The organism is Pseudomonas kairouanensis, from assembly GCF_004682055.1.
GTDB lineage: Bacteria > Pseudomonadota > Gammaproteobacteria > Pseudomonadales > Pseudomonadaceae > Aquipseudomonas > Aquipseudomonas kairouanensis.
Genome location: NZ_QUZU01000041.1, coordinates 1 through 51,890 on the forward strand (window position 1 = coordinate 1; position 51,890 = coordinate 51,890).

Here is a 51,890-nt window from a genome sequence, read left to right on the forward strand (position 1 = left end):
GAGGACCTTTTGGTTACTTTTGGGTCCTTCCAAAAGTGACCCGCTGTAAGAGCGGAACCATAAGCCGCCGTTACCGCAGCAACGGATATGTACTCAATCATGGCTGCCCCGCAGAAACAGGCACCGCCCGAATCACCGCCCGAGGCCCCAACTGCCCAGGTATCGCCTTCTCCACCGAAGGCAACTGCGGCGCCTGCACATCCGGCATCGCCCAGCTACGCTCCGGCTGCAACCCACCCTGGGCCCGACGCATAAACTCATACCGGTTCAACGTAATACTGCGCCCCGCCCCACTGTCACGAATGATGTAAGGCCGCAAAAACACCATCAGATTGGTCTTGCTCACACTGCGCTTCTCATTACGAAACAACGCCCCCAACCCCGGAATATCCGACAGCCACGGCACCGCATCATTACTCTGGCTGTAGCCGTCTTGCAGCAAGCCGCCCAGCACCATGATCTGCCCGTCATCCAGCAAGATGCTGGTATCGATGGCCCGCTTGTTGGTCACCGTACCCGCCTCCACCGATGCCCGCGTGTCCACGCTGCTGACCTCCTGGTAGATATCCAGCTTCACCGTGCCACCCTCGGAAATCTGCGGGCGCACGTTGAGCTTGAGCCCAACCTCTTCACGCTGCACGGTCTGGAACGGGTTGTTGCTGGTGCCCCCGCCGCCGGTCACATAGCTGCCGGTGACAAACGGGATGGTCTGCCCCACAAAGATGCTCGCTGCCTCGTTGTCCAGGGTGAGCAGGTTCGGCGTGGACAGCACATTGGTACCGCCCTTGCTCTTCAACGCGCGGGCCAGCACCTTGAGGTCGAGCACCTTGCCGATTCCCGGAATGTCCACCGTGCCATTGACCAGGCCAATGTTCAGCCCTTTGGGCAGCACATCAATGCTGGTGGGGCTGGTGGGCGTGCCAACCACCCCGGTGCCCCCCAGGTTCACGCCGCCGAAACCGCCCTTGCCCGCCAGGTTGCCGGCCTGCCATTGCACGCCGAACTCGGTGGCATCGTCTTCGCCCACTTCGACGATCAGGCTTTCGATCACCACCTGGGCGCGGCGCTGGTCAAGCATGTCGATCACCTCCCGCAGGTTGCGGTACAGCGGGTCCGGCGCGGAAATCAGCAAGGTGTTGGTGGTGGCGTCGGCCTGGATGGTCACCCCGCCAGCGCTGAAGGCGGTGTCCTGGTCGTTGCTGCTGTTGCCGGTGGTGGGGCTGTTCTGGCTGTAGCTCGCCTGCACACCACTGCCGGTGGGCGTGCCGCTGCTGTTTTGCGCGTTACTGGCGCCTTGGGTGTTTTTGTCGGTGCTGCCCATGGCACTGAGCTTGCCCCGCGCTTCATCGCTGACACCCGCGTCGCTCTCGCCGGTGAGCAAGCCGCGCAACGATTGGGCCAACTTGCCCGCCTGGGCGTTGCGCAGGTACACCACATGCATATTGCTGGGGTTGCTCTGGGCGTTGTCGAGCTTGTAGATCAGGTTGCGCGCCAGCTCCGTGCGCTCGGGGCTGCCGGAACGGATGATGATCGAATTGGAGCGCGGGTCGCCCACCACGTTGATCTTCTGGGTCTGGTCGGCGCCCTGAGTGTCCAGCAGTTCGGCGACCATGGCCGCGATGTCCACCGCGATGCCGTTCTGCACCTTCACCACATCGGTGTCGATGGCGCTGGGGGTGTCGATGCCGTTGATGATCTGCGCCACCCGCGCCAGGTTTTCGGCATAGTCGGTGATGACGATGCTGTTGTTGCCGGGGTAGGCGTTGATCGGGTTATTGGGGGAGACAATGGGCCGCAGCACCGGGATCAGGTTCACCGCGTTTTCGTATTGCAGGCGAAAGGTGCGGGTCTGCATGCCGCTGCTGCCGGCGCTGTAGATCGGCCCGCCGAGCAACTTGGCATCGGCCTCGGGTACCACCTGGGCCACGCCGCCCACGTCCACCACGCTGAAACCCTGCATGCGCAGGGCCGCCAGCAGCATGTCGTAGGCCTGGTGCGCGGGCACCTGGCCTTCGCTGACCAGGGTCAGGTTGCCCTTCACCCGAGGGTCTACCAGAAACTGCTGGCCGGTTGCGCGCGACAGTGAACGCACCACCGCCTGGATATCCGCATCAACGAAGTTGAGCTGTACGGGTTGGTCCCCCAGCGGGTTGCGCGCCTTCACAACGGCGGGCGCATGCCCACGGGCACTGTTGGTGACCCGGTGTTGTACCGGGGGTTGCGGGGCAGGTTCGCGTTGGCGGTCCAGCACGGTATCGCTGCGCCGGGTTTCGGCCAACGGCTGGCCCAGTTCACTGTCCACCAGCAAAGGCTGGGTGGGCGGGTTGTTGCTGCACGCGCTCAGGGCCAGCACCAACAGCGGCGCGGCCAAACGAAAAGGCGGGACTGACCACTTCATGAAGCTTCCTTAGCGCCAAGCGCCTGATCCATGCGAACGGTCCCGGACACAGTGCCGGCCGAGTTATCGACGGCATCCGCCGCGCGCTGCAAACGCGCCTCGGACACCTCCAGGGAAAACGAACGGGGGCTGTCCAGCAGCCAGTCCACCACGGCATCGGCCGGGGCGTTGTCGAAGCTCAGGCGCCAGCCGCCGGGGGCTTGGGCCTGCAACTGATAACGGCCCTGCAAGCCAGCACCATCCAGGGCTTGGCGCAACGCGGCTTCATCGGCGGCTTTCGGTGCGGCGATACCCTGCAACAACACCTGCAAGGCCGCGGCCTGGGCACGCAGCTTGGGGGTTTCGGCCTGCCAGTAATCGATTTTTTTCAGCGCGGGCTGCACCAGTACCAGCCAGGTCAACAGGCTTGCCAGCACCAGCCCGGCGCCGCTCACCATGCGTTTTTCGCGCAACGCCAGGCCGCTCCAGAACGCCTGGGCCTGGCTGCGCAGACGCTGCAGCTTATTCATCGACGGCCCCCGGCTTTACCGGGCTGATGCGCCAGGCATGATCGTCCCGCGTGACGGTGAGTCCCGCCTGGGCCATGGTGGCCTGCCAGTCCCCCGTAGCCGGCGGGTTGCGACTGTCGGCAAGTAACTCAAGGTGCAAGCTGCCCTGCTCAAAGCGCAAGCTGTCGAGGCTGGCAACCATGAATGGCAGGTTGCTGCCCGCCAGTTGCATCAAGCGGGTGAAGCCCTGGTCACTGCCCGTTTGCCGTGCAGCCAATTGTTGGCGGGCCTGCTGCAAAGGGTTAAGCACCACCGGCAACGCCGGAAACGCCTGGCGCACCTGCTGGCTCATCGAGGCCTTGAGGCGTTGGCCTTCGTCCACCTGGCGCGCGGCGTAGAGGTTGAGGCCGAGGGCCCAGATGGCGACAGCCAGCGCGACGCAGCCGAGCGCCCTGCCCCAGCCACCGCTGGCGGGTTGGCTGAGCCGGCCGTGCAGGCCCCAGGCCGGTGCCTCGCCACTCCAACGTTGGGCGACGTCCACCCACGGCAAGTCCAACGCCTGCTGCCCCAGCGGATGCACCGAGCCTTGTTGCAGGCTGTCACGGGTCAACAGGTAGCCTTCGTCCAGCGTCGCCGCGCCGACCGGCAAGGCGTAAGGCGCCGGATACAGGCCGCGCAGTTTCAGTTGCAGTTGACCCAGCCGTTCCAGCCCCGCCTTGGACACCCAGGCGACCTGCACGCGGCCATCGCTTTCGCGGGGGCCGTGTGCAACGTGCATCTGTTCGACGGGGCCAAGGATCAATGCCTGCGCGGCGCAGGCCACGGCCGCAGCGGTTCTCGCCGCTGGCAGCGGCGGCAGCTCCAGGCTGGTGAGCAGGCTGTCACGCGGATGCAGGAAGCACTCCAGCGCCGCGCGCGACGTGTTCAACTGCGCCAGACTGTCGGTGCCCTCTTGCACCACCACACCGCGCTCAACCCAGGCAAAGCGCACCTGGCTATGAGCGGTCAACTGATCCAGCGGCGGCAAGCCAATACGCAAGCGCTTCATACACCCACCCGTGACCAGATCACCTGGGGCTGGCGCTCTTCGGGCCGATGCAACAACGCATCAATCGTCACCCGGCGCTGCTCACGCCGAACCTGGCCTTGCACACGAAACCACTCGCTGGTGATACCGACCTGCACCGTGTCCACCACCACCTGAGGCAGATGCAACCGGTTAACGAAATCCCCACGGTTGATAAACCACTGCCCACTGTCGCGCTCAGCCACCAAACCGTGGGCCTGGGACAGGCTGAGCTGGGGCACGACGGCGCTGAGCACTTCGGCACTGGCGGTGTTGCCGTTGACCCAAGTCATGCCGGGCAACACGCTCACATGCCCTTGCAGGCGCCGCAACAGCAGCGGGTCAAGGCCTTCGATATCGCCCAGGTCGTCCAGGCTGCGCAGCATCGGGTACTTGGCCGGTGGCAGATACGAGGCGACCACCCGCTGGCTGATCCGCCGACTCACCGCCGGGTCGATCCCCAGCGTGCGACACAGCCGCTCGAACGCCTGCAATTGCTCCGCATCCAGTTGCTCGCGATTGACCAGGTTGCGCAGGTTGAACTTGCCCTGTTCATCGTCAATGCGCCCCTGGAATTCACCACTTTGGGCGCGCGCCCAAGGTTGATCGAGACGGGTCAGCACGTCCTTTTGCCGCGCCTCCCAGAGCATCAACCGGCTGCGTTCAAGGCCGCCTTGCAACAGCCATTGGCCCTGGATGCGCAGTTGTTCTGCCTCCAGGCTACGGGTGAACACGCTCTGACGCGTGAGCATGCTGCCGGCCAGCACCGCCACCACCGCTGCGATCAGCAAGGCGCTGATGATCGCCATGCCGCGCTGCTTCGCCGCTGTGGGCGAATGCCGTTTCATGGCGCGCCTTACAACTGCCAGGAGCCGATATCGGCATTGACGCCATCCCCATCCGGTTGGCCGTCGGCACCCAGGGAGAACACATCCACTTCGCCATTGGCGCCGGGGTTGAGGTAGTGGTATGGGTTGCCCCAAGGGTCATTGGGCAGGCGTTCAAGGTAGGCGCGCCAAGTGCTGTTCTTGGCATCCGCCGGACGCTCGACCAGCACCTTGAGGCCCTGGTTCATGTTCGGGTAGGTGCCGTGGTCGAGGCGGTAGAGTTTCAGCGCCTGCATCAACCCGCCAATGTCCTGCTTGGCCGCCGTGGCCCGCGCCTGGTCGGGCCGGTCGAGCACCTTGGGCACTACCATGGCGGCCAGAATCCCGAGGATGACCACCACCACCATGATCTCGATCAAGGTAAAGCCACGCTGGCTGCGAGGGCCTGGCAATGGGGGCGTTAGGCGCGCGATATCCATCTCGACATTCCTTGGGTTGGGTGCAATTCGTGGCGCAGTGTTGCAAGAACACATGTCAGTCGTATTGAAAATCCTCGGGAGGTTCAGTCGCCAATCGGTCAACTGGCGGCGCTAGTCTGCGGGCCTGTTTCCCGGTTTTGAGAGCGCCATGTACGGCCGTCGCAACGCGCAAGGTTTTACCCTGATCGAAGTGCTGGTGGCGCTGGCGATCATCGCCGTGGCCATGGCCGCCGCCGTGCGCGTGGCCGGGTTGATGACCCAGGGCAACGGGCTGCTGCGGGATAAGGCCATGGCGTTGCTGGCGGCACACAGTCGCCTGGCAGAACTGCGGCTGGAAGGCCATTTGCGCAGCGGCAAAAAGACCTTCGACTGCGATCAAGGCCGCCTGAAACTGCGCTGTGAGCAGACCATCAACAGCAACGGCCGCCTGTTTGATGTGACGGTCTGGGTACTGGACGCCAGCCGCGACGCCCCGCCGCTGGCGCGGCTGGACACCCAGGTCATGGCCGAGTGAGCAGCGGCAGCGCGGGGCCGTCCGGCAAGGTGACGAGGTTGACGCGCTGCTTTTCGCCCGCGTGCTCGATCTCCACGCCATTGCCTTCAATGGCCGTCAAGCGCACACCGGGGCTGAGGCGCTCGCCCACCAGGAAGCTACGCGGCGGGCCGTCGTTGAGGCTGAGGATCGCCACAGCGCCACGGGCCCCGGCAAGCACGCCGGTGACCTTTATCTGCGGCGCCGTCGCCACGGAAGAGAACCACTGCAACGCCGGGTTATCACTGCGCGCCGCCAACGCCTGGGGTGTGGCTTGGGGCGTATGGGACTCGGCGCTGGTGAGCAACAACGGTGTCCACACCACCACGCCCGCCAACGCCGCCAGCAGGGCCAGCGCCTGCACGCCAAGAGCCGGTGAAACACGAAGGGCGAATGCCATAGGGAGGACCTCCTGTTTGTCCGTGGCATTAGCCTACAGGCCAATTCGCACGCTTTTATTTCACAGACTCCCCAGTTCTCCAGGACGCCAGCGATGAAAGAGCAAGGTTTCACTCTGATCGAACTGATGGTGGTGCTGGTGATCATCGGCATCGCCAGCGCCGCCATCAGCCTCACCATCAAACCCGACCCGCTGCAGCTGCTGCGCAAAGATGCCGACCGCCTCAGCCAACTGCTGCAAGTGGCCCAGGCCGAAGCCCGCGCCGATGGACGGCCCATCACCTTGCGCACGGATGCCAAGGGTTTTCGCTTCACGCGGCGCACTGATGATGGCGTGGGCCTCGAAGCGTTCAAGGGCGACAACCCACTGCGCCCGCGCCCCTGGGAAAGCACCCCGATGCAAATCGACATCGAACCCCGACAAACCCTGGTGCTCAATGCCGAATGGATCAACCCGCCGCTGCGCGTGGTGCTGTCGGACGGGCAGCACCGCCTCAGCCTGCAGCGGGATGCGGCAGGATTGATGCGCGTGGTGAGCCAACCATGAATTCAGCGCAAAAAGGCTTCACCCTGATCGAAGTGATGGTCGCGATCATGCTGATGGCCCTGGTCAGCATGATCGCCTGGCGCGGGCTCGATAGCGTGACCCGTGCCGACCACCATCTACAGGCCAGCACCGAGCAAACCGAAGTGCTGCTGCGGGCCTTGAACCAGATGCAGCGGGATATCAGCCTGCGGGCCAGTGTCGAGTTGGTCGCCCCCGGTGCACCGGAAGTCGAAGGCTTGGCGGCAGTGACCGTGCGCAGTTCCGACACCAAGGGCTTTCGCCTGGACGTGATCCGCAGCGCCCCGGTCGCAGGGGATGGCTTGCAACGGGTGCGCTGGTGGCTCAAGGGCGATGCGCTGTACCGGGCCGTGGCACCGGCACGGGATCGCTTCCCGTTGCCGGCGGCGAAAGATGGGGTGGTGGTGTTGACCGGGGTGAGTGATCTACAGGTCAGGGTTTGGGAGACGGACAAAGGCTGGCGACAGTTGAGCGGCAATCGGCGGGAGGCTCCACAGGGGCTGGAGATCGGCTTGGTGCGCCAGACGCCACAAGGGGTGGAGCGCTATCGGCAGGTGGTGGGGCCGTTGAAATAGCGGAATGCTTCTGGCCCTCTCCGGTCTTCAGCCAGGCTTTACTGACACTCAATGTCCACGCCAACTTCTCCAGCCGGTCCTGGGGCAAACCCCGTAAAAACCAGTTGTTGAGGCATTGCGGGCTGACGCGCAGCCATTGCGCGAATGCCGCGGGCTGGATCTGGTATTCCCTGAGCAAATGACGAAGCCGTTGGCCGGAATGGGGGACAGAGGGTTGTGGCGCGGCGTGGCGTCGGTGTTTTTTTTTGCTGATAACCATAAAGAGTCGGCTCCCTGCCGTATGGGTTGGCAGGGGAACTATAAACGGCGTACTCGGAATGCGCAGGTGCCTGGGAAACATCATGGAGGGCAAAAAGAATTGGCTTACGGTAGAGCCTCAGTGGTCTTACAGATAAATCTTACCTACCCATCAAAGCATTCGCTGTGTCAGTACAGAGAGGGCCGTTGCAGTAACGGCAAACCCACGAACCCTGTCACCAAGCCCACTACAATAACTGGCGCTGAACAGCTTCTTCCAGGGTGCTCTGCGTCAACGCCTGCACCACCTCCCGAATGTCCTGCCGAAAAGGCACAGCGACAATCAACACCAACTGCATCCAGGATGTTGTGAATAGGACACGCAGCCGCTCAGCAACACAGCGGCAAGTAGTAGAGCCTGCTTGATCAAACCCATCATGTTCACTCCCCCCTTTGACTGCGGTTCAGCCAACCGCGCGGTGGCCGTTTCGAGCAGCGTGGGCACCAATTCATTCAGCTTCTTGGCCCCCATCACCGGCGACCAATACTCGCGCCCGTACAAACCAACGTTGTGCTCGAACTTGATATGCTCCCTGGCTGCCGCCAAATCCTTGCCCTCGCGAGCAACAATCACCTGGTCCCCCGCCACATCAAAACTGTCCACATAAATCGGCCCGTTGACCCAGATACAGATCGTCAACGTCAACAAAGCGCCAGGAATGTAAGCCGGGTGCGGAGCGCGTCGCGCTTTCAAGGAAGTCATGGTGAACTTGAGCACCACATGGTCCTCCCCCAGGCGCACCGGAAACTCGGTCACCTCTTTGAAATAGCCACCGGCCTTGACGTACTGGTTGAGTTGAGTGGTGAGCGAACGGCTGATGGAATTGCGGGTAGCGTCGTCAGCGCCGGGAATAGCAACGATGACATCGGCGACTTGAGCCATTCAGGCGTTACTGGACGTGGCAGGGTGAAGCGGCGCACCTATCGGGCCGGTGACGGTGTAGGAGACGCAGCCGGTTAGGGATAGTGCTGCGATGAGGGTGGTGGTTTTTTAATAGTTTTTTAGCATGGTGATTCCTGGTTGTTGGTGTTAGTGGTGTATCTGCAAACTAATGGGCGGCAGTTTTTACTGATACGAATTCAAGTTCAGACCATTGAGAAAACTTAATTTCTAGCACAGCGATCTGCTGCAATATATTTATCGCACAAAATACTCCTTCATTATCAACTCAACAAAAACTTGAAAAATTGCGACCCTCAGAACATTAAATCGGACGCTAACCTCTCACACAATACAAGCAAAAAAGTTTGGCATTCTTAATGAAGTCATTACTCAGCGATAACTATTAACGGCGCGAACTGTGCTTCTAAGAAAATTGCAACCCTTCATGCAAGCTTTAACTTCACATGCATAGATAGCGAATGCAAAAAAATCATCTTTTTGTGAAGCACCACTCTTTCGCGAAAGCTTTTTCAAATCATCCATATGAATACAAGCCTCGTTTGCGTCTTCATCGGGCATCTCAAGCAAGGGGAAAAATCGCTTAAAACCCGAAAGTGCAATCAGACAGTAAAGGTGGTATTGCCGGCCTCCGGCATACAAACAGTGTCTCGCAGCATACGGCCAGACATTGTAAGTGGCACACCAGGATAATAAACCTACTCCACCTTTACGGACACGCCCATCAAGCATTACTCAGCTGGCCACGTTAGCCCGCCCCTAAACCGCTCGTACCAATACTTTCTAGAAGGAACATCATCCCGATCCAAATAATAAATTAAATCCTGAAGTTCCTCACCCAAAGGAAACTCAAACTTATACTTTACAATAGAGAGCTCACGCTGAATGCTGTGCAACTCATCAAACAACTCCCCGGCATCTTCAAACGAAGAACAGCTGGATATTCGCTTTATCAAAGCATCACACGCACCCGCATAAAAACTCAAACACTGCCGAATAATTGGAAGGCTGGCGCGATAACGCAGCAACTCACCCTCAAGAACACTCCATACGTCCACGATGATCAACTTTTCCTTACTGGCTGTATATGGCCAACTTGTCCAGTTGCAGGGTTATAAATCATCTCCAAGCCGCCCCCTTCATATTTAAAGTACCCTGGTGCGCCACGCGGATCAGGAATCACCTTCGGGTTGCTATTTTTAGCCTGGCGATTCCTGTTTTTTGGTGTTAGTGGTGTATTTGCAAACTAATGAACTGCTGTTTTTACTGATCCGGATTCAAACTCAGGCTACCGAGAACTCTTAATTTTTAGCGGAGCTATCTGCTGTAATATATTTATCGCATAGAACCCTCCTTCTTTATCAAATCAATAAAAATATGAAAAATCACAACCTTAAGAACATTTAATCCAACTCTAGCTTCTCGTAAAATACAAGCTCAAAAAGTTTGGCACTCTTAATGAAGCCATTGCTCAGCGATGACTTTTAACAATGCAATCTGCGTCCCTATAAAAATACAACCCCTCATACAAGGTTCAACTTCACTTACATAGATAGCGAATACAAAGTAAACCTTCACTACTATACACCCACCTCTTACACCACTATGTGCCGCTTTAACTCCCTCTTAGCCAAGTGCCGATTCCTTTGTGAGGAGCCTCTATTTTGCGAAAGCCGCTTTAAATCATCTACATGAACAAAAGCCTCGTGAATCGAGCTATCAGAAATCCAAGAGATAGCAAGACCCACCCAATAATCTGAATCGTGCTGCAAGCCCACCTTGATCACACTTGCATATGAAAAATCTGGCCCCAGAGCCAGTTTTGCATCTTCAATGGGCATTTCAAGCAAGGAGATAACTCGATTAAAATCCGAAAGTTCAATCAGGCAATAGGTGGCCTTGCCCGCCTTCAACTTCCAGCCATTGAGGTTATCCTTAAATATTTTAACCTTTCCGCCTATATAAGCTTCGCATCGATCACTCATGATTCACATTCGGAAATTATTCTTAATATTAATATCGTGCATCTTCAGCGCCATTTAAATTTGCCCTCTGATAGCAGGGCTCTAGCTTTTCCAATAATGTCAGCCAAATTTTTTTGGCTGTTGCCTATTCCTGCTTCATCATGAATTCCCGATACGATTAAAGTTATCATCATACGTCCCGTGTCGTGGAATTTTACTGGCCAGTATTTTAATTGAGCCGGCTTTTTTTTCAAACGCCACTGCTGTGTATATTTAGATCTCTTGCAATTTACATTTTCCATTTTTTTGAATACAGCCTGGCCATTGTGAATGGTCTCGTTTTTTTTGCGGGGGGTAAGGCCAATTTCAGCTTGGCAAAATATTAACTCACAGGGATAAAGCTCAACCCCTCACTGATCGCTATTTCCTCTGGTATATTTTTATAAATAAAAATATCATCACCCAAGTTTAAAATGGATAAGCAAAGCCCGTTATGAAAAGAGAGATTAACACCTACTGCTGTGTCTTCGGCTAAGGACTGCACGAGTGACGCTGATACCAACCTACTTCCTAGAACGTCGGAGAAATAAAGCTCAGTAGAGATACAAGAAATATCTTGCCTGCCGTGTTCGCCTAAATCGCAACTCGAGATTGGACTCAAGGATACGAAGAGAGACGCACCATCAGGTCCGCCATAGAGTTTTCCAGGTTTAGAATTTTCAAATACAAGCTCAATTTCTTGAGGGACAGAATCTCTCTCGTCACAAAATACGTGAAATAGAGCATTCACTGAAAGTAGTTTCTTTCCGAGTAGAGTTAACAGCCATGCAGTCATAAACTTAGGAGAGCTCATTGCTTGACGCCACCCTTTAGTGAGTTCTTTACAGATGAATTTTGAGTTACCCCATTCTTCAGGATAGTCACGAACGTTCCGCCAGATTTACTAACGACCACATCATCACTTTTAATTCTGAAATACACATCACCTCGTGCGCCATTTGCACCTTGCCCAGCGAAAGTCCCAGGAATTACCTTTTCGGGGTTACTCCCAATGAGAGGCTGCTAAAATAAAACCAATCAGCTTATTTATCATTTCCACTTAAGTCCATTTATATTCTGAATTGATGCATCGGGAGTAAAACCGCCTGATTCATGAGCAGGCATTTACTTCGATTATCTGTTAAGCAAAATCAACTCGCCAAGCTCTTTATCGCTTGTTCCAATAGAATAATAAATTCATCAAGTCGAAAACTCCATTTTTCATTTTCGAGGTGTGAATATATTTCGATTTCAACTTCTCTTTCATGCTCTCGGAATACTTCGACCAGTTGGTAGGGGCCGAACCAAATTTCGAAAACCACATTTTCTCGATCCGGCGGACTACTTATTAAATATGATAAATGTGTCATGATTTTGGGAAGTCCAAAAGTTCAATAAATTTTCTATTTTGAACTGGAACTTCATGATGCTAACGTAACCAGAACGGCAATTCATCGGCGCCAATAGATTCATATGACTCTTCAGAACGGTTCACATCATAGATATAATCAGGAGCATCCGTAAATCCGATCCTTAAAGGGACGTACTCTTTAAACTCCTCATAAAAAACATATGAGCACTCGATAGCATCCAATAAAGCTTTAAAATAGTTAGCAAAAACGCTAGCGATGGTATCGCTGTTCAAAATCAAACTAGTGCTTTTCTTGTCCACCCCTATAGAAATCGCGTCAAAATCGCGAGCAGAAATTTTGCTAAACTCGGCCCTCACATTTTCTAAGCTCCGCGCTAACTCATGCATTTCGTCTTTTTTCAAAGAGTGGGAATACAGCCTAACGGTGATCAATGGATATCTGCTTCCTTTTTCTCCACCTTCAAGAAGTATTACTATTGCTTTAAAAAAACACTCCACGTCGGGGGCAGCCCCCAAAGAGTGAATTGTCATTGCGCCGAGAATACCTATACTTTTCATTCTATTGCGAACCTATTTGACAAGGTCAATATCTCCCTGCTTGTCTTACCTGATAGCACGCGAACTATTTTGGCGAAGTGCGCAGACAACAGATAGCTCTTCAATACAGACAACTAGCTTTGTACTTTTTCGACATTTTAATTCTTGGCTTTAATGCTGCATAGATTGCCTATAAATCAATGAAAATTGCAACCTTTCATGCAAGGTTAAATTTCACCTGTAGAGATAGCGAATGCAACGAAATCATTCGCTATTATACACCCACCTCTTACAGCACTATGTGCCGTTTTAACTCCCTCTTAGCCAAGTGCCGATTCCTTTGTGAGGAGCCTCTATTTTGCGAAAGCCGCTTTAAATCATCTACATGAACAAAAGCCTCTTGAATCGAGCTATCAGAAACCCAAGAGATAGCAAGACCCACCCAATAATCTGAATCGTGCTGCAAGCCCACCTTGATCAAACTTACATATGAAAAATCTGGCCCCAGAGCCAGTTTTGCATCTTTAAGTGGCGTTTCAAGCAAGGTGATAACTCGATTAAAATCCGAAAGCTCAATCAAACAATAAGTGGCCTCACTCGCTTTCAACTTCCAGCAATCGAAAAAATTCTTAAAGACTTTAATCGTTCCGCCCATACAAATATCGCACTGATCAATCACATTACCGATTGACCCGGCTACTGGCATATCCATGATTATTCTCCGACAAAATTTGTCAGCAGCACCTAACTTCGCAGAATATAGCTTCGCAACTTCCTGCACTTTTGCTATCAGCCCTCCAGCATTCGCTTTGTTGTAGCCCAACGCTGACTCAAAGACCTTTGCTTATTACCTCCAACTGGATGCGCCGAGTTCAACGCATAAGATGTCACTTTATTCGAATCAAGTACTGCTTTTTCTGCATTAATTAACCGACCCGATATCTGGGTCTGAATTGCAGCTCTGCGTAAGTGTCGGTTTTCCAGATACCCGTCGGACCGGCTAACGGAGTACGCGGCGCAGTGGTAGCTACTTCCCCTACACCTTTTGCACCATTGAGCCTACTTTATCTCCCGGCAGCCAGCTCTATTGCTATAGAAAGCTTTAATTGCGACTGACGCCCTAGAAGGATATTACGATACTCGTCAACGCTGAAAGTGATTAAATTTTCAGGTTCAGAATCATAACTCCTTGAAAGCTCAAATTTAACAATGACAGAGCCATTCACAAGCACAACATAAAAGTCCTCGCCTTGATCTGGGGTATGGCCCAGCACATAGGCGGACGAGAGAGGGCCAAACATTCGCTCAAGAAACGCAAGAATGACGAGGTTGCCAAATACATACGAGACAGACGAAACCAGCGTCTCTCGAATTTTTTTATCAGCTTCACTTTCCACTAGCTTCATTTGATCACTCCTGGGAACACTAACTGGACTCGCAACTTTATCTAACTCAAAAAACATCCACCACTGCTCTCCACCTTTTGAACCAACTACATAGCCTAGATCTTGGAAATCAGAGCCAAAAACTCTGATTCAGTTAACTCAAACTCCTTGCCCTCCTCCATTGCCATCAATGTGAGGAGTGTTTGATCCATGGAGGCAGTAATTTCTAGGCCATGATCTTGATAGATCTCAAATGCCACTCTAGAAATCCTGAGGACATCAAAGCCTCTAGCCAATATTCTTTCGAGTTCCATAACAAGATCAGCTTTTGAGTACATTATTTCCAACTCCCCAACTCTACACCTGTAGCGACTGTTTCGTCGCCACGAAAACCCTTCAAAAATCATTAAAGCAACCTATGTTCTTACCAGAACACTACGACGCATAAAAACACCCATCTTCATCGACCCAAATAATTCCCGGAACTTCATAAAAATAAACTGTTAACTCTCCATCACTTTCGGATCTTGCACTTTCTGGCCAGCATTCCTTTAGATAAAACACGATATCCTTCGCTCCTAGATCCCAATGAGCCTCATCATTGAAAATAGAGAGCTTAGGATGGGGGTTATTCGGGGAGATGTAGCAATCTGCTCCTGGCTTAATAAATTTGATTTTACCGTTCACCAGCAGATGTTCAATCATGTAGAAAAAAGCGTATTTTCGCTGTTCAAACGTAAGTTCAGGGTTCCATGAGCCAATCGCACTAAAAAGTGTCGACAACCATAGACCAAATGAATCACGCACGACTTCATCAAAGAATTTTACAACCATCATAATCTCTCCATTAGGAATTTTATTTCTGGATTATACGTGGTACCTGTGGCTGTTTTGGGGACATCTATAGTCCACGTCGGTCCAGTCTTACCGGACGAAGACGAGAAGTTGCGTAAAGTGAAATTCCCTTCCGGGGTACTAACAACATAAATATCACCTTTTCCAGGGATAGTGCGGGGAGATGGTAAAGAAGCAGCCTTGGTTAACTCAGAAAAATATTGCTTAACCTCTACTTCTGTTGCGCCAGAAAATATTTTAGCATTACCTGTATTTGGAACCTGAATAAGAGAGCGATTTCCAATTTGGATACCACTTCTGGTGTTGGTAGAACTAAATAACTCCGTAATCTCGGTGCTACGACTTATGCTCGGAATGCCTTGAACCACCAATGGGTTGGATATACTTCCCCCACCCCCCCCTCCCTTCCCCCCAACTAACCCCACCCCCGGCAGCACGCTCAACATCTCAGCATGGCTTCCCTGCACCGTCTTCTGCACCGCCAGCCGCGTGTCGTCCTGGTTGCTGCCTTGAAACCCTCGAACAATCAGCCGCTCTTCCCAGCTCAGCCCGCTGTTGCCCTCGTATTGGTCGAGCGCGGCATTGCCCAGTTCCACAGCCGTTCGTTGTGCCTCACAACTGCCAAGGTCGCTGCACAGCATCAGGTGCATACCGGTTTTCTGGTCGCTGATGCTTTCGTACTTGAGGGTCAGGTCTGCACGGCAAGCCGTGGGGTTTGCGGCGCCTCGGCAGCCTTTGAGGTCTTTGACCAGGTCATCGACTTCGTGGTGGTTGAGGTAGTTGTAGGTCGTGGCGTTTTTGGCGAGTTCGGCGCCTTTTTGTACGTCGCCTTCGGTTGCGCCGGCTGCTGCGAGGCCCACCAGTTGTGAAGCCGCCAGCATCAGCGCCGGGTTGCCTTCTACCGCTTGGGCGAGGCTGGAGATCAGTGCTTCGTTGGCGCCGGCGGCGAGTGCGCCGGTTGCGAAGCTGCCGCCGTTGGCTTCGCTGAGCAGGCCACCGACCAGTGCATGGAGGGCGACTTTTTCGGGGCTGGATTCGGGCCAGTTCTGGCTTTCGGAAAAATCCCCTACTGCGTTGAAGGCAATCGCTTGAAGGGTGCTCTGCAGCTGCGAACTGAGGGCCAGGTTGAGGTTGTCCTTGAGGCTGCCGCCTTGCACCAAGGTTTTGAAACCGGCCTGGGCTGCGCCTTGTGCACCTGAGTAGGCAGCGAACTTGGCGATGTCAGAGGCCGACGCCAGGTCGAAGCCTTTGGTGATGTTGTTGACGCGATCGCCCGTTACGCCAAATGCAGGATCGATGACGCCGGTACTGAAGCCTGCGGTCAGGGCGCTGGTGGCATAGCCTTTAAGGCTGCCACTGGAGGTGACTTCCTTAAACGCGGCGCCAAGATCGCCTTTGTTGTTGATCGTGCTGACCGCTGCCTGGCTGGCGACGGCTTGGAATGTTGCGCCAGCCATAGAGCCCAACGTCCCGCCGCCCGCTGCCACAGCCAACGAACTCGCCGCACCTGCCGTGATCAACGACATCACGATAATCACGGCGAGCATTGCGCCTTGGCCCATGCCGGAATGGCTGTACTTGTACGAGTCGTGCAGTTCCTTGACCCGCCGCCAATCCACATCGCCGCGTTGCTCAGCCTCTTTGATCCAGGCGAGTTTCGGGTCGCCCTTGACCATCGCGTCGATGGTCTGGCCGACGGTGGCCTGGTTGATGTCCTTGATGTCGATCCGCAGGCCTTCGACGGCTTGGATCGCCAGTTTTCCCTGGGCAATGATTTCGGTCTGGCGCAGGGTTTCATCTGTGCGCCCTTCGCCTTTCATGCTCATCCAGGCCAGGTCGCTTTTGCTTTTTTCGTGGCTTTCCTGGTGCAGGTCTTTAACGGCTTCGAAGGTCACCGAGCCGCCGCTGGTGATAGTGATGTCGGCGCCGCTGTCCAGGGTTGCCCCCTGGTACAGCTGGTCGCCGCCGCTGATGAGATTAAGATTGCCGCCGGTGCTGATCTGGCTACCTACAACCTTTACATCGGTCACTTCATCGCGCTGGGTTTTGATAGCGCCAAAACTGCCCTTCTTCTCATAGTCATAAAGGCTGTAGTCGCTGTCATTGGCACTCAACAGTTGCAGTTGCCCGCCCGCGATGAGGTAAGCGTCTTTGCCGCTGGTGACTTGGCTCGCTTGCAGCAGGATGTTTTGCCCAGCGGTCGCGGTAAGGTCGCCACCCGCGTTGAGTTGGCTGCCGACTTGGCGCACTTGGGTGGTTTGTTCGTGGATCTTGGCGCCGCTGCGTTTGCTGTTGATCTCGTGGTCGGTTTCGTTGGCTGCCGCCAGCAGGTAGATGTCGCCACCGGCTGCAACCGTATGGTCTTTACCGGCGTTGGCCTGGCTGGCGAGCAAGGTGATGTCGCCGCCGGCTTTGAGGCTTAGGTTGCCCGCGGCAGTCACGTTGGCGCCGAGGTGTTCGGTGGTGCTGGTTTGGGTGACGCGATGGCCGCCGTTTTCCGTGGTGCGGATCTGTTGGGTGTCGGTGACGGCGATCAGGTTGATGTCGCGCGCGGCCGTCAGGCTGGCGTTGCCGCCGCTGTTGATGTCGCCTCGGTTGGTGATATCGCGCCCGGCATTGAGCGTGAGTTGCTGGCCTGCGCTGATCTGGCTGGCGTTGTCGAGGTAGGTGATTAACGTACCGTCGCCCTGTCGTTTGGCTTGGGCGGTACGCTCGTTGACGATGTCGCCGGTGACACTGGTCAACTCGACGTTGCTGGCACGGATCTCACCGGCCATGGCATTGCGGATGCTGTCGGTGGCGAGCAGGCTGATGCGCTCGCCAGCGGTGATCGAACCACCGTTCAACAGGCTGCCATCCGCGATGGCGGCCACGTTCTGCGTGGCTTTCAGCGTACCTACGCTGACGATATCGCCACCGCTGACCAGGTTGATGTCCCGGCCTTGCACCAGGCTGGCGCCGCGCAGGTTGTTGGTATCGACGGTGGCCAGGTACAGCACCGGCACCAGCACGTCTTCGCCCTGGACCTGGCGTTTTTCCATCCACACGATGTCGTGGGTCAGCGCGGCGACCTGTTGTGCGGTAAGGCCCACGCCCACACTCAGTTGCAGGCTGTCGCGGGCGCTGAGGCCGTTGTCCATCAGGTAGCGGAACTGGGCTTCGTCGCTGTCCAGCCCAGCAAGGAAACGCTGCCCGGTCCTAGCCAGCATGGCATCGCGGATCAGGCGGCTTTCGTAATAGCCATCGCCCAGGCGGCGCCAGGCTTCGTCGGTGTTGTAGCCGATCTTGTCGAGCAAATACTGGGAACTGAGAAAGTTGGCCAGGTGGGTGAACAGTGGGTTGGTTTCGATCAGGTACGGGCTGCCAGGATTTTTGCTCGGGATAAACAGGCCGTACTCGCCGCTGGGCAGGTGAAATTCCGGTGGGCGGGTCAAATCGTCGCTGAGGCGATCGGGGCTCAGTTCGAGGTCGTTGGGGTTGTGGCCGATTTCACCGGTCAGTTGCGCAAGGGTGTTTTCCCGCAGGGTGCCGTTTTGCAGGTACTCGCTGGCCTGCAGGGTCAGGCTGCCGCCGGCTTGCAGGGTGGCGGCGTACATCTCGCGGCCGTCTTCGCGCCAGGTGGTGAGGGTGCCGGGGTTGCTGAAGCCTGCGCCACTGGAGCGGGCCTTGAGTTCGGCGAAGCGCACCGGGTCGAAGGGGGCGTTGTGGAAGGCTGGCAGGTCGACAAATTCCATGCGGTCCCACAGGGCTTTGTCGATGCGGCCGGGGGTGCCGATGATGGTGCTGGAGGTGCCGGTCTGGGAGGCGGCGCCCTGGTTGACCAGGCTGCGGGCGGTCAGGTGCACGTCGCCGTTGGCGGCGAGCAGGCTGTAGCGGTTTTGCAGGGTATCGGCGCTGATCTGCAGATTTTTTCCAGCGATCAGGCTCGCGGCTTTGGTGGAGCCAGGGGCGGCGGTTTCGCGCCAGGTTTCGGTGATGTAGATGGTTCCGCGCTTGTAGCTGTCGTCGCCGTCGCAGTGTTGGCCGCAAACCCAGCGGATGGTGCCGCCCACCAGTTCGCGCTCCAGGGTCAGATGGGTGCGGGCGTTTTCGAATGCATTGGTGTTGATGTGCAGGTTGCCCTCGGTTTCGAGGGTGCCGGAGAGGTTTTTGAACGTGGACGCTCGGGAGCCATCGGCAGCCGCAAAGGAGAAATCGCCGACGCTGTAGACATTGCCTTCCAGGTTGCTGAAATGCTCGCCGCGTACGTGCATGTCACCGCCGCTGAACAGCAGGCCGGTGTTGGTAACGTTGGCGGTGAGCAGCAAGTTGCCTTGGCTGCCGAGGGTGCCGTGGTTATTGAGCTGGGCGGCGTTGATCTGCATATGTCGCGCGGCGCTGAGCACGCCGAGGTTGTGCAGCACCTCGCGAATGCGCAGTTGGATGTCTTGGCCGCTGAGAATCTGGCCGTGGTCTTGGATAAGGCTCGATGCACGGATATCGGCATTGCCTTTGGCGGCGATCAGGCCAGTGTTTTTCAGCTCACCATCGACGTGCAGTTGCAGGTGGTTGTCGCTGAGCAATTCACCGCTGTTGGTAACGTCGCGGGCAGCAACGTTCAGCTCGTTTGCGGCAACCACCTTGCCACTGTTATCGACAGTTTCGGCAACAACACTCAGGTCGCTTTCGGTGTGCAGCGTTCCTGCGTTATCAAGCTGTTTTGCCGCAACCGTCAACGCCTGCGCCGTCACCACCTGGCCGCTGTTTTTGACGTGCTGGCGAGCGTCGATCTTCGCGCTGTTGGCCGCGATAGTGCCCGTGTTATCAACGGTTGCGGCGCGGATATCCAAGTGCCCGCTGGCGTTGAGTTCACCTTTGTTATCCAGCCGTTCAGCTGTGATATTCAGCTGCTTGCCCGCAATCCGGCGATCCTCGTTGATGCCGCTGACAATCTTGCCTTCGTTGCTCACGGTGGCTGCGTGCACCTGCACATTGCCGGCACTGGCAAGGGTGTGTTTAACCACCAGATCGGCATCGGCCTTGAGGTCCACATCCCCCACCGCAAACGTCGGCCCCTGCAATTCAATCGACGCCGCCTTGGCACTCAACGCCCCAGCACTGGTGGTGTGCGCCAGACTCAAGCCGCCGTTGACCTGGATAAACAGATCCCCGGCGGTACTGGCCATTTCCGTGGCCACGCGCACCCCCACACCGGCCTCGGTGCCGATCAGGCGAATGGCCCCGGCATACATCCCGCCCAACGCACTGGAATCAATCGCCAGCTGCGGTTTGCTGCGCCCATCGTCGGCCAGCGCACGTACCTGCATGCCATCAGCGCTGACGTCGTTGCGCCCGGTGATGATGTTGAGTTGATCGGCATGCAACTGCGCGTTGAGCTTGGCGGTGCGGGTGATCAGGTCGAACTGACTGACATTGCGCGCATTGAGCCCCGCGCCTTCCAGGGCGATATCACCGCCCTCGACCCGGAAATGCTCCAGCCGACCGCCCTCCAAAACCGGCTTGCCGGTGGTCAAGGTGGCCCGTGGCGTATTGATAAAGCCGCAGCCATTGCAGGTGATGCCGTGGGGGTTGGCGACGATCACCCGCGCCGCATGCCCAGCCACTTCCGTGTAGCCGCCCAGGTGGCTGCGATTGCCGCCGGTGACTTCGTTGAGGATCACGCTGGCCGGACGTCCTTGCAGCCCGGGGTTACCCAGGATCACCCCGCCCAGCTGGGTGTTTTGCGCCGCCTGGGTGGCGTTATTGAGGATCAGCCCATTGCTGCCGACGTTGTAGTCGGTGAACAGGTTATGGGACAGGCCGCTGCCGTTCGGCCCTGCGATGTTCACCACCGGCACGCCATTGGGCGCATGACCAATGCTGGTGCCGGGGCTGGCGGGGTCCACACTTAGTTGCGCGGCGGCAGAAACGATAGGGTTGAGGAAGAGAATTCCCGCCAGGCTCATCGCCAGGCACTGGTAAAACGGACTACGCACGTCCATAAGCAAGATTCCTTGTTGTTATCAGAAAAACAGATCGATTCGGGCATACAGCGGGTGCTCGCGATGCTCGACCACGGCGGGGCTTTCCAGGGAGCGAGCGAACACCAGCGAGGCGGCCAGGTGGGTGCCGCGGGCACTGAGTTCCCAGGCATTGCCGCTGAGGCGTCCGGCGACATGGGGGTTGTGCGGCCCACGGCTGATCACGCCGACGTCATAGCCAAACCCCACGCCGACCTCGTGCACCCATGGCCGTACCGCCTCCCACACCACGGGGTGGCGCCAACGCAGTTGGCTGCGCCAGTAGCCGCCGGTGTTGCCGGACAGGTTCTGTTCCTGAAACCCGCGTACCGCGCCCAGGCCGCCGACGCTGAGGCGTTGCGGGCCGTAGAGTTCGTCTTCGGCATGCTGGCCGGTGGCGAGGCTGTCGAAGGTCCAGTGCTGGCCCAGCCAACCAAAGGACTGCAGGTAGCTGAGGGTCAGGGTGTATTTCTGATAGCGCGAGGTAGGTGCGCCGCGCCGCGTAGAGAGGTCGCGCTGGGCGTCGAGGGCACCAATGCCCTGCTGCCAACCGGCATCCAGGTTGACGAAGGCGTTGCCGATACGACGGCCATGGTTCAAGCCCACTTGGCTTTCGGTGATGCGATGGCTGGAGGTACGCAGCAGCGCGTCTTCCAGGTAGTTGCGGGTGCGCAGGTGGCTCAGGCCGATGTTGAGGGCCGTCTTGCCCAGGTTGTCGCGGTGCAGCAAGCGCTCGGCGCGCAGGTGTTGGCTGGAAGTGTCGCCGGACAGCGCAAACTCAAAACCGGAGGCCGTGTTGCGGGTACGGTATGCGCTTTGGCTGTGGCTGAAATCGAAAGTCCACCAGCCGTAAGGCACGCTGTAGAACAGGCTCTGGCTGTGGGAATGGCGCCAGTGATCACTGACCATGTCGCGGTTGGCCCGCAGGCTCAATTGATCGGCCAGGCCCAGGGGGCTGTCCCACTCCAGGCCGATACCGGCCTGCTGGCGACCGGTGCTGGCATCCCCGTGGTTATTGCGGTTTGCCGCCACGCGCCAGGGCTTCAAGCGCGCGCCCTTGAGCGATACGCGACTGCCGCCCACCGACTGCCCCGGCACCAATTCAAGCTGGGGTTGACGTGAGGGCAGACGCGCCAGTTGATCGACCCATTGCTCCAACTCGCGCAGGTCCAGCACCTCACCCTCGCTGCCGGGAAACGTCATGGCGGATTCCAGCGGGCTGGCCAGGGATGAGTTGTCGAAGCCTTCAAGACGCCCTTCCACCACGATGATTTTCAGCTCACCAGCCCTGAGGTCTTGTTGCGGCAGGTAGGCGCGGGTCGTGATGTAGCCTCGATGCAGATAGTGGTCGGTGATGCCCTTGAGCATCTCGTTGAGTTGCGGCACGCCCAGGCAGCGCCCGTGCCAGGGCTGCAGCAAGGCCTGGCGCTGGGTATCGGAGAGTACGGTGGTGCCTTCGATATTGATGCGTATGAAGGTGATGCACTGGCCGTCGTCCGCCAGTGCCGGAGTGGCCTGCTGAACCGCTTCGCCCGGCAGGTTTTTCAGCTCGTCGAGCCGGCGGCGCTGCTCATCCAGCAATTGTTGCTGGCGCTCGCGGGCCAGTTCACGGTCGCCGGGGGACGGTTGCGGCGCGGCCAGCAATGGACCTGAGAGCAACGCGAACCCCAGCAACACAGGTCGAAAAACGGCAGACATCCCTTTCACCCTCACTGGCGCTCAAATGCAAAGAGCGCGCAGATTGCCGAGGCTGAATCGCTTATGGAAAAGATGAAAAATTACAAAACAATGCGAGGTTTTTGTACGAGTTAAAGGATCTGTCAGACCTCTGTAGGCCAATGACGAGAATCGTAGGGAAAAGGGGTTTACAGGAGTAAGAAGATGGAATCAAATAGGGCCAGGCATGATTTTTCGCAGGGTTTTAAGTCCAAAAACCTACGCGAGAAACGGAAAAATCAAGAAGGATGGCGAACCTGGTCCGTCAGAGGAAAAAGGCAGGCGGCTCAACCCACCTCAATGCCGACATACCTGGAAACGACAAGCGCACGTTACGCCCAAAACCCGGCATTTTTTATCGTAAAAATCAGAGTTTTCTCGACAAGCGGTAGCGCCTCAACTCAACAACACCACCCCACCCGGCAACTCCGTGCACTTGGCCCCGTACGCATCCCGAATCAACAACGCCACCCCCGCCAACTGCTGCAGACTGAACCGCGCCTGCACCCGACGCTGGCCCAGTTCCTTGTTCAACAACACCAACATTCCCGGCCGATAGCGATTGATCTCATCCACCACCGTTGCCAGGGTCGCGTTGTTGAACACCAGGATCTGCTCGCGCCACGCCACCACGGCCTGGGTATCCACGGTGGTGACGTCGCTCACACCGGCCGGGCCGTAGGTCAATTGCCGCCCGCTCTCCAGGCGCACGTTGCGCCCCGCCACGTCCACCGAGAGCCAACCCTCGATGCAGGTCACGCACACACTGTGGTCGGTATTGCGCAGGTTGAAACGTGCCTGCGCCGCGCTGACCCAGCCGTCACCGGCCTGGACCTTGAGCGGTTGCGCCACCTGGGCGAGTACTTCCACTTCGCCCTCAAGCAACTCAATACCCTGCCCTGTGCGGCTGATGCGGGTCTGGGTGTTGAGTTCCAGGCTGACGCCCTCGCTGAGCAGCACCTGGCGTTGCTCACCCACGTCGGTGCGGTAGTCCGCCGTGAGCCCTGCGAAGCCGCCGGGCACCCCGACGCTCACCATCACCACGGCGGCCGAGGCGGCAATGGCGCCGCCCAGGAAGGCACGGCGGCCATAGCTACGTGGCTGCGTCCCTTGCTCTAGGGCCGGGGCCAATTGCTGCCACAACACCTTGGCCTGTTCGAACGCCTGGGCGTGCTCCGGGCTCTGGGCGCGCCAGGCGTGCAGGGCCTTGGCGTCGGCGACGGTGGCGCGGCCCGAGGTGAGCAGCACCAGCCAGTCGCGGGCTTCATCGTGCAGGGGGCTGGCAGCGGTTTGCCGGGCGGTGGGAAAGCTAAAAATATTCAAGCGCGAAAATACTCACGGTTTTATCAGGGACTCGACACTAAGACGGTTTTCCGGCCCCGGGACCGAACCGCTGAATCACTTTTCTTTCCAGGCGCTTGGCGCAATGACCCAGGGCGGCCTTGATTTCCTTCTCGACCATGCGTGTGGAAATACCGAAACGCTGGGAAATTTCCAGGTGGGGCGCCTCTTCCAGGCGTGCGGCGATCAGGATTTTGCGCCGGCGTGCAGGCAGCTCGTAGAGCGCCTTGACCAGGGACTGGATCTCACGCTGGCCGCCGACTACGCGCGATGGGTCCTGGGCTTCGTCGGCGGTTTGCAGCAGTTCCTCGACTTCGCTGCCAGTGAGCAAGCGCGCGTCGGCCTGACGGCGATCGGCGGCGATGTTCAGGGCCATGCGGTACAGGTAGGCGTTGGGCTGGGAGAGGTTCGGCGGGACCTCCATGCGGTCGACCCGCAGATAGGTTTCGTGCAGGACGTCGTTGGCCAGGTCCTCCGAGCCCAGGCGCTTGCGCAAACGCACCTTGAAGTCTTCGTAGGAGGCCAGGAACAAACTGACCATCGTACTGTGCCCGGTATTTTTCATCCGCCCGTGGCTCCCTTCCCTGCTGTGCATTCCATGCGTGTTCCTGTTGTGTCGGGCATCAAAAGTAAAGTCACCGGCTGGCGCAGCGAGCTGGGCGCCGGGCGTTCGACCCGGGTGGTAGCCAGGCTGCGTACCAGTGCTTCATCGCGTTGTTCATCACCGGTGGGGCTGACCAGCCGGCTGTGTTCGACCCACCCATCACGGTTGACCCACACTTGCACCAACGCGCGAAAACTGCCGGGCCGGGTCAGGGGCGTGCGGCACAGGCTGGCCTCGATGGCCTGCTGCAACGCTGTGGCATAGCTGTTGTTGATCCGCGCGGCGTTGCGCGCCGCAGCCCCCCGGGTCACGGGTGGCTGGCTGACCTCGGGCAGTTGCAAGGTAAACGCATCCCCCCGTGCATATCGCGCCATCAGGCCACTCCCGGTCAGCAACATCGCCAGTGCTTCTTGCGCCGTAAAGCGCCCGCGCACACCGACGGAGCGCCGGCCCCGCGTCAACTCGCGGTCCACCAGCACCGCCATCCCGGTGGCGCGGCTGTACGCTTGCAGTGCGTGTTCAAGGTCCTGGGCGGGCAGGTTCAACGACAGCAAGGTTGACTCCGCCTGGGCCCCACGGCTGCCGAGCAGCAGCAACAGCAAGACCAGGGCGCCGATAACGCGCCTCCAGGCTGCCTGTTCACCCCCTGCTTTGCATCGCTGCACGGCCGACGCGCCCTAGAAAACCGTCATCCTGAGGCCAGTTTATGAACCTGATGTTACGGTGATGGCAAAAAAAACATCACGGTGACGAGAAGCCCGCTGCACTACACTTTCAAGCCTTACCGGCCCACTCCCCAGGGCTCGCCAGGAGGCTTTGATGAAACTGTTCCCCACCCTTGCCAGCCTGTTGCTCTGCAGTGCCTTGCCCTTTCTTGCCCATGCCGACAAGGCCGCCAGTACCTGCACCGAGGTTTCGGTAGACGGCTACAAGGCCCCCGACTACGGCTGCCTGAGCCAGCAGATGGGCAGCGACAGCAATGCCACCAAGGTGGCAAAAAAGAACCGGGAGGCGCAGAACATTGCCGTCGACAAACGCGCGCCGAATGCCGTGGGCTTGTCCACGCCAGCCGCTACCAGCGTGCGCATGGGCAACACCTTCGGCACCTCGGTGAAACCGCAGCGGCCCTGAGCAATGGCGGCGCCCGCCTCAGATTGATCGCTGGTTGACCCGTGCCATCAACTGCTGGGCGGTTTCCTTGCGCTCGGAGTAGCGATCCACCAGGTGGTCCTGGTGATCACGCAACAGCAGCGTAAACTTCACCAGTTCTTCCATGACATCCACCACGCGGTCGTAATACGGCGACGGTTTCATCCGGCCCCCGTCGTCGAACTCCATATAGGCCTTGGGCACGGACGATTGGTTGGGGATGGTGAACATCCGCATCCAGCGCCCCAGCACCCGCAGTTGGTTGACCACATTGAACGACTGCGAGCCCCCGCACACCTGCATCACCGCCAGTGTCTTGCCCTGGGTCGGGCGCACCGCGCCAAGCTCAAGCGGAATCCAGTCGATCTGCGCCTTGAACACACCGGACATCGCACCGTGGCGCTCAGGGGAACACCACACCTGCCCCTCTGACCACTGCACCAGCGCGCGCAGCTCCTGCACCTTTGGGTGCTCCACCGGCGCATCATCGGGCAGTGGCAAACCACTGGGGTCGAACACCCGTGTTTCGGCGCCCAAATGCGCCAGCAGGCGAGCAGCCTCTTCCACCAGCAAGCGGCTGAACGAACGTTCGCGGGTCGAACCATACAGCAGCAGGATGCGCGGTTTAGGCTGGACGGACGCGGGGCGCGGTGCAAACAGTTGCGCATCCAGATGAGGCAGTTGTTCCAGCATAAGTCCTCCGACTCAGAGCGTGCCGATGCGATCCAACTCACCTTTGAGTGGGTCGCGATTGAGCGTGGTGAAAGGCAGGTCGAAAAAAGCCCGGCAACGCCGCTCGATGTGCGCAAGCGTTGCAACGAAGGCCGCGTTGACTGCAGCGTCATCCCCTATGACGAGGGAAGGATCGTCCAGGCCCCAATGGGCCTTGAGTGCCGGGCCGAAGTAGACCGGGCACGATTCACCGGCCGCCTTGTCGCAAACAGTGATCACGATATCCGGCGGGCTGTCTGCAAACGCCTCGTTGCCCTTGCTGCTCAGCCCGAGCGGCGAAATACCAGCACGCTGCAGCGTCGCCAGGCTGCGCGGCAGCACTTGGCCCCTGGGGAAACTCCCGGAACTGACGGCGTGGAAACCTGGAGGCGCCAGGTGATTGAACAGCGCTTCACTCAAGATGCTGCGGCAGCTGTTGGCCGTGCACATAAACAGGACACGCATAGGACAGTTCGCTCCAGTAATTTTCAGCAACAGGCGCTTTCGCGCACCGGACGCCCGTGCATGCCTTGCAGGCGGGCAAAGTTGTCCTGCAGCCACGGGGCGTTTTCGCGCAACGTCACCCGCAGGATTTCATGTACCCAGGCTGGCAAGTCCGGGTTGAGTCGGTAGTAAACCCATTGGCCCTGGCGGCGATCCAGCAACAGCCCACTGCTGCGCAACTGGGCAAGGTGGCGGCTGATTTTCGGCTGGCTGTCCTCCATGGCGCACATCAGCTCGCAGACACACAGCTCACCATGGCCGGCGATCAGCAATACCGCGCGGGCACGGGTTTCGTCGGCCAGGTTCTTGAAGACTTCGGGGGGCGTGATCATGGCGTCGCTCATATATGTTTAGATACATATGCGCATATCCATATATATAAAACAAGTCACAGCCATCAACCGCAACGCAGAAACAAAAATGTAGCACTCGGTAACACCTCGCCCTGCCATGGGGCACGCCCCGCCACGCGGCGCCAGTAGCGGTGGGCCTGGGAGGCCATGGCGCAGTTCGTGCATCCACCGCCACTCCCTCCCCGACTGAACCCGCCATGCGCCCCAAGGAACTGAAACTCTGGACCACCGGTGTTGCCCACCTGCTGGACCTACCCGCCGGCCATGGGCGACTTGCCGGGCTCAGCCATTGGTTGCGCCAGGTGTGTCCGGTGGATCACTTCGTGCTGTTTGTCTACGAAGGCAACCACCGCCCACTGGCGTTGTTCGACACCTTCTGCGCCGACAAGCGCGGCGTGTATGTGGACGACTACCAATGCGGCCCGTACCTTCTAGACCCGTTCTACCTGGCCTGCACCCGTGGCCAGGCGCCGGGGTTGTGGCGTTTGCGCCAGTTCGCGCCAGACCACTTTTACCTCGGCGAGTACTACCTCACCTATTACCAGCAGACCGGGTTGGCCGAAGAAATCGCGTTTTTTGTCGACCTTGGCGCGGGAACCACGGCGGTACTGTCGTTGATGCGCTCCACCGCCAGCTGCGCATTCAGCCGTGATGAGATGCAGTTGATCGAATGTGCCCAGGCGGTGGTGGAGCAAGTGATCGGTGAAGCCTGGCGCTTGCGTCAGGCCCAGCAGCCGCGCCCGGCCCAGGACCTGGACTTCAAGATCCGCGAAGCCTTTGACCAGTTCGGCGCGCACATCCTCACCGGCCGCGAGCAGGAGATCGTGCAACTGCTGTTGCGCGGCCACTCCAGCGCCTCGGTGGCCGAACAACTGAGCATCAGCCCAGGCACGGTGAAGATCCATCGCAAGAACATCTACGCCAAGCTTGGCATTGGTAGCCAGTCGGAGCTGCTCGGGTTGTTTATCCGTGACCTCACTGGGCAAGAATTAGTAGCGGTCGCCTAACCTTATCTGGAGCAACACGGTTCAAATGTGGGAGCGGGCTTGCTCGCGAAAGCGGTGTGTCAGTCAACTCATTCATTGGCTGACACACCGCTTTCGCGAGCAAGCCCCCTCCCACATTTTGAACTGAGTCCGGCAAGTAACCCCGGTCTATCCCCCAAGGGATATATACACCCCCAAACCCCCATTGCTAATTTGGCCCTCGACGCAAACCTGCCTCAAGGAAGCCAGACCGTGAACGATACCTCGCCCAGCGACATCGAATTTTGCAACGTGGTCAAACGCTATGGCGCGGTGCAGGCCGTCAATGGCCTGAATTTCTCGGTACGCCGTGGCTCGTTCCACTCCTTTCTCGGCGGCTCGGGCTGCGGCAAGACCACCACCCTGCGCATGATCGCAGGCTTCGAACAACCCACCAGCGGCGAAGTACGCCTGGCCGGCCAGAACGTGGCAGGCGTACCGGCCTTCGAGCGGCCGGTGAACATGGTCTTCCAGCACTACGCGCTGTTCCCCCACCTGAGCGTGGCGCAAAACATTGCCTACGGCCTGCGCTACCGCACCCCGCGTCCGGACAAAAAAACCCAAGCGCGCATGGCTGACGAAGCCCTGGAGATGGTGCGCCTGAGCGGCTTCGGCCAGCGCAAGCCGAGCGAGCTTTCCGGCGGCCAGCAACAGCGCGTGGCCCTGGCCCGCGCCTTGGTGAACAAGCCCACGGTGTTACTGCTGGACGAGCCGCTGGCGGCACTGGACCGCAAGCTGCGCAAGGAGATGCAGTCGGAACTGCTGCGCCTGCAACGTGAAGTCGGCATCACCTTTGTGCTGGTCACCCACGACCAGGAAGAAGCCTTGTCCATGAGCGACAGCATCAGCGTGATGCACAACGGCTCGATCATCCAGACCGCCACCCCGGAGCAACTCTACGAAACCCCGGCCAGCCGCTACGTGGCCGACTTTATCGGCGAGTCCAACCTGTTCAACGGCACCGTGCGCCGCCTGCAAGGCAACGCCGTGGTGTTGCGCACGGCGCAAGGCCTGGAACTGACCAGCCCATTGACGCCCACCGGCCAGGCGCTGGGGGCGGACGCCGAAGGGTGCATCGCCGTGCGCCCGGAGCTGATCAGCATCGCCGCCACCGGCGCCGAACTGGCCCGCGAAGTCTCCCTGCCCGGCTGCGTAGAAGACCGCATCTACCTGGGCAACTCCACCGAATACCGCGTGCGCACCCAGGCCTTCGGCGTGGTCTGCGTGCGCGTGCCACGCCAGCAGGACCAAGGCCAGCAGGCGTTCGAACACGGCGCAGCGGTCAGCGTCGGCTGGGATCATGCCAATGGCCTGGCCATGGCGTTGTAAATCACTTTTCTCAAACGATTGTGGAGCGAGTCATGGACCAGAAAACCTTTCTAAAAACCCTGCGCAGCTGGCAGAACGGTTCCATCAGCCGCCGTGAATTCCTTGGCCGCACAGGCCTGGGGCTGGCCGCTGCGGTGGTCGCCACCAACATGCCGGGGCTGCTCACCTCCACCGCCGAGGCCGCCGAACAAGGCAAGCTGGGGGACCGCCTGTCGCTGGCCACCTGGCCCAATTACCACAGCCAGGAAAACCTCGACGCCTTCGCCAAGACCACTGGCGCGCGGGTGTCCATGAGCGTGTTCGGTTCCAACGAAGAGATGCTCGCCAAGCTGCAGGCCGGCGGCAGCGGCTGGGATGTACTGGTGCCCACCAACTACACCATCAGCACCTATGTGGGCCTGGGCCTGATCGAGCCGTTGGACCTGTCGCGCATCCCCAACTTCGACGCCTCGGCGTTCCAGCAAAAATTCATCGCCCAGGGCACGGTGGACGGCAAGGTCTACGCCGTGCCGAAAAACTGGGGCACCACCGGCATGTGCTACGACACCGAAAAACTCAAGAACGGCCCTACCAGCTGGAAGGCGTTCTGGGCCGCTGCCCAAGGCCCGGCCAGCGGCCGCACCATGGTCCACGACTACCAACTGACGGCCATCGGCAACGCCCTTAAAAGCTTCGGCTACAGCTTCAACTCCCTGGACCCTAGAGAGCTGGCCGACGCCGAAAAACTGCTGATCGAGGTCAAGCCGCACCTGTTCGCGATCAACTCGGACATCCAGCCGTCGATGCGCAGCGGCGATGCCTGGCTGGCCATGTCCTGGACCGGCGACGCTTCGCAGTTGCACCGCGACATGCCACAGATGCACTTCACCCTGGGCAAGGAAGGCGGCGAATTGTGGAGCGACTTCTTCGCCATCCCCAAAAGTTCGGAGCACAAGGACGCGGCCTACGCGTTTATCAACTACCTGCTCGACCCGCAACACAACAAGCTCGAAGTGCTCAGCCACGGCTACCCCAGCGGTGACAAGCGCGTCGACGCCCTGCTGCCGCCTGCCATGCTCGACGACCCGATCATGTACCCCGCTGCCGAAGCCCTCAGCCCGCTGGAGTTCGGCGCTGCCGCCACGCTCACCAGCCCTGCCCGTGCCGAGTTGATGGCGCGGTTCAAGTCCGCCTGATCGTCCAGCCATGGCCACTGAGGAGTCCCCCATGCATGCCGCCACTCACCCGTCCACGGTGACCGCCCTGCCCGTTGCCGCGCCTCCCCGACGCAGCCTCGGGCGGCGCATCACCCTGCTGATGCTGTTGCCCTCGACCCTGTGGTTCCTGCTGCTGTTGCTGATGCCGCTGGTGATCATCCTGGTCTTCAGCGTGGGCGAACGCAGTGCCGTGGGCGGTTATGCCGGTGGCTTCACCCTGGCCAACTACCTCAACCTGGGTTCGCGGGCGGCGGCGTTCGGCAACACGCTGATGCTGGCGCCGTTGGGCACCCTGGTGTGCCTGGTGGCGGCTTACCCACTGGCGTATTTCCTGGCGGTCAAGGTCAGCCGCAACCGCTCGCTGCTGCTGACCCTGGTGATCGTGCCGTTCTGGACCAGCTTCCTGATCCGCACCTACGCGTGGATCTTCATCCTCAGCGGCAAGGGCATTCCGGCGCTGCTGGCAAGCCTGGGCCTGGAGGATGTGCGGCTGATCAACACACCCTGGGCGGTGCTGATCGGCATCGTCTACGGCTACCTGCCGCTGATGGTGTTCCCGATCTACGTGAGCCTGGAAAAACTCGACAAACGCCTGCTGGAAGCCTCGGCCGACCTGGGGGCCAGCGCCTTCGAAAGCTTTCGGCGCATCACCTTGCCGCTGTCGGCACCGGGGATCATCACCGGGGTGATGCTGGTGTTTATCCTGCTGATGGGCGAGTTCCTGATCCCGGCGATCCTGGGCGGCGGCAAGGTGTTTTTTGTTGGCAATGCCCTGGTGGACCTGTTCCTGCAATCGCGCAACTGGCCGTTCGGCAGTGCGCTGGCCATGACGTTGGTGGCGATGATGCTGGTGATCATCGGCGTGTATTTGAAGCTGGTGGCGCGCTACGGCGGCCGCCCTGCCGATGGAGGCCTGTGATATGTGGCTGCGCAGTTATTCGACGTCGCTGTACCTGTTTTTGTATGCGCCCATCGCGCTGATCGTGCTGTTCAGTTTCAACGCCGGGCGCAGTGGCCTGGCGTTCGAGTGCTGCTCGGTGCAGTGGTTCGGCCGCGCGTTCAGCAACCCGTTCATCATGGAGGCGTTGGGGCACAGCGCATTTATTGCCCTGTGCTCGGCACTGATCGCCACGCTGTTCGGCACCCTGGCGGTGTTCGGCCTGCAACGCGCCGGGCCGCGAGTGCGCCTGTTGTTCGATGCGCTGACCTATTGCGCGATCATCGTGCCGGGCATCGTGATCGGCATCTCCACCTTGATCGCCTTCATCAGCCTGTTCGACCTGATCAACCCGCTGCTGGCCCGCCTGATACCGAGCCTGCCGCGCCTGAACATGGGGTTCTTCACCGTCATTGCCGCCCACTCGCTGTTCACCATGGCCCTGGTGATGGTGATCGTGCGCAGCCGCGTCGATACCCTCGACAAGGCCCTGCTGGAAGCCTCCGCCGACCTCTATGCGCCGCCGATGCAGACGTTCTGGCGCGTGACGTTGCCACAGATCAGCCCAGCGATCATGGCCGGCTTCCTGCTGGCGTTCACCTTCAGTTTTGATGACTTCATCATTGCGTTTTTTGTCGCCGGTTCCGAAACCACCCTGCCGATCTACATCTTTTCGTCGATTCGCCGTGGGGTCACGCCGGAGATCAATGCGGTGTCCACCGTGATCATCTGCGTGTCGCTGATCCTGCTGTTCACCTCCCGCCACCTGCAAAACCGCCGCACCCAGGAGCCTGCCCATGCATGACCATCTGTATATCAACGGCCAGTGGGTCAGCCCGGACCTGGGCGGCTACCTTGACGTGATCGACCCCGCCACCGAACAGGTGTTCGAGCGGGTTGCCGCCGGCACCGAAGAAGACATTGACCACGCCGTACGCGCTGCGCGACGGGCCTTCGACAATGGCTGGAGCCAAACCAGCGGCGAAGAACGCGGCCAATGGCTGGACGCCCTGGCCGACGAGCTGGAACGCGCCCAACCGGCCCTCGCCGAATTGGAAGTGCGCGACAACGGCAAACCCCTGCCCGAAGCGATGTGGGACGTGGGCGATGCCATTGGTTGTTTCCGCTATTACGCAAGCCTTGCCCGTGAACTGGATGGGCGCCAGGACCAACCACTGCCGCTGCCGGACGAGCGCTTTCGCTGCCGTATCCGCCATGAGCCCATCGGCGTGGCCGGGCAAATCATCCCCTGGAACTACCCGTTGCTAATGGCGGCGTGGAAGGTCGCGCCGGCGTTGGCTGCCGGCGCCACAGTGGTGCTCAAACCCTCGGAACTGACGCCCCTCACCGCCCTGGAACTGGCCGCAGCGGCCGACCGCATCGGCCTGCCCGCCGGGGTGTTGAACGTGGTCACCGGCCTGGGCATCGACGCGGGCAGCCCGCTCACCGAACACCCAGGCGTGGACAAACTGGCCTTCACCGGCAGCGTGCCCACCGGGGCCAAGATCATGTCGGCCGCCGCGCGGGACATCAAGAACATCAGCCTGGAGCTGGGGGGAAAATCCGCGTTCATCGTGTTTGACGACGCCGATATCGATGCGGCGGTGGAGTGGATCCTGTTCGGGATTTTCTGGAACCAGGGCCAGGTGTGCAGCGCCACGTCGCGCTTGTTGGTCCAGGACAGCATCGCTGGGCGCCTGCTCGACCGGCTGGTGGAAGAAACCCGCAAGATCACCATCGGCCCAGGCCTGGAACCAGGCGTGCTGCTCGGCCCCCTGGTCAGCCGAAGCCAATACGACAAGGTGCTCGGCTTTGTCGATCAGGGCCTGGCCAGTGGTGCACGCCTGCTCACCGGCGGCAAGCGCCCTGCCCACCTGGCCGAGGGTTATTTCATGGAACCGGCCATTTTCGACGAGCCCGCGCACAACAGCATCCTGTGGCGCGAAGAAGTGTTCGGCCCCTTGCTGTGTGTGAAGCGCTTCAAGACCGAGGAGCAAGCGGTGCAAATGGCCAATGCCAGCCGCTTCGGCCTGGCAGCCGCCGTGATGAGCGCCGACCCGCAGCGCAGCACGCGGGTGGCCAACCAGCTACGGGCCGGGATTGTCTGGGTCAACTGCTCGCAGCCGACTTTCGTCGAAGCGCCCTGGGGCGGGATGAAGCACAGTGGCATCGGCCGCGAGCTGGGGGAATGGGGGTTGCACAACTACCTGGAGGTCAAGCAGGTCACGGAGTACACCAGTGACCAGCCGTGGGGGTGGTACCTGAAGCAGGCCGGTGGATGACAGCGTCGCCCAGGCCTAGAGTACCCGCGACATATGCTCGGCAATCCGGCCGCGCAACCAACGTTCGGCGGGGTCATTGTCATGTACCCCGCTCCACACCATCGACAGCTCGGCCGCATCAATGTCAAACGGCGGGTCTTCAGCACGCAGCGTGGTGCCTTCGGTCAAGGCACACGCCGCATAATCCGGCACGGTCGCAATAATCTGCGTACCCGCCAGCAACGCGCGCAAACCGCTGAATTGCGGCACCGCCAGCACCACCCGACGGGCCCGGCCGATGCGCGCCAGGTCCAGGTCGATATTGCCGCTCAAATCCCCCGAGAACGACACCATCGCATGGGGCCGCTCGCAGTAGTCATCCAGGGTCAAAGGCGCCACGCCGTCATCCCCACGCAATACCTTGCACGGAATGTCGCGAAGTTTCTTGCGCTTGGCGTTGGCCGGCAGTTCGGTGGTGTAGCTCACCCCCACGGTGATTTCACCGCTGGCCAGCAGCGACGACATCAACAGGTAATTGGCGCGACGCACCACCACCACAATCCCCGGCGCTTCCTCGCGCAGTTGGCTGAGCAGCGGCGGGAACAGGCCAAATTCGGCGTCGTCGGACAGGCCGATACGGAACACCGCGCAGCTGGTGGAGGGGTCGAAATCCTTGGCGCGGCTGACGGCGCCCGAAATGATGTCCATGGCCGGTTGCAACTCCTTGAGTATCGCCACGGCGCGTGGCGTGGGCTCCATGCCCCGTCCGTTGCGCAACAGCAACGGGTCGTCGAACAGATCGCGCAAGCGTCCCAGTGCCGCGCTCACCGCCGGTTGGCCCATGAAGAGTTTCTCGGCGACCCGGGTCAGGTTCTTCTCGAACATCAACGCTTCGAAAATCACCAACAGGTTCATGTCGACGCGGCGCAGGTCGTTGCGGTTCATGGTGGTATCCAAACGGTTGGCAAGCTCATAGATAAGCACGCAAAACGCTGCCTGGATTGCACCCTTGTGCTGTCTTTTCGACGACCGCATCTGGCGAAATTAACAACGATTAACTCGTCAGCCAGGCGGTCCGGCAACAAGATAGGTCCGGTCTACACTGCATCCATTCACCGGGAACGCTCCCATCGACTGCGGATTTTCGTCATGGCCCGACTTGAGCAGCCTGCTCCTCGCTTATCCGCTACCGGAGGCCTATGCCCTCGGCGCGAGCGTATCGCCAAGCAACTTATTTTGGCCAACCTCGGCGAAAGCCTGGCCATCGCCGACCTGGCCCAGGCCTGCGCGTTGTCGCGCAGCCATTTTTCCCGTGCGTTCAAGTGCACCACCGGGCTGTCGCCTCAGGAATGGATACGCCAACAGCGCATCCAGCGGGCCAAGGAGCTGATCACCAGCTCGGCCCTGAGCCTGACGCAAATCAGCCTGGAGTGCGGTTTTTGCGACCAGGCGCACTTCTGCCATATGTTCACCCGCAGCGAAGGCGTCAACCCGATGACCTGGCGAAACCACCAAATGCGTCACAAGCCTCAGGTGATCGCGGCCTAGTGGTATGCGTGCGCCTGGAATATGCTTGCCCGACCCTTTTCCCAGAGCCTGGGCAACCATGAGTGACGACAGCGATCAGGCCGTGCATTTCGGCCCCTACCGCATCCACCCCCACCAGCGTCTGGTGCTGGAGGCTGGCCGGCCGCTGCGCCTCGGGCGCCGGGCGGTGGAGATTCTGCTGATCCTGCTGGAGCAGGCTGGCAATGTGGTGAGCAAGCAGGAACTGATTGCTCGGGTCTGGCCCAAAAGCGTGGTGGAAGACGGCAACCTGCGGGTGCACATGGCGGCGCTGCGCAAGGCCCTGGGCGATGGCCAGGCCGGGCAGCGTTATATCGTCACCGTGGCCCAGCGTGGCTACAGTTTTGTTGCGCCACTGAGCATCGAGCCAATGAGCCTACCCGACGAAGGCGCCCCGCAATGCCAAGGGCACAACCTGCCCTTGCGCCGCACACGGATGATCGGCCGCCAGGCCCTGATCGACAGCCTGGTGCAGCAGTTGCCCGAGCAACGCTTTATTACCCTGACCGGCGCCGGCGGCATCGGCAAGACCACGGTGGCCTTGCGCGTGGCCGAGTTGCTGATCGGCCATTACCGCGACGGTATTCGCCTGCTGGACCTGGCGCCGCTGAGCGCAGCGTCGATGATCCTGCCCAACCTCGCCGCCCTGCTCGACCTTACCCACTCCGAGCAAGAGCCCCTGGTGACATTCGCCCGCAGCCTGCAGGAGCGCCAGCTACTGCTGGTGATCGACAACTGCGAGCACCTGCTGGACGACATCGCCCTGATCAGCGAAACCCTGCTGCGCCATGTGCCCAAGCTGCATATTTTGGCCACCAGCCGTGAAGCACTGCGTGCCGAAGGCGAGTCGGTGCAACGCCTTGAACCGCTGGCCTGCCCACCTGCCACCGGCAACCGTGCCCAGGCCCTGGGCTACCCGGCCCTGCAACTGTTGATCGAACGGGCCATGTCCCATCAGGACAGCTTTGAGCTGAGCGAAGCCGAACTGCCCCTGGCGATTGATATCTGCCAGCGCCTGGACGGCATCCCGCTGGCCATTGAACTGGTGGCGGCGCAGATTGAACGCTTCGGCCTGCCGGGGCTGCTGGTGCAGATGGAAGATAACTTCCGTCTGCTGACCCGTGGCCGGGACAGCGACCTGCCTCGTCATCAAACCCTGCGCGCCACGCTGGACTGGAGCTTCGAACTGCTGACAGGCTGCGAGCAGATCTGCTTGCGCCGCCTGGCAGTGTTTCGTGGCGGGTTCAGCCTGGCCAGCGCGGCGGCCGTGATCGCCGGCGAGCAGATCGCACCGGCCGAAGTACTGGGTTCCATCACCCAACTGGTGGCCAAATCCCTGCTCAATGTGGAAGCCGGTGATGACGAGATGGTCTATCGCCTGCTGGACATTACCCGCACCTACGCCCTGGAAAAACTCAGCGTTGCCGGCGAACTCGATGCCACCCGCGAGCGCCACGCCGACCGCTGCCTGGCCCTGATGAACCAGGCGCAGGACGACTGGGAAACCACCGCCACCCAAGTGTGGATCGACCGCTACGCGCCACTGCGCGAGGACGTGCGTGCCGCCCTCGACTGGGGCCTGGGAGACGGCGGCGTGCACTTGCTGGGCATTCGTTTGACGGTGAGTGCCATGCCGTTGTGGCAGGAACTGTCACTGCTGCGCGAACACGGCCTGTACGTGGGCAAGGCGCTGGCGCGGCTGGAGCAGTCGAACGCACCGAACCCCCGCCTGCATATGTCTTTGCAACTGGCACTGGGCAGTTTTTCGTATCACACCCAGGGCGGCACGCCGCAGACCATTGAGGCCTTTACCTGCGCCCGGCGCCTGGCAGAGGCCGGCAAGGACTTGGCCGGACAACTGCGGGCGGTATCGGGGCACATGGCGGTCAACCTGTGCAGCGGCAACTACCGGGAGGCCCTGGCGCAAAGCCTGCACTTCGACCAACTGGAGCCCAAGGCAGAGCCGTTGCTGGCCCTCAGCGCCCAGCGCCTGCGCGTGTTGGCACAGCATTACGCCGGTAACCAGGCGCTGGCGCAGCACAACGCCGAACAGGTGATCCAGCGCATGGCCCAGAGCGGCCACCTCAACCGCTTTACCCATGGCTTTGGCGTGCAATACGACCAGAGCGTCGCCTCGCTGACGGTGCTCGCGCGCATTCTGTGGCTGCGCGGGTTTCCAGAGCGCGCCTGGCGCACGGCAACCCAAGCGCTGGCATTGGCGCTGCAGATCAACCATGGCACGTCGATCTGCTACACCCTGGCCCTGGCTGGGGTGGTCATTGCCCACTACACCGGCGACACCGCTGCCGCCCGCCACAACCTCGACCTGCTGCTGCAACAGGCGCAAAAGCATTCGGCGCAGTTGTTCCAGACATGGGCGCGCTGCTACGCAGGCACGCTGCGGATGGCGGATGTACACGGGTTGGGATTGGTCGAAGACACCTTGGTTACCTTCAACACCCTTGATGTGACCGAGGCTGGGTTCGAGCGCGCCCGAAACGGCGAGGCTGGCTGGTGCACCCCGGAGATCCTGCGGGTGCGTGCCGAAGGTATGACAGATAAACGTGCCGCCGAAGCAATGCTGCTGGAGGCCCTGGGCCTGGCGCACCAGCAAGGCGCGCTGGCCTGGGAGTTGCGTTGTGCAACATCGCTGGCGCGGCTATGGCAGCAACAGGGGCGCCTACAGGCGGCGCAGGATGTGTTGAACTCGGTCTATGGGCGGTTTACCGAAGGCTTTGCCACCCAGGACCTAGTCCGCGTACGCAGCCTGCTCGACGAGTTGCAGGACAAACGGCCGGCCTGAGAACGGCCCCAGGTAATGCCCATAGCCCTGTTGCAAACGCGCCACCTGCACCGGGTCGCGCAGGTGGGCCAGCGCATAGGTGCGCACGCAGTTGAGCAGGCGGTAGCGCGGATAGCCCGGTCCCGGCTCAAGGCTGAGCAACGAGGTGTTGACCAGGCGACCGAGCAGATAAGCAAGGTCGGCGTGTTCCAGCTCCGTTCCGGCCACCAGTTCGCTCAAGGCAGGCAAACTCACCGCCATCTTGAACAAGCTCAATTGCAGGAACAGCCAGCGCTCCGGCAAGCTGAGGCGCTCGTAGGTCCAGTCCAGGGCCGCCACCAGTGACTGGTGGCGCTCCACCGCCGTGCGCCGGCCTCGGGTCAGCACCTGCAAGCCACGCCGCAATTGCGCTTGCAAGCCGCGCACGCCCAGGGCATCCACTTGGGCTGCGGCCAATTCCAGGGCCAGCGGGATACCGTCAAGGCGCCGGCAAATGTCCCGCAGCGGTGCCAGGTCCTGGGGCCGCAAGACAAAACCCTGCTGGCTGGCGCAAACCCTTGCCACAAACAGTTGGACCGCAGGGTACGCCATTGCGTGTTCCACACTGCCCAGCGCCTGGGGTGCGGGCGTTGCCAAGCGGGGTACAAGCTGCACCCACTCGCCGGCGATCTGCAACGGCTCGCGGCTGCTGACCAGTACGCTGACGTTCGGAGCTTTTTCACGCAGCACCCTTAGCAGATGCCGGCAGGCGCCCAACAACAGGTCGGCACCGTCGAGCACCAGCAACAATTGCCGGGAGGCCAATTGGCGGGACAACTCCGTGGCACTGGTGCAGGGCTCCAGGTGCAACGCCGTGGCCAAGTGGCGCAGCATGGTCATGGGGGCTTGCACGGTGGCCAGGTCCACCCACCACACACCATCGCGGTAACGCGGCAACACCCGCTCGGCCAGGGCCAGGGCCAGGCTGCTTTTACCCACGCCGGCGCAACCGGTGAGGGTCATCAAGCGTTGCCCGGACAGGCGTCGCACCAGCACGCCCAACAGCTCATCGCAGCCCATCAACGGGCTGAGCCGCGCCGCCAGGTTATGCCGGGGCGCCAAGTGCTGGATCGCGCCATGGACGGGCGCGGCAAAGCAGTAGCCACGCTGGGGGTCGTTGAGGATAAAACGCTGGCCATCGAGGGCCCGGCGCAGTGCGGCGATATGCACCCGCAGGTTGTTTTCTTCCACCACGCTGCTTGGCCAGACCCGCTCGATCAACAGAGCCTTGCTGACAAACTGCCCTGGCGCTTCCAGCAGCACGGCCAGGATATCCAGCGCACGCCCACCCAAAGGCACCGGCCAGCCGGCCTTGCTCACCAGCCGCTGTTGGCGGTGAAAGGCATAGGCACCGAAGCGCACCGTGCCATCAACGTCAGTCGCCTGAGGGTTGTTCATGGTCTGTAATAGCGCTGAAACACCCGGCCTTGGGCGTTTGCGCATCCTTTTCCGTGGGCTTGCAGCTATCTTGCCAGCTCGCGATGACAGGACAATGCTGGCACAGGGAGCGACACGGACAATCGGGTGCGCCAGACGGACATTGTGTCGTTAACTGAACTGCTGTCGGTATTGAGTGGGGTTGAGGCCGAGCTTTTCGCTAAATAGATAACGCATATAGCGCACGCTGCCGAAGCCTGCGTGGAACGCCACGGTCTTGAGCGGCAGGTCGGTGGTTTCCAATAATTGGCGTGCACGGTCGATGCGCGCGCCCTGCAAAAAGGCCATGGGGGTCATCTGCACGTCCTTGGCAAACAGCCGCGCGAAGTGACGTGCGCTCATGCCGGCCAACTCCGCCATGGACTCAATGGTGAAGGGTTGGTCCAGATGCGCCAGCACATGGTTCTGCACCCGGGTGATGGCGGTTTCCTGGGTCGCCACCGCCGCTGTCATCGGACTGAACTGGGCCTGGCCGCCCTGGCGTTTCATCACCACCAACAGCACTTTTGCCACATCGACCGCGACTTGTTTGCCATGGTCCTGGGCCACGATCGACAACGCGAGGTCGATACCTGCGGTGACCCCGCCCGAAGTGATCAAGCGTCCATCCTGCAAGTAGATGCGATCCGTCTCGACGACGGCCTTGGGAAACGCCTTGATCAACCGCTCGGTGTAGTGCCAGTGGGTGGTCACGCGGTGATCGTCCAGCAGCCCGGCGTGGCCGAGCACAAAGGCCCCAGTGCAGATCGACCCGAAGCGCCGCGCCCGTGGGGCCGCGGCCTTGAGCCAAGGTAGCAGCGCAGGGTGGCATTCGTTATAAGCACCGGGACCGCCAGGGACCAATAGCAAGTCGTAGGCGCCATCGGCCTGATCCAGCACCAGGTCGGTATGCACCACCACGCCATTGGAAGCACGCAACGGTCCAGGCTCGGTGCCGATGGTGAGGATCTGGTAGTGCAAAGGCGCCGGCAGGTAGCGGTTGGCAATGGAAAACACTTCGAGCGGCCCGGCCATGTCGAGCAGGAGGAAGTCCGGGAACAGCGCCATGGCCACGGTTTTCATAGGTCAAGAACATCCATCGAATAGAGAGTAACTGAGGGTGCGGGTCGGGCATTATGGCATGTCTTTTATTGTCAATCCAAAAGGGACAGTTATTCAGAACTCAGCTTCTTAATGAATTTTCCAGTAACCATTAATCTTCTTCTCAACGCAGGAGCCCTGCATACCGCAGCCCGCTCCCACTTGAGGACAAGACCATGCTGACCCTTCGCAAAGCTTCCGAACGCGGCGCCGCCAATCACGGTTGGTTGAAGTCGTTCCACACCTTCTCGTTCGCCAACTACTGGAACCCGCAGGAACAGGGTTTTTCCGACCTGCTGGTGATCAACGATGACCGCGTCATCGCCGGTAAAGGCTTCGGCCAGCACCCGCACCGCGACATGGAGATTTTCTCCTATGTGCTCGAAGGCGCCCTGGAACACAAGGACACCCTGGGCACCGGCTCGGTGATCCGCCCTGGCGATGTGCAACTGATGAGCGCCGGCAGCGGCGTGGCCCACAGCGAGTTCAACCACAGCCAGACCCGTGGTGTGCACTTCCTGCAAATCTGGATCGTGCCTGCCGTGGCCGGTGCCGAGCCGCGCTATCAACAGGAGCATTTCAGCGAATCGCAGAAACGTGGGCGCTTGCAGTTGATCATCTCGCCAGACGGCGCCGACGGCTCCCTGACGGTGCGCCAGGACGCACGGGTGTATGCCGGGCTGTTCAACGCCGATGAAGCCGCAACCCTCGACCTGGCGCCGGACCGCCATGTGTACATCCATGTGGCCCGAGGCAGCGTTGAAATCAACGGCCAGCGCTTGCAGGAAGGCGACGGTGCCCGAGTGCGCGACGAACGCCAGATCCGCCTCAGCCACGGCGAGGACGCCGAGGTGCTGGTGTTTGACCTGCGCCCCAACGAACTGCCGCAGATGCCATGACCTGCCCTGCGATAGCCCGCAATAACGGGCTATCGCTGGCATCGATAGTCACCATCAGCGCAATGAAGTTCTCTTAAAAAATGCAACGCGTAACATCAAACCCATACCCAGCGACACCCAACTAAAACACTTGGAGCACACACTCATGAAACGCCAAATCTTGCTTAGCCTCGCTTTCTCGGTACTTGCAGCCAACGCTTTTGCCCACCCTGTTGTCGCTGAAGGCGGCGCGGATCGCCTGATGGAAAGTCGTGTTGCCGAAGGCGGCGCGGATCGCCTGCTGGAACGCCGTGTTGCCGAAGGTGGCGCTGATCGCCTGCTGGAACGTCGTGTTGCCGAAGGTGGTGCAGATCGCCTGCTGGAACGTCGTGTTGCTGAAGGTGGTGCAGATCGCCTGCTGGAACGTCGTGTTGCTGAAGGTGGTGCTGATCGCCTGCTGGAACGCCGTGTTGCCGAAGGTGGCGCTGATCGCCTGCTGGAACGTCGTGTTGCCGAAGGTGGCGCTGATCGCCTGCTAGAACGCCGCGTTGCCGAAGGTGGTTCTGATCGCCTGCTGAGCACCCGCGTATAACCCCGCACTGCTTGCGGGGCACCCCAAACCGGCCTGATCAGCCGGTTTTTTTTCGCCTGTCATTCAGAGGTCTCGTCGTTTCGTTCCTTACGCCGCCAGGAAGTCCGCCATCCCCGCCCCCACCGCCTCAAACACCCCCGCCACCCGTAGCACCCGGCGCATGTCCTGATGCATGGCAACCCACACATCCACGTCAAACCCCAGTTGTTCAGGCAGTACCCGCACCAGGCCATGACGCCGCGCCAACTGGCGGGGGCACACGCCGATCCCGAGGCCCGCGCGCAGGGCAGAAAATTGGGCCAGATGGTCATCTGTGCGGATCACCGTGTGGGCTGAGGCGCAGTCGAAACCTTGCTGCTGGAGAACCTCAATCTGCGCCAGGTCACGGTCCGGGCCGATCACCGGGTAATCCTGCAACTGCGCCATCGTCTGGGGCATACCCACCTCGGCCAGCAACCCGGCAGTGGCATAGAGGCCGACGTGCAAATCCCCCACTTTGCGCGTGACTACGGCAGCCCCGGTAGGCCGGCGGATACGTACCGCCACATCCGCCTCCTGCTGGGCCAAGGCCTGCAAACGGTTGGACACGTTCAACTCGATGGCTACATGCGGGTGGCTGCGACGCAGGGGGCGCAACAGGGCAGGCAATACTTCAACCCCCAGTAACGGGCCGCTGGTGAGCCGCACTGTGCCGCCGGCCGTCGCGGTGTCCGCTGACGCCGCGCGGTTAAAGGCGTTTGCCGCCACCGCCATGGCCTCCACGTGCCCGATCAGTTCGCGGGCCATGTCCGTGGGAAGCAGGCCTTGGGGCGAACGGATAAACAAGCTGACCCCAACACTGTGCTCCAACGCCTCGATACGCCGCCGCGCCGTAGCCTGGGCGATCCCCAGCAAACGCGCGGCGCCGGAGAGGCTGCCGGTACGCAACACAGCCAGAAAGGCGCGTTGGGTTTCCCATTGAAGTAAAGGGGCGTTCATACATTTCCTGTGAGCCGGTGGGCAGTTTTGGCGGATGTTTTTTGCCTGGACCTTGAGGCAAGCTGGGGGAGCATACCCGATGGGCCATGCATTCACGCCGAGACAAAAGGACCGACCCCCATGATGTTCACAGGCCAATGCCGTTGCGCCGCCGTTACCTATCAGCTTGATCTGCCCGCTCTCCCCCCGATTTACGCGTGCCACTGCCAGCACTGCCAGACCTGGAGCGGCAGCGCCTTCGCCCTGCATGCCTTGCTACCGGCAACCGCGTTACAGGTGCAGGGACCTACGACTGAATACGCCTACGACATGGATGGCCAGCGCTCCACGCACCAACTGTGCGCGCACTGCCATACGCGTATCTGCAACACCACCACGGCGGCACCGGGCCTGCAGGTATTGCGGGTTGGCACTTTGGACAACAGCCCGGCACTGGCACCGGTGGCGCACATCTGGACTAGCCGCAAACAGCCCTGGCTGACGCTGCCGGAAGGCATGCCGGTGTGGCCACAAAGCCCAACGCCGCAAGCGTTCGCCCAAGCCTTGTCGATCTAATCATTGCATCCCCTTCCACCATTGAATTGCCAGGCCGCCTGAGTGCGGCCACCCCCTTGCCTAATCAGGCAGGTTTAACCCCTGCCCAGACAAAAAAAACCTTTGGGCTAAAATACTTATCGAGCATTAGAAATATGCACTAGCATATGAATAAGCCGTCGTAGTTGCCCTCGCAATAACCACCCTCCCCGCAGCCCTCGTAAAAACAAAGTGGCCAATGTTAAAATTTGTCACGTTTTACCGTATTCAATTCGATTAGTATCTAAACGCTAGCGGCGATTGAACTGACGGCCTTGCATGCCGGGAAAGGGAGTAGGGTGATGCATTTTTCCAATGTCCTCGCTATTGCACGGACTCAATCGAAATCGGAGGACTTTCGGGAGCTTATAGTTCGCACTGTACCGAACCATTTAAAAGTCGATACATGTTGCTACGGACAACTAATTGACACCCAGGAAAGTCGCGCACACTACCGTGCCATCATTATAGAAATTGATACACCCTCCGCCAGCAACCTCACGCTGGACATAATAAAAAAGACCCGCGATGAAAACCCGGACTGCACCATCTTTGTCGTTGTGACCTTTGCCTCTACTCTGAGCAAGACCAAATACTACCTGGCCGGTGCAGACTACTGCATCAAGGTGGTAGAAACTTCCCCGGAAAAAAAATCTAGCCTGTTTGATGCCTTTCTCAGCGAGAGCGTCAGGCTGAACCACTGTGGCTTGGTGTTGGACCAGGACCGCATGTGTATTTATGGCGATGGAAAAAAGCTGGAAATATCATTCGTTGAAATGAAAGTGCTTGAGGCGCTTATTCAACACCGCCTGCTCAGCCACAACGAAATTGCCGAGGTCATGGGGCTTAACACCAAGTACTACGATTCCCGTGCACTGGAAAAGTCCATCAGCCGCCTGCGCAGTAAAATCAAGACGCACTACGGTGAGAACATTATTCAAAACATCCGTGGTTATGGGTACAAACTCAACCTCGGTCTTATTTGCGCCAACCATTTGCCCGCCAACAAGGAGAGGTCGGACCGTGAATAGCGAGACGGTATCAGTGGCCCCTACACCGGACATCGCGTTTGTTCGTCAGGCAATCGTGACGCGTAGCCATGCCTTGTGGGGCAGCGAAGTGCGCGTAGTGGGTGCTCCGGTTGACAGCGCTTATAGCGAGGCGCTGGCACATATCCGCCCGAGAAATAAAACGTTCAAGACGGCCAGTATGGCGGTGAGCCACAAGTTTCTGCGCCTGCCTCAATCTACCCTGATGAACGATGCCGCACTCAATGACATTATCCGCGTGTCCCAGGCCCTGGAAAAACAACAACAGACACTTACCCTTAGCCTCGACAATGCACTGGACACCCTGCCCGGCCCGGTAGAGCGCCGCGCCATGGTGCGTCAGTTATATAAGTTGAAGGACCAGAGCGGTATCAAGTTGGCCTACAACAACTACAGGCTCGATACAAAGCCCGCGGACCTGCTGATTGGCCTGGCGCTCTATGACTTTATCAAAATGCCCTTTCCCGATTCCGCCCTGCGACTGAGCCTGAACACCCGTTCGGGCCTGTTCGACTGCCTTTACGATCGAATGCTGGAGCTGATCAATACGACCCGGGTGTGCTTCATCGCCGACCATGTCGAGTTCTCCGACAGTGCCATGCTGGCTAAAAACTTGCCGTTCGAATACTTTCAGGGCGGCTATTACTCTCCTGCTGACCGTTTATAACACCTGCACTTTCTATCTATTGGTGGACACTATGAGCTCACTCAAGAAACACGCCTTCACGCCGACATTGCCGGCGATTGCATTGAAGGACTTTACGCCCAATACAGAGTTATTCCACTACGACCCAAGCGCGGTGACGCCCCTGGAAAGCCTCGATAACAACTTGGTGCTCTCACACCTGCGCATCACGGCAGACGAGTCGAAGCATATCGCCAAGCGGTTAAATACCTATGTCATTACGCATAGGTTCACCCTGCCCTCCCCATTGTTTCACTCAGCCCGGCAAGAATCTCGGGCACCGGCTGAAAGTGACGACAATACCCACACTCGCGCCCAGGATATAAACCCAGACCGAACGCAATTACACGCACAGGATTTCTGGCTGTTGACCCAACACGACCGTACCTTGGTCAAAGGGGGTTTGCGCATTTCATTAACCACCATTGAATCGGCACTGGTCAAAAAGATGCTGCACCATGAAGAACGCGTGGTCAGTAAAGAAGAGTTGATCCGCAATATCGGGCGCGAGCCAGAGCAGTACCGGGGTTTGGAAATGTGTTTGAGCCGACTGCAAGAAAAGTTTAAACGCGCCAATGACGGCGAACGACTTTTCCGTGCGGTGAGAAACCGCGGCTATTGCCTGACGCAGAAAATAAAAAAGCCACTTGAGCTTGGCCAGACCCGTCGTTAAAAAATAAAAATACAGTAGACCCTATTAATCACCCTGCCTATTACCCACTCTTTAGCCTGCCCTTTTATAACACCCCCGCCTTTAAAAAAGCCTGACCTTGTTATAAGTCGTCAGCCACGGTTCTGCGCCCTTTATTACTATTCATGGGCACGCGTTCGCGCGTGCCTGCCCTCTTATTTCAATTAAAGCTTAACGGGTTCAACCCCTGCCATCACATGCGTGGTCATCCGCAGGAGCAGCACTATGCTTACTAACACTAGAATGCAACGCAACCTGACCCCCAGGGGTTTGACGTTCTGGGGTCAATGGACACTGGCATCAACATTGGTCGTGGCCCTGTTGTTTGTATTGGTGATTTCGAAGACCGGCCAATTGGAATATCCCTATCGGGTTTTAGCGGCGTTTACGATATTAGCCTCTCTCCCGGCTTATATGCTTTTTGATGTCTACAGCAAAAAAGATGACTATGCCGTTGGCCTGGGCCGGCTGTTCATGGGGTGGTTGCTGACGATGGGCATCGTGTTTGCGGTGGGCCTGGCGTGTGAGGCCAGTTCATTGTTTACGCTGGAAACCTTGCTGCTGTGGGCGGCGATCAGCTATCCGCTGCTCGCACTTTGTTATACACCCATCCATAGTTTGTCCAAGTATTATCACCGCCAACTTCACGAACGCCAGAAATCATTGATTGTCGGGACCGGCAAACTCGCCACCGACCTGGCCAAGACCCTGTCCAGACAGAAACGCTCCCCCCTGGTCGGGCTGGTCGGCAGCCGTGTCGACGCCCCGGCCGATGCCCAGGCCCAGATACTCGGCGAGCTGCCGCAATTGCCGCAGTTGATCAAGCAACACGGCATCCGCCGCCTCTACATCACCCATTCCCTGCAAGAGGCCACCCATATAGAGGCGTTGTACCTCAACCTGCTGGACATCAGCGTGGACGTGATCTGGGTGCCTGACCTGAACAATATGCTGCTGCTCAACCACTGCGTGGCCGAAGTGGACGGGCTGCCGGCGATTTTCCTCAACGAAAGCCCGCTGACCAGCCGCCCCACTGCCGCCCTGAGCAAATCACTGCTGGACAAGTGCTTGGCACTGCTGGCGATTATCCTGCTCAGCCCACTGCTGCTGCTGTTTGCCCTGTTGATCAAGCTCACCTCCCCGGGCCCGGTGATCTTCAAGCAAGACCGCCACGGCTGGAATGGTGAAGTGATCAAAGTCTGGAAGTTTCGCTCCATGCGCCTGCATGACGACCACGAAGTACGCCAGGCCAGCCGCAACGACTCACGCATCACGCCGGTGGGGCGATTTATCCGCCGCACCTCCATCGACGAACTGCCGCAACTGTTCAACGTGCTGCAAGGGCACATGGCCCTGGTTGGCCCACGGCCCCACGCGATTGCGCACAACGACTACTACTCAGGCAAAATCCGCGCCTACATGGCGCGCCATCGCATCAAGCCTGGCATCACGGGACTTGCCCAGGTCAATGGCTGCCGGGGCGAAACCGAAACCCTGGAAAAAATGCAACAACGCGTCGACATTGACCTGCGCTACATCAACACCTGGTCGCTGTGGCTGGACCTGAAGATCCTGATCAAGACGCCCTTTACCTTGCTGTCCAAGGACATCTACTGACTAGCGGTAGGCCGGGTAATCGATGTAGCCCTGCGCCGAGCCGCCGTACATCCCTTCTGCCTGCAGCGGGTTCAGCGGCCAGCCGTTGAATAGCCGTTGTGGCAGATCGGGGTTGGCAATGAACGGTCGGCCAAACCCAATCAGGTCCGCCAGCCCGGCCTCCACCAGTCTGGCCCCGCGTTCGGCCGTGTAACGCCCGGCGTAGATGATCCGCCCGCTGAAGGTGTCGCGCACCGCCTGGCGGAACGTGAGGGGTAGTTCCGGCGCGTTGTCCCAGTCTGCCTCGGCAAGGGAGACATAGGCGATTCCCGCCGCTTCCAGCACTTTGACCGCTTCGATATAGACGTGATGCGGGTCTTCTTCCACCAGGCCAATGTACACACGGTCCTGGTCGGTGCCACTGAACAGGGGTGAAAAACGCACACCCAGACGTTGCGGGCCGACCGCATCGCTCACGGCCTCAACGATTTCGCGCAGGAAACGCAGGCGGTTTTCCAATAAGCCACCGTATTCGTCATCGCGCTGGTTGGCGTGGGCCGATAGGAACTGATTGACCAGATAACCGTTGGCCGAATGAATCTCCACCCCGTCAAACCCGGCAGCTATCGCGTTACGTGCTGCTTGCGCATACAGCCCGACCAACGCCTTCACCTCCGGCGTACTCAGTGCGCGGGGCACGGGCGGCTGTACCAACTCACCCGCGCCCGGCGCCGTTTCAATGAACGCCTTGACCTGGCTCGGCTGGATCGCAGACGGCGCGACCGGTGCCGCGCCATCAGGCTGCAAGTCATTGTGAGACACACGCCCCACATGCCAGAGCTGGGCAAAGATCACCCCACCTTCGGCGTGCACCGCATCAGTGACTTTACGCCAGCCAGCAACCTGCGCAGCGCTGTAGATACCCGGCGTCCACGCATAGCCCTGGCCACGGGGTTCGATCTGCGTACCCTCGCTGACCATGAACCCGGCGTTGGCGCGCTGGCGGTAATACTCGGCCATCAGGTCAGTGGCGATATCACCCGGTTGTGCGCTGCGCTGGCGGGTCAGCGGCGGCAGCACGATACGGTTGTTCAGGCGGTGCTGGCCCAGCGTTACCGGGGTGCTTAGAACGTGGTCGGTCATGTGAGGTTTTCCAAATCCTGGACGAACAAATGCATTGACGACGCCTGAGCGTCGCCAACCCTTAACGTGATAAATGATTTAAGCGGTAAGTTTGAGCAGCGCCTTGGCCACATCGCTGGAGCTGCCAGGGTTCTGCCCGGTCACCAGCAAGCCATCGACGATCACGAAGGACTGCCAGTCGGCGCCCTTCTCGTAGTGGCCGCCCAGCTTCTTGAATTCATCTTCAATCAAAAATGGCACCACATCGGTCAACGCCACTGCATCTTCTTCGGAGTTGGAGAACCCGGTGACGCGACGCCCCTTGACCAACGGCGCGCCATTGACCGCCTTGACGTGGCGCAATGCGCCCGGTGCGTGGCACACAAAGCCGATGGGCTTGCCAGCGCGCTCGAAGGCTTCGATCAGCGCGATGGAGGTTGGCGACTCTGCCAGGTCCCACAACGGGCCGTGGCCGCCTGGGTAGAAAACGGTGTCGAAGTCGGCGGCGTTGACGCTGTCCAACTTCACCGTGGTGGCCAGGGCTTGCTGGGCCGCAGGGTCGGCGGCGAAGCGGTGGGTTTGCTCGGTCTGGAAGTCCGGCAGGTCGCTCACCGGGTCCAGCGGCGGCTGGCCGCCGGCGGGGGAAGCCAGCACGATCTGGGCGCCGGCGTCCTTGAACGCGTAATAGGGTGCTGCAAACTCTTCGAGCCAGAAGCCGGTCTTGCGGCCGGTGTTGCCCAACTGATCGTGAGAGGTCAATACCATCAATACTTTCATTGTCGAGTGCCTCGGGATGACTGTGGGATGAAGCTTAGGAGTGTGGGCGTGCAGTCACAACGTCATATCCGCAAGGTTTCCGGACACAGCCCGATGGCAGTTGCCGTTTGACCGCCAGCCGCCGACAATCCCACCTCACCTGCCCCACTGGAGAAACACGATGCACAGCGTTGCGCTGCTGGTTTACCCCAATTTCGAATGTTTGAGTCTCAGCGTGGGCTCGGTGTTCGAGTGCGCGAACCTGTTGCGGGGCGAGCCGGCCTATGAATTTCACTTGGTGTCGGAAAGCGGCGGCGCGGTGATGACGTCCCAGGGCTTTTCGGTGAATACCACGCCAATCCGCGCCGAGGGCTATGACACGCTGATCGTCGGCGGCTACATGGAGTTCCGCCTGCCGGAGGCGAGCCTGCTGGAACAGGTCAAGGCAGCCTCCGCGCAATCGCGGCGTGTCGCCTCGTTGTGCATGGGCATCTTCGTGCTGGCCGAAGCCGGTCTGCTGGAGGGCAAGCGCACCACCACCCACTGGATTCACGCACCGGCCTTTCGCAAGCGCTACCCGCATATCCAGCTGGAAGAAGACAAGTTGTTCGTGGTGGATGACCAGGTGTGGACCGGCGCCGGCATGAGCGCCGGAGTAGACCTGGCACTGGCCATGGTGGAGAACGACCTGGGCAGCGACCTGGCCCGGCGGATTGCGCGCAAGCTGGTGATCGCCCAGCGTCGGGGCAGCGAGCAGTCGCAGTTGTCTGCCTTGCTGGAGCTGGACCCCAAATCAGACCGCGTGCAACTGGCCCTGGCCTACGCCCGCGAGAACCTCACCCATGACCTGTCGGTGGATGCCCTGGCCGATGTGGCGCGGCTCAGCCCACGCCAATTCAGCCGGGTATTTCGCGAAGAAACCGGCCGCACGCCGGCCAAAGCCATCGAATACCTGCGGGTGGAAGCCGCCCGGGCAATGATGGAAACCAGCCGCCACCCGGTGGAAGTGGTGGCCCGCGAAACCGGCTTCGGTGATCGCGAGCGCATGCGCCAGGCCTTCCTGCGGGCTTTCGGGCAACCGCCCCAGGCGATGCAGCAGGCGTTTAATGCAACGCTGCCCGCGTGATCAGGTAGCTCACCAACTGCGGGTCATCATCCAGTTCCAGGGTTTGCACCGGGCGCGGCAGGTTGTCCAGCACGGTGCGCCAGAACGCTTGGGATACTTCGTCCTGGTCGTAGAAACGCACCAGCCAATTGGCCTCGCCGCTGCACAGCACCTGGCTGGCGATGGCACGGCCGATGCCTTTGCGGCGGTAGCGCTTGAGGATGAACAGGTCGGCCAGTTCCAGGCCGTCGAAGCCGGGTAACTCGCTGCCTTCGATCAACAGGAAGCCGGCGATATAGCCGTCCACCAGCAGCAGGTTGGCGCTCCATTGCGGGTCTTGCCAGTAGCGGGCCAGGTGTTCGTCATGGATGTAGAAGCGGCCGTCCACTTCTACATCTTCCTGCTCCCAGTCCGACGACTCGTAGGCGTAGTACTGGTAGAGATTGCGGATCAGCTCGACATCTTCGGGGCCGGTCTGGATCAATTCGACGGTGGTTTCAGGCATGGGACTCTCGGTGAAAAAACGCAGGGCGCCATTGTTCACAAAACCTGGAACCAGTCCAATAGCCCGGCGAACCTTTCTACTGGCTGAACCGATCGTAAATAGGTGTCACCCCTCCCGAATCCCGGAAACATTTCAAATAAACTCCGCCAAGCTTTGTAGTGACCGGACTTGCCCGCGCTGGGGGGCGGAGCAATTGTGGCGGTGAGCACTGGCTTGCTGAGCTGATGCAAGATCCCATGTGTGCGGGGTTGCTCGCGAATACGGTGGTTCAGGCGCAGGATAGTTGCCAGCAGTACCACCGCCTTCGCAGCCTCGCTAAAGCTCGACAGCTCCCACAGTTGACCGAGCTCAGCCCCTGAAATGCGATCAACTGTGGGAGCGGGCTTGCTCGCGAATGCGGTGGTTCAGGCGCAGGATAGTTGCCAGCAGTACCGCCGCCTTCGCAGCCTCGCTAAAGCTCGACAGCTCCCACAGTTGACCGAGTTCACCCCTTGAAATGCGATCAAACTGTGGGAGCGGGCTTGCTCGCGAAGGCGGCGGTTCAGGCGCAGGATAGTTGCCAGCAGTACCGCCGCCTTCGCAGCCTCGCTAAAGCTCGACAGCTCCCACAGTTGACCGAGTTCATCCCTTGAAATGCGATCAACTGTGGGAG

Annotated in this window: 51 protein-coding genes and 1 pseudogene; 20 read left to right on the forward strand and 32 right to left on the reverse strand. The window is 59.6% G+C overall.

The window, feature by feature from the left end; translation table 11 throughout:
• Nucleotides 1-97: 97 nt before the first annotated feature.
• Genes gspD through gspG form a run of 5 tightly spaced genes read right to left on the reverse strand, consistent with a single transcriptional unit; the run spans nt 98 to nt 5,258 of the window.
• The gene (gspD, locus tag DYL59_RS24825) at nt 98-2,398 is read right to left on the reverse strand and encodes a type II secretion system secretin GspD (RefSeq protein WP_135291555.1); all 2,301 of its coding nucleotides are present in this window, start codon (nt 2,396-2,398) and stop codon (nt 98-100) included.
• The gene (gspM, locus tag DYL59_RS24830) at nt 2,395-2,907 is read right to left on the reverse strand and encodes a type II secretion system protein GspM (protein WP_135291556.1); all 513 of its coding nucleotides are present in this window, start codon (nt 2,905-2,907) and stop codon (nt 2,395-2,397) included. The genes gspD and gspM overlap by 4 nt, the downstream gene beginning before the upstream one ends.
• On the reverse strand, nt 2,900-3,934 hold the full coding sequence (gspL, locus tag DYL59_RS24835) for a type II secretion system protein GspL (protein WP_135291557.1): 1,035 nt from the start codon (nt 3,932-3,934) through the stop codon (nt 2,900-2,902). Before gspL ends, gspM begins: the two co-directional genes overlap by 8 nt.
• A complete protein-coding gene (gene gspK, locus DYL59_RS24840; RefSeq protein WP_167496715.1) occupies nt 3,931-4,800 on the reverse strand; it encodes a type II secretion system minor pseudopilin GspK in 870 nt (289 codons plus the stop codon). The genes gspL and gspK overlap by 4 nt, the downstream gene beginning before the upstream one ends.
• An 8-nt stretch (nt 4,801-4,808) precedes the next feature.
• Nucleotides 4,809-5,258 (reverse strand): type II secretion system major pseudopilin GspG, encoded by a 450-nt coding sequence (gene gspG, locus DYL59_RS24845; RefSeq protein WP_135291558.1) that lies wholly within the window; start codon nt 5,256-5,258, stop codon nt 4,809-4,811.
• 148 nt (nt 5,259-5,406) lie between these two features.
• Between gspG and gspI the strand changes: the two genes are divergently transcribed.
• The gene (gene gspI / locus DYL59_RS24850) at nt 5,407-5,772 is read left to right on the forward strand and encodes a type II secretion system minor pseudopilin GspI (RefSeq protein ID WP_135291559.1); all 366 of its coding nucleotides are present in this window, start codon (nt 5,407-5,409) and stop codon (nt 5,770-5,772) included.
• Here gspI and DYL59_RS24855 read toward each other — a convergent pair.
• Complete coding sequence (locus DYL59_RS24855; protein WP_135291560.1) at nt 5,759-6,190, reverse strand: type II secretion system protein N; 432 nt, start codon at nt 6,188-6,190, stop codon at nt 5,759-5,761. The genes gspI and DYL59_RS24855 overlap by 14 nt on opposite strands.
• A gap of 93 nt (nt 6,191-6,283) precedes the next feature.
• Between DYL59_RS24855 and gspH the strand changes: the two genes are divergently transcribed.
• Both gspH and DYL59_RS24865 read left to right on the forward strand, forming a co-directional pair.
• On the forward strand, nt 6,284-6,736 hold the full coding sequence (gspH, locus tag DYL59_RS24860) for a type II secretion system minor pseudopilin GspH (RefSeq protein WP_135291561.1): 453 nt from the start codon (nt 6,284-6,286) through the stop codon (nt 6,734-6,736).
• Complete coding sequence (locus tag DYL59_RS24865) at nt 6,733-7,329, forward strand: type II secretion system protein GspJ (RefSeq protein ID WP_135291562.1); 597 nt, start codon at nt 6,733-6,735, stop codon at nt 7,327-7,329. Before gspH ends, DYL59_RS24865 begins: the two co-directional genes overlap by 4 nt.
• Nucleotides 7,330-8,026: 697 nt before the next feature.
• Here the strand turns inward: DYL59_RS24865 and DYL59_RS24870 are convergent.
• The 16 genes and pseudogenes from DYL59_RS24870 to DYL59_RS24935 all read right to left on the reverse strand — a co-directional run.
• Nucleotides 8,027-8,602: pseudogene (locus DYL59_RS24870) on the reverse strand (hypothetical protein); the annotation flags it as partial.
• Between the two features lie 656 nt (nt 8,603-9,258).
• Nucleotides 9,259-9,585 carry a hypothetical protein gene (locus tag DYL59_RS24875; RefSeq protein WP_135291563.1) on the reverse strand — a complete coding sequence of 109 codons (327 nt, stop codon included), beginning with the start codon at nt 9,583-9,585 and terminating at the stop codon, nt 9,259-9,261.
• Nucleotides 9,586-10,122: 537 nt separating this feature from the next.
• A complete protein-coding gene (locus tag DYL59_RS24880; RefSeq protein ID WP_135291564.1) occupies nt 10,123-10,512 on the reverse strand; it encodes a hypothetical protein in 390 nt (129 codons plus the stop codon).
• Nucleotides 10,513-10,650: 138 nt separating this feature from the next.
• Nucleotides 10,651-10,752, reverse strand: a complete 102-nt coding sequence (locus DYL59_RS32160; RefSeq protein WP_420359304.1) for a toxin C-terminal domain-containing protein — start codon at nt 10,750-10,752, stop codon at nt 10,651-10,653.
• A gap of 121 nt (nt 10,753-10,873) precedes the next feature.
• Nucleotides 10,874-11,344: a hypothetical protein gene (locus DYL59_RS24885; RefSeq protein WP_135291565.1), complete on the reverse strand. Its 471-nt coding sequence runs from the start codon at nt 11,342-11,344 to the stop codon at nt 10,874-10,876.
• A gap of 615 nt (nt 11,345-11,959) precedes the next feature.
• The gene (locus DYL59_RS24890; RefSeq protein ID WP_135291566.1) at nt 11,960-12,460 is read right to left on the reverse strand and encodes an Imm70 family immunity protein; all 501 of its coding nucleotides are present in this window, start codon (nt 12,458-12,460) and stop codon (nt 11,960-11,962) included.
• Between the two features lie 268 nt (nt 12,461-12,728).
• Nucleotides 12,729-13,151, reverse strand: coding sequence for a hypothetical protein (locus DYL59_RS24895; RefSeq protein ID WP_135291567.1), 423 nt, complete (start codon nt 13,149-13,151; stop codon nt 12,729-12,731).
• 77 nt (nt 13,152-13,228) lie between these two features.
• Complete coding sequence (locus tag DYL59_RS32240) at nt 13,229-13,423, reverse strand: DUF6883 domain-containing protein (protein ID WP_475513846.1); 195 nt, start codon at nt 13,421-13,423, stop codon at nt 13,229-13,231.
• Between the two features lie 80 nt (nt 13,424-13,503).
• Complete coding sequence (locus DYL59_RS24900; protein ID WP_135291568.1) at nt 13,504-13,845, reverse strand: hypothetical protein; 342 nt, start codon at nt 13,843-13,845, stop codon at nt 13,504-13,506.
• Nucleotides 13,846-13,940: 95 nt separating this feature from the next.
• Nucleotides 13,941-14,162 (reverse strand): hypothetical protein, encoded by a 222-nt coding sequence (locus DYL59_RS24905; protein ID WP_135291569.1) that lies wholly within the window; start codon nt 14,160-14,162, stop codon nt 13,941-13,943.
• Between the two features lie 97 nt (nt 14,163-14,259).
• Nucleotides 14,260-14,661, reverse strand: coding sequence for a hypothetical protein (locus DYL59_RS24910; protein WP_135291570.1), 402 nt, complete (start codon nt 14,659-14,661; stop codon nt 14,260-14,262).
• Nucleotides 14,658-20,660 (reverse strand): two-partner secretion domain-containing protein, encoded by a 6,003-nt coding sequence (locus DYL59_RS24915; RefSeq protein ID WP_135291571.1) that lies wholly within the window; start codon nt 20,658-20,660, stop codon nt 14,658-14,660. Before DYL59_RS24915 ends, DYL59_RS24910 begins: the two co-directional genes overlap by 4 nt.
• Before the next feature lie 21 nt (nt 20,661-20,681).
• Complete coding sequence (locus DYL59_RS24920; RefSeq protein ID WP_135291572.1) at nt 20,682-22,376, reverse strand: ShlB/FhaC/HecB family hemolysin secretion/activation protein; 1,695 nt, start codon at nt 22,374-22,376, stop codon at nt 20,682-20,684.
• Between the two features lie 414 nt (nt 22,377-22,790).
• Nucleotides 22,791-23,717, reverse strand: coding sequence for a FecR family protein (locus DYL59_RS24925; protein WP_135291573.1), 927 nt, complete (start codon nt 23,715-23,717; stop codon nt 22,791-22,793).
• A gap of 37 nt (nt 23,718-23,754) precedes the next feature.
• Nucleotides 23,755-24,300 carry an RNA polymerase sigma factor gene (locus tag DYL59_RS24930; protein WP_135291574.1) on the reverse strand — a complete coding sequence of 182 codons (546 nt, stop codon included), beginning with the start codon at nt 24,298-24,300 and terminating at the stop codon, nt 23,755-23,757.
• On the reverse strand, nt 24,297-24,941 hold the full coding sequence (locus DYL59_RS24935) for a secretin and TonB N-terminal domain-containing protein (protein ID WP_135291603.1): 645 nt from the start codon (nt 24,939-24,941) through the stop codon (nt 24,297-24,299). The genes DYL59_RS24930 and DYL59_RS24935 overlap by 4 nt, the downstream gene beginning before the upstream one ends.
• 217 nt (nt 24,942-25,158) lie before the next feature.
• On the opposite strand from DYL59_RS24935, the gene DYL59_RS24940 reads away from it, so the two are divergent.
• Entirely contained in the window at nt 25,159-25,470 is a 312-nt protein-coding gene (locus tag DYL59_RS24940; protein WP_135291575.1) for a hypothetical protein, read from the forward strand.
• 18 nt (nt 25,471-25,488) lie between these two features.
• Here DYL59_RS24940 and arsH read toward each other — a convergent pair whose 3' ends face one another.
• Genes arsH through DYL59_RS24955 form a run of 3 tightly spaced genes read right to left on the reverse strand, consistent with a single transcriptional unit; the run spans nt 25,489 to nt 27,035 of the window.
• The gene (arsH, locus tag DYL59_RS24945; protein ID WP_135291576.1) at nt 25,489-26,181 is read right to left on the reverse strand and encodes an arsenical resistance protein ArsH; all 693 of its coding nucleotides are present in this window, start codon (nt 26,179-26,181) and stop codon (nt 25,489-25,491) included.
• Nucleotides 26,182-26,193: 12 nt separating this feature from the next.
• Nucleotides 26,194-26,664: an arsenate reductase ArsC gene (locus DYL59_RS24950; protein ID WP_135291577.1), complete on the reverse strand. Its 471-nt coding sequence runs from the start codon at nt 26,662-26,664 to the stop codon at nt 26,194-26,196.
• 23 nt (nt 26,665-26,687) lie between these two features.
• Nucleotides 26,688-27,035 (reverse strand): metalloregulator ArsR/SmtB family transcription factor, encoded by a 348-nt coding sequence (locus DYL59_RS24955; protein WP_135291578.1) that lies wholly within the window; start codon nt 27,033-27,035, stop codon nt 26,688-26,690.
• 218 nt (nt 27,036-27,253) lie between these two features.
• On the opposite strand from DYL59_RS24955, the gene DYL59_RS24960 reads away from it, so the two are divergent.
• From DYL59_RS24960 to DYL59_RS24985, 6 genes are all read left to right on the forward strand, one after another.
• Nucleotides 27,254-28,063, forward strand: a complete 810-nt coding sequence (locus tag DYL59_RS24960; protein ID WP_135291579.1) for a response regulator transcription factor — start codon at nt 27,254-27,256, stop codon at nt 28,061-28,063.
• Between the two features lie 231 nt (nt 28,064-28,294).
• Nucleotides 28,295-29,410, forward strand: a complete 1,116-nt coding sequence (locus DYL59_RS24965) for an ABC transporter ATP-binding protein (RefSeq protein WP_135291580.1) — start codon at nt 28,295-28,297, stop codon at nt 29,408-29,410.
• A gap of 32 nt (nt 29,411-29,442) precedes the next feature.
• Nucleotides 29,443-30,585 carry an ABC transporter substrate-binding protein gene (locus tag DYL59_RS24970; protein ID WP_135291581.1) on the forward strand — a complete coding sequence of 381 codons (1,143 nt, stop codon included), beginning with the start codon at nt 29,443-29,445 and terminating at the stop codon, nt 30,583-30,585.
• A 31-nt stretch (nt 30,586-30,616) separates the two neighbouring features.
• Complete coding sequence (locus DYL59_RS24975; RefSeq protein WP_135291582.1) at nt 30,617-31,525, forward strand: ABC transporter permease; 909 nt, start codon at nt 30,617-30,619, stop codon at nt 31,523-31,525.
• Between the two features lies 1 nt (nt 31,526).
• The gene (locus DYL59_RS24980) at nt 31,527-32,348 is read left to right on the forward strand and encodes an ABC transporter permease (protein WP_135291583.1); all 822 of its coding nucleotides are present in this window, start codon (nt 31,527-31,529) and stop codon (nt 32,346-32,348) included.
• The gene (locus DYL59_RS24985; protein WP_135291584.1) at nt 32,341-33,825 is read left to right on the forward strand and encodes an aldehyde dehydrogenase family protein; all 1,485 of its coding nucleotides are present in this window, start codon (nt 32,341-32,343) and stop codon (nt 33,823-33,825) included. Before DYL59_RS24980 ends, DYL59_RS24985 begins: the two co-directional genes overlap by 8 nt.
• Before the next feature lie 15 nt (nt 33,826-33,840).
• On the opposite strand, the gene DYL59_RS24990 is transcribed toward DYL59_RS24985, so the two are convergent.
• The gene (locus DYL59_RS24990; RefSeq protein ID WP_135291585.1) at nt 33,841-34,749 is read right to left on the reverse strand and encodes a LysR family transcriptional regulator; all 909 of its coding nucleotides are present in this window, start codon (nt 34,747-34,749) and stop codon (nt 33,841-33,843) included.
• A 204-nt stretch (nt 34,750-34,953) separates the two neighbouring features.
• Here DYL59_RS24990 and DYL59_RS24995 point away from each other — a divergent pair, with 204 nt between their 5' ends.
• On the forward strand, nt 34,954-35,352 hold the full coding sequence (locus DYL59_RS24995; RefSeq protein ID WP_135291586.1) for a helix-turn-helix domain-containing protein: 399 nt from the start codon (nt 34,954-34,956) through the stop codon (nt 35,350-35,352).
• A gap of 58 nt (nt 35,353-35,410) precedes the next feature.
• A complete protein-coding gene (locus DYL59_RS25000; RefSeq protein WP_135291587.1) occupies nt 35,411-38,173 on the forward strand; it encodes an ATP-binding protein in 2,763 nt (920 codons plus the stop codon).
• Here the strand turns inward: DYL59_RS25000 and DYL59_RS25005 are convergent.
• Together DYL59_RS25005 and DYL59_RS25010 are read right to left on the reverse strand one after the other, a co-directional pair.
• The gene (locus DYL59_RS25005; protein ID WP_135291588.1) at nt 38,120-39,589 is read right to left on the reverse strand and encodes an ATP-binding protein; all 1,470 of its coding nucleotides are present in this window, start codon (nt 39,587-39,589) and stop codon (nt 38,120-38,122) included. The genes DYL59_RS25000 and DYL59_RS25005 overlap by 54 nt on opposite strands.
• A 150-nt stretch (nt 39,590-39,739) precedes the next feature.
• Nucleotides 39,740-40,690, reverse strand: coding sequence for a GlxA family transcriptional regulator (locus tag DYL59_RS25010; protein ID WP_135291589.1), 951 nt, complete (start codon nt 40,688-40,690; stop codon nt 39,740-39,742).
• 194 nt (nt 40,691-40,884) lie between these two features.
• Between DYL59_RS25010 and DYL59_RS25015 the strand changes: the two genes are divergently transcribed.
• Nucleotides 40,885-41,607 (forward strand): pirin family protein, encoded by a 723-nt coding sequence (locus DYL59_RS25015; protein ID WP_135291590.1) that lies wholly within the window; start codon nt 40,885-40,887, stop codon nt 41,605-41,607.
• Between the two features lie 145 nt (nt 41,608-41,752).
• The gene (locus tag DYL59_RS25020) at nt 41,753-42,178 is read left to right on the forward strand and encodes a phage infection protein (protein WP_135291591.1); all 426 of its coding nucleotides are present in this window, start codon (nt 41,753-41,755) and stop codon (nt 42,176-42,178) included.
• Nucleotides 42,179-42,265: 87 nt separating this feature from the next.
• On the opposite strand, the gene DYL59_RS25025 is transcribed toward DYL59_RS25020, so the two are convergent.
• Nucleotides 42,266-43,156, reverse strand: coding sequence for a LysR family transcriptional regulator (locus tag DYL59_RS25025; RefSeq protein ID WP_135291592.1), 891 nt, complete (start codon nt 43,154-43,156; stop codon nt 42,266-42,268).
• Nucleotides 43,157-43,276: 120 nt separating this feature from the next.
• On the opposite strand from DYL59_RS25025, the gene DYL59_RS25030 reads away from it, so the two are divergent.
• From DYL59_RS25030 to DYL59_RS25050, 5 genes are all read left to right on the forward strand, one after another.
• A complete protein-coding gene (locus DYL59_RS25030; protein ID WP_135291593.1) occupies nt 43,277-43,711 on the forward strand; it encodes a GFA family protein in 435 nt (144 codons plus the stop codon).
• Between the two features lie 320 nt (nt 43,712-44,031).
• The gene (locus DYL59_RS25035) at nt 44,032-44,760 is read left to right on the forward strand and encodes a winged helix-turn-helix domain-containing protein (protein WP_135291594.1); all 729 of its coding nucleotides are present in this window, start codon (nt 44,032-44,034) and stop codon (nt 44,758-44,760) included.
• Nucleotides 44,753-45,445: a YuxH family protein gene (locus DYL59_RS25040; RefSeq protein WP_135291595.1), complete on the forward strand. Its 693-nt coding sequence runs from the start codon at nt 44,753-44,755 to the stop codon at nt 45,443-45,445. The genes DYL59_RS25035 and DYL59_RS25040 overlap by 8 nt, the downstream gene beginning before the upstream one ends.
• Nucleotides 45,446-45,476: 31 nt before the next feature.
• Nucleotides 45,477-46,136, forward strand: a complete 660-nt coding sequence (locus DYL59_RS25045) for a winged helix-turn-helix domain-containing protein (RefSeq protein ID WP_135291596.1) — start codon at nt 45,477-45,479, stop codon at nt 46,134-46,136.
• Nucleotides 46,137-46,379: 243 nt separating this feature from the next.
• Nucleotides 46,380-47,771 (forward strand): undecaprenyl-phosphate glucose phosphotransferase, encoded by a 1,392-nt coding sequence (locus DYL59_RS25050; RefSeq protein ID WP_135291597.1) that lies wholly within the window; start codon nt 46,380-46,382, stop codon nt 47,769-47,771.
• Here DYL59_RS25050 and DYL59_RS25055 read toward each other — a convergent pair whose 3' ends face one another.
• Nucleotides 47,772-48,893 (reverse strand): alkene reductase, encoded by a 1,122-nt coding sequence (locus tag DYL59_RS25055; RefSeq protein WP_135291598.1) that lies wholly within the window; start codon nt 48,891-48,893, stop codon nt 47,772-47,774.
• 78 nt (nt 48,894-48,971) lie between these two features.
• A complete protein-coding gene (locus tag DYL59_RS25060; protein ID WP_135291599.1) occupies nt 48,972-49,649 on the reverse strand; it encodes a type 1 glutamine amidotransferase domain-containing protein in 678 nt (225 codons plus the stop codon).
• Between the two features lie 160 nt (nt 49,650-49,809).
• Between DYL59_RS25060 and DYL59_RS25065 the strand changes: the two genes are divergently transcribed.
• The gene (locus DYL59_RS25065; RefSeq protein WP_135291600.1) at nt 49,810-50,754 is read left to right on the forward strand and encodes a GlxA family transcriptional regulator; all 945 of its coding nucleotides are present in this window, start codon (nt 49,810-49,812) and stop codon (nt 50,752-50,754) included.
• Here the strand turns inward: DYL59_RS25065 and DYL59_RS25070 are convergent.
• Nucleotides 50,732-51,238 carry a GNAT family N-acetyltransferase gene (locus DYL59_RS25070; protein WP_135291601.1) on the reverse strand — a complete coding sequence of 169 codons (507 nt, stop codon included), beginning with the start codon at nt 51,236-51,238 and terminating at the stop codon, nt 50,732-50,734. The two genes, DYL59_RS25065 and DYL59_RS25070, sit on opposite strands and share 23 nt — an antisense overlap.
• Nucleotides 51,239-51,890 lie beyond the last annotated feature (652 nt).

Coding starts and splice junctions, on each gene's coding strand:
- DYL59_RS24995 (WP_135291586.1), top strand. CDS start 34,954: ATGGCCCGACTTGAGCAGCCTGCTCCTCGCTTATCCGCTACCGGAGGC.
- DYL59_RS24975 (WP_135291582.1), top strand. CDS start 30,617: ATGCATGCCGCCACTCACCCGTCCACGGTGACCGCCCTGCCCGTTGCC.
- DYL59_RS24980 (WP_135291583.1), top strand. CDS start 31,527: ATGTGGCTGCGCAGTTATTCGACGTCGCTGTACCTGTTTTTGTATGCG.
- gspI (WP_135291559.1), top strand. CDS start 5,407: ATGTACGGCCGTCGCAACGCGCAAGGTTTTACCCTGATCGAAGTGCTG.
- DYL59_RS25070 (WP_135291601.1), bottom strand. CDS start 51,238: ATGCCTGAAACCACCGTCGAATTGATCCAGACCGGCCCCGAAGATGTC.
- DYL59_RS25015 (WP_135291590.1), top strand. CDS start 40,885: ATGCTGACCCTTCGCAAAGCTTCCGAACGCGGCGCCGCCAATCACGGT.
- DYL59_RS24985 (WP_135291584.1), top strand. CDS start 32,341: ATGCATGACCATCTGTATATCAACGGCCAGTGGGTCAGCCCGGACCTG.
- gspM (WP_135291556.1), bottom strand. CDS start 2,907: ATGAATAAGCTGCAGCGTCTGCGCAGCCAGGCCCAGGCGTTCTGGAGC.
- DYL59_RS25020 (WP_135291591.1), top strand. CDS start 41,753: ATGAAACGCCAAATCTTGCTTAGCCTCGCTTTCTCGGTACTTGCAGCC.
- DYL59_RS24955 (WP_135291578.1), bottom strand. CDS start 27,035: ATGATCACGCCCCCCGAAGTCTTCAAGAACCTGGCCGACGAAACCCGT.
- DYL59_RS24970 (WP_135291581.1), top strand. CDS start 29,443: ATGGACCAGAAAACCTTTCTAAAAACCCTGCGCAGCTGGCAGAACGGT.
- DYL59_RS25035 (WP_135291594.1), top strand. CDS start 44,032: ATGCATTTTTCCAATGTCCTCGCTATTGCACGGACTCAATCGAAATCG.
- DYL59_RS24990 (WP_135291585.1), bottom strand. CDS start 34,749: ATGAACCGCAACGACCTGCGCCGCGTCGACATGAACCTGTTGGTGATT.
- DYL59_RS25055 (WP_135291598.1), bottom strand. CDS start 48,893: ATGACCGACCACGTTCTAAGCACCCCGGTAACGCTGGGCCAGCACCGC.
- DYL59_RS24895 (WP_135291567.1), bottom strand. CDS start 13,151: ATGGATATGCCAGTAGCCGGGTCAATCGGTAATGTGATTGATCAGTGC.
- gspG (WP_135291558.1), bottom strand. CDS start 5,258: ATGGATATCGCGCGCCTAACGCCCCCATTGCCAGGCCCTCGCAGCCAG.
- DYL59_RS24940 (WP_135291575.1), top strand. CDS start 25,159: ATGAAACTGTTCCCCACCCTTGCCAGCCTGTTGCTCTGCAGTGCCTTG.
- DYL59_RS24885 (WP_135291565.1), bottom strand. CDS start 11,344: ATGAGCTCTCCTAAGTTTATGACTGCATGGCTGTTAACTCTACTCGGA.
- DYL59_RS25010 (WP_135291589.1), bottom strand. CDS start 40,690: ATGAAAACCGTGGCCATGGCGCTGTTCCCGGACTTCCTCCTGCTCGAC.
- DYL59_RS25030 (WP_135291593.1), top strand. CDS start 43,277: ATGATGTTCACAGGCCAATGCCGTTGCGCCGCCGTTACCTATCAGCTT.
- DYL59_RS24890 (WP_135291566.1), bottom strand. CDS start 12,460: ATGAAAAGTATAGGTATTCTCGGCGCAATGACAATTCACTCTTTGGGG.
- DYL59_RS25045 (WP_135291596.1), top strand. CDS start 45,477: ATGAGCTCACTCAAGAAACACGCCTTCACGCCGACATTGCCGGCGATT.
- gspH (WP_135291561.1), top strand. CDS start 6,284: ATGAAAGAGCAAGGTTTCACTCTGATCGAACTGATGGTGGTGCTGGTG.
- gspK (WP_167496715.1), bottom strand. CDS start 4,800: ATGAAACGGCATTCGCCCACAGCGGCGAAGCAGCGCGGCATGGCGATC.
- DYL59_RS24880 (WP_135291564.1), bottom strand. CDS start 10,512: ATGAGTGATCGATGCGAAGCTTATATAGGCGGAAAGGTTAAAATATTT.
- DYL59_RS24900 (WP_135291568.1), bottom strand. CDS start 13,845: ATGAAGCTAGTGGAAAGTGAAGCTGATAAAAAAATTCGAGAGACGCTG.
- DYL59_RS24915 (WP_135291571.1), bottom strand. CDS start 20,660: ATGGACGTGCGTAGTCCGTTTTACCAGTGCCTGGCGATGAGCCTGGCG.
- gspL (WP_135291557.1), bottom strand. CDS start 3,934: ATGAAGCGCTTGCGTATTGGCTTGCCGCCGCTGGATCAGTTGACCGCT.
- DYL59_RS25000 (WP_135291587.1), top strand. CDS start 35,411: ATGAGTGACGACAGCGATCAGGCCGTGCATTTCGGCCCCTACCGCATC.
- DYL59_RS24905 (WP_135291569.1), bottom strand. CDS start 14,162: ATGTACTCAAAAGCTGATCTTGTTATGGAACTCGAAAGAATATTGGCT.
- gspD (WP_135291555.1), bottom strand. CDS start 2,398: ATGAAGTGGTCAGTCCCGCCTTTTCGTTTGGCCGCGCCGCTGTTGGTG.
- arsH (WP_135291576.1), bottom strand. CDS start 26,181: ATGCTGGAACAACTGCCTCATCTGGATGCGCAACTGTTTGCACCGCGC.
- DYL59_RS24930 (WP_135291574.1), bottom strand. CDS start 24,300: ATGAAAAATACCGGGCACAGTACGATGGTCAGTTTGTTCCTGGCCTCC.
- DYL59_RS24910 (WP_135291570.1), bottom strand. CDS start 14,661: ATGATGGTTGTAAAATTCTTTGATGAAGTCGTGCGTGATTCATTTGGT.
- DYL59_RS24950 (WP_135291577.1), bottom strand. CDS start 26,664: ATGCGTGTCCTGTTTATGTGCACGGCCAACAGCTGCCGCAGCATCTTG.
- DYL59_RS25025 (WP_135291592.1), bottom strand. CDS start 43,156: ATGAACGCCCCTTTACTTCAATGGGAAACCCAACGCGCCTTTCTGGCT.
- DYL59_RS25065 (WP_135291600.1), top strand. CDS start 49,810: ATGCACAGCGTTGCGCTGCTGGTTTACCCCAATTTCGAATGTTTGAGT.
- DYL59_RS24960 (WP_135291579.1), top strand. CDS start 27,254: ATGCGCCCCAAGGAACTGAAACTCTGGACCACCGGTGTTGCCCACCTG.
- DYL59_RS25050 (WP_135291597.1), top strand. CDS start 46,380: ATGCTTACTAACACTAGAATGCAACGCAACCTGACCCCCAGGGGTTTG.
- DYL59_RS24865 (WP_135291562.1), top strand. CDS start 6,733: ATGAATTCAGCGCAAAAAGGCTTCACCCTGATCGAAGTGATGGTCGCG.
- DYL59_RS25060 (WP_135291599.1), bottom strand. CDS start 49,649: ATGAAAGTATTGATGGTATTGACCTCTCACGATCAGTTGGGCAACACC.
- DYL59_RS24920 (WP_135291572.1), bottom strand. CDS start 22,376: ATGTCTGCCGTTTTTCGACCTGTGTTGCTGGGGTTCGCGTTGCTCTCA.
- DYL59_RS25005 (WP_135291588.1), bottom strand. CDS start 39,589: ATGAACAACCCTCAGGCGACTGACGTTGATGGCACGGTGCGCTTCGGT.
- DYL59_RS24855 (WP_135291560.1), bottom strand. CDS start 6,190: ATGGCATTCGCCCTTCGTGTTTCACCGGCTCTTGGCGTGCAGGCGCTG.